Below are 57,671 nucleotides of genomic sequence, written 5' to 3' on the forward strand. Positions count from 1 at the left end.
CTCGGGCACCGAGGGGTTGCCGGTCCACGACAGCAGTCGGCAGACGCGCCGCTTGATGCGCCAGCCGTCGGCGGTGCGGACGAGCTCGTCGTCGTAGTAGCCGGTCCCCGTCCAGGTCGGCCCGCCCTCGGCCGCCTCGCGCACCAGGATCCAGTTGCCGTAGCTGAAGGCGTTCGCCCTGTCCCCGTCGACGTTGACCAGCTGGCCCATCATCGTGTGGACGTGACTGTCCAGGCTGTCGTGGAACCCGGCGAAGGACGTCTTGAACTCCTCGAGACCGACCCAGGCGGCTCCGGCCGGGCCGAAGACGGCCTCCACGTCCTCGGTGAAGACACGGTCGAACAGGTCCCACTGACGCGTGTCGAGCGCGAAGGCGTACATGTTCAGGGCCTCGATGATGGCGGCCTTGTCGTCGTTGCTCATGCGTGTGCTCCTCTTCCTGCTCGGGTGGCCCGGACGGGCGGGTAGCGGTTCCGCAGGTCTACCGGAGCCCGGCGATCGATCCTGCAAAGCCGACAGCAACGACGCCTTGCCGTGCGGAAGATGCCGTAAACACCCGGGTCTTTTGTACGTCTGGATCTTCGAAGGTGGCGACCGCCACCGTCAAGAGGTGCGACCTTAAATACCCGGGTGTTTTCCCGACCGTCCGCACCGATCCGCACACGCCGCCCGTTCCAGGCCGAGTTGCCCCGCTTCAACCTGGACAGTTAGTATCCAGGTATGCGAATGAGTCGAGGCGTCGAGTGGGCGGTGCACACCTTGCTGAACCTCTCCTGGCTGGGCGAGGACACCCCCGTCTCGGTGGCTACCCTCGCCGCCGGGCACGACCTGCCGCGCGCCTACCTCAACAAGCAGCTGCAACAGCTGGTCAGGGCCGGGCTCCTGGAGTCACTGCCGGGCGCGCGTGGTGGTTTCGTCCTGGCGCGCCCGGCAGAGTCGATCACCTTGCTGGAGGTGTTCGACGCCATTGAGGGCGACTCCACGCTCTTCCGCTGTGCGGAGATCCGCCAGTGCGGCACCGTCGGGGCCCGAACCCCCGGCGACTTCGCCACGGACTGTGCGGTGAAGACCTCGATGGGGCGTGCCGAACGAGCCTGGCGTGACGCGCTCGCCGAGCAGACCCTCGCCGACGTGCAGGCGGAGGCCGACGCTCACGCCCCGAACATGGGGCCAATGGTCCGCGGAGCCTTCGGGCTCAACTGAATGCAGACACTTCCACTCCGGGCGCGCCAGACGTCGCGCCCGCTCTTTTCAGAAGGTGAATCTGGATGAAAAATATCCTGGTTATTGGCGGCGGTTTCGCAGGTGTGTGGAGCGCCGTGGGCGCGGTACGTACCGCCCGGGAGCAGGGTGTCGACCCTGCGGAGCTGAAGGTGACCCTGGTCGGCAACACCGACGACCTGGTGATCCGCCCGCGCCTGTACGAGGCCGATCCGCAGGCCATGCGTGTGTCCCTGGACCGCGTGCTGGGCCCGGTGGGGATCGAGCGGATCGCCGCCACTGTCACCGGCATCGACACTGAGGCCCGCCGTGTCACAGCCGTCGGCCGTGACACGCAGCCGCTCGACCTGACCTACGACCGTCTCGTGCTTGCCGCCGGCAGCCAGGTCGTCCGCCCGGCACTGCCCGGCGCGCAGTGGCTCTTCGACATCGACACGATGACCTCCGCGGCCAAGCTCGACCATCACCTGCGGCGCTTGCCCGACGCGCCCTCGTTCGAGGGTCGGTTCACAGCCGTGGTGGTGGGCGCGGGCTTCACCGGTCTGGAGATCGCCACCGAACTCGCGGGCCGCCTGCGGGAACTCGCCCCTGCCGACGATCGTGACGAGGTGAAGGTGATTCTCGTGGAGCGAGCGGCGGAGATCGGACCCGAGCTCGGTCCGGGGCCGCGCCCGCACATCACGCAGTCCCTGCGCGACCTGGGTGTCGAGTACCGGCTGGAGGCCACCGTGGACTCTGTCGGAGAACGCTCGGTGACCCTGTCCAGCGGCGAGGTGCTGCCGACCGCCACCACGATCTGGACCGCGGGCATGACCGCAAGCCCTCTCGCCGCCCTTGTCTCCGGCGAACGCGACCGTCTCGGCCGACTGATCGTCGACTCCCACCTGCGGGTCAAGGGAGCTCCCGAGGTCTTCGCGGCCGGTGACACCGCGGCAGCCGAGGCCGAAGTGGGACATGCCGTGACGCAGAGCTGTCAGCATGCGGTGCCACTGGGGAAGTTCGCGGGACGCAATGTCGCGGCCGACCTCCTGGGCATGGATCTGGTGCCCTTCGCGCCCGATCCCTATGTCACCTGCCTCGATCTCGGCCCCGCGGGCGCCGTCGTCACCTCCGGGTGGGACCGTCAGGTCCAGGCGACAGGCCAGGAAGCGAAGCGGCTGAAGGAGCAGATCAACAGCGAGTGGATCTACCCCCCGGTCGACGACGCCCACCTCATCCTCGAGGCGGCGGACCACCGCCAGACCTGGCCCACCTCGGAGACGACCGCGTAGCCCACGCTCAAGCGGACCTCACGGTGAGCAACGACTAGAACAGGCTCATCGCGAGGTCCGGGGTGAACGCGCCGACAACACTGCCAGGAAGCACGACCGAACGGGCGCAGTGGAAGGGCCAGTTGGTCACTGATGTGAGGACAGACCATGTCGCCCCGACGCGTGGCGCGGAGGCCACCAGAGCCGGCGTGCACCTCTCAGCGCTCGAGGCAGGAGAGGCAGCCGCAGTCCTCACCCAGCATCGCGCCGCCCGCTCTCGGCGCTGCGAAGCTTTGGTACGTCACCGTCTTGAGAAACTTGCCCGCCCACAGCCCATCGGGTAGCGGGTCGCCCCCAGCGTCGGAAGCATGTGGTTAGGGTCTGGACGTGCTCCGAGGCGAAGAGATGGGCGGCTTGATGTGTTTGTGCGGTGCCGGCGAACCAAACGGCCGCGCCTTCAGCGGCTCAACAGCCGCGCACTGGCTACCTGTTGAGAAATCATCCGTAACTGATTTTCTCAGCACGATGGTTGGGCGGGTGGGCCCGTGCTGCCGCCATTCGCCCTACGTCGCCGGATCCACCTCCACCACCTCGCCGATACCCCACCGTGCCGCCGCCCCGCTCGCCACGTCCGCGCCACGGACCAGCGCGGGCCGTGCGCCTGCGGCAGCGAGCCGCATCCAGGTGTCGAAGACCCGTCCGCCGGGGCCGTATTCACCTCGGGGGTCTGCCCCGGGAGCGTTGTCCGGGAGCCGTACCGCGAGCGTGCGCGGCGCCGGGAGAGACGGCTTCGCACGAGCCTCGGCCACCGCGTCGGCGAAGGCACGGCCGGTCGGCGTGGGGTTGCCGTCGGCGCCGTACAGGCCCAGTTCGTGCTCCAGGTCGTTGAAGTCGGTGAAGCGGCGGTCGACCGCGTGCGAGGACCACCACGTGACGCCCCACAGGCCCGGACAGTCCAATGCGTTGCGCACCGTGGCGTGCACGAACGACTCCACGTCGGCGTCGGCGATCAGCGGTCGTGGCGCGCCGACCTCCTGGAGCCACACCGGGCGGGCAGGGTCGTCGAGGTGGGCTGTGGCGAGCTGGATCAGGTACTCGGCGTGCCGTTCGACCTGCACGCTGCCGGAGCCGTAGCGCTGCACGGTGCCGTTGAACACCCAGGAGTGTACGGCGGCCAAGTCGCCCTCGCCGCCGACGTGTTCGGGGGTGAAGGGGTGGTCGGGCAGGTAGAACGCGGCGTCGTACGTGGAGTGCAGGTGTGTCGCGCCGGGGGCTCCGCGTCGGCAGGCCGCCAGCAGTCGGGGCAGCCAGGCGCCGACCTCGTCCGTGGTGGTGGGGTACTCGCCGACCAGGAGGTTCATCTCGTTGCCGAGTGTGATGCCGAGGAATCCCGGGACCGCGCGCAGGCGTGCCGCGACCGCCGTGAGCAGTTCCTCCTCGGCGGCCACCACGTCGGGGTCGGCGTAGATGCTGCGGCGGTGGCGGGTGGAGAGCCAGGCGGGCATGAACTCCATGCCGGACATGTGGCCTTGGAGTACATCGACGTTGGTGTCGAGGCCCGCGGCGTGGGCCCGTGCCACGAGGTCGGCGAGGTCGTCCAGTACGTGTTCGTCGACGTACGAGCGGTTGGGCTGGATGTGCGGCCACAGGCAGAAGAGCCTGACGTGGTCGAGGCCGAGGGCCGCGATCTGCTCGAAGTCGGCCGACGCCGCGTCCTTGTCGAGGTGGTACCAGCCGTAGAACCAGTCCTTGGACGGCGTGTAGTTGGCGCCGAAGCGGGGGGTCGGCGGGGCGGGGCGCGTCATCGGGTGAGCACCGCCTCCACGCCGGGGTGGGCCGCGTCGCCGCGGAAGTCCCGGTTCTCCAGGTCCTTGCAGTTCTCTGCGTACAGCGCGTGCCGGGCGTCGTCGGGGCGGGCGCGCCAGACGACCTCGCAGTCACGGAGCCGTACGTCGTGGGCGTTCTCCAGGTGGAAGCCGTCCGTGGGCATGGCGGGGAAGTTCTCGGCGCGGCGCGGGCGGAGATCCGCGTGGCCGCCCTGCCACCGGCTCCACCGGTCGATCTCGACCCGTACGTCGTCGAAGACCAGGCCCTCGACGCGGCCCGGGGCCTGGGCGACGACGACGACACCGTTCTCGGAGCGGCAAAGGATGTTGCGGAAGCGGACGTTGCGGATGGTGCCGCAGTTCTCCGTCCACGGCACCGCCATGACCGCGATCGGTTCGCCGCGGCCCCACCAGCCTTCGTGGAAGAAGCGGGTCTCCACGGTGATGTCGCTGAAGAGGATGTTCTCGATGTCGCCGCCCTCGGCCTGGCGCACGGCGAGTCCGCGTGCGCTGCCGCGGATGACGCAGGAGGAGAAGACGACGTTGCGGATGGCGCTCTGGCCTTCAACTCCCGCGATGAGTGCGCTGGATGTGGTGGTGATGGTGCATCCGGTGACGGTGACGTCCTCGCACACCGGCGCATTCTCGCGGTCGGTCCCGGTGTGTTCCAGGCACGCCTTGAGGCAGATGGCGTCGTCGCCCGCGACGATGTCGCAGTCGCTGATGCGCACGCGGCGGCAGCAGTCGAGGTCGATGGCGTCGCTGTTGGGCGTCTTGAGGTCGTTGTGGATGCGGATGCCGTGGATCACGACGTCGTCGCAGAGCGACAGGCGCAGGGTCCACACGGCGCCGTCGACGATGGACACGTCGCGGAAGGTGACGTTGGTGCAGTCGCGGAAGTAGACGGTGAAGGGGCGCTGTTGGTCCATCGTGTAGATGTAGCCGTTGTCCGACAGCACGAAGTGGCGGCCGGCGCCGTCGATGGTTCCGGCCCCGGTGACGGCGATGTTCTCGGCGCCCTCGGCGTTCAGCAGGACGCCCGTGGGCTCCTTGCCCCACTGGGTGCTGCCGTCGTTGAGGACGACGCCGCCGAACCGCACGGTGTAGTCGGCGAAGTCGGGGCTGCCCGCGAGGGTGGCGCCGTGTTCGAGGTGCAGCTCGACGTGCGAGCGCAGGGTCACGGTGCCGGTGCGGAAGGTGTGTCCGCCGGGCAGCAGCACTCGGCCGCCGCCGTGGTCGGCGCAGGCGTCGATGGCGGCCTGGACGGCGGCGGTGTCGTCGGTGGTGCCGTCGCCGACAGCGCCGTATTCCTTGACGTCGTACATGGGGGTTCCCTTCGGGAGGTGCGGAGGGGGTGCGGCGGAGGGGTGCGGCTCAGGCCGTGGTGAGTTCCAGGACGCGGACGCCGAACGGTGGCAGGTCCACGTCGCTGATGGGCGCGCCCTGTTCGTCGCGCAGGGCGAGGCCCTCGGCGAGTTCCGGCTTCGCGGTCACTTCACGGTCGTACTGGCTGGTGAACCAGATGAAGCGGCGGCCGTCCTCGTGCCGCAGTTCGCCGACGAGGATCTGCGGGTCGGTGACGGTGACGTCCTGGCGGATGCCGGCGTCGCGGGCGAGGGCGGCGTACAGCAGGTGTGTGGCCTCCGGGTTGACGAAGGAGGAGGCCGCGGCCATGTGCTCGATCGGGTACGTGCACAGGATGATCGAGCCGGTTCCGACGCGGCGGCGCAGCAGGGCCGGCCTGCCGTGCTCGTCCGTGGCGAGGACCTCGGCGCCGTCGGCCTCGACCGGCAGGAACGAGCGGGAGTTGACGGTGCCCGCCGCCCGGAAGTCGAGACGGGTCCCGGTCGGCAGTCCGCCCAGGTCCTGGGTGAGGGTGAGCGTGACGGTTTCGTCCTCGATGGGGTGGACGAGGCCGTAGCGCAGGGTGTGGCGGACGCCGAAGAGACGGTCGACGCCCGCGTACCAGGGGCCGCGCTGGTTGTCATGGGTGCCGGCGCAGAAGGAGACGTAGCAGGTCGCTCCGCCCTCGGCCAGCTCTTCGAGGCGGTTCCAGGTGGGTGCGGTGAGCTGCTTGACGGACGGCGCGAGGTAGAGCGCGCAGTCGTCGGGCAGTCCGTCCTTCTCCCGGGCGAGGCCGACGGGCAGGTCCGCCTCGCGGGCGGCCACGTACCCCTGTCGTACGGTCTCGAAGACCAGCTGCGCGTCGTCCGGCACGGTGAAGGGGTACTGCTCCTCCAGGTACGAGGAGACGACGATGGCGGCCTCGGTGTCGGGGCGCCGGCAGTGGGCGAGGTCGATGCGGTCCAACACCTTGCCGAAGTCGCGCAGTTCACGCAGCGGAGCCTTCGGGCGGCCGGTGTTGTCGGTGACACCGAAGTGCAGCTCGAAGGGGTGGTGCCGGTAGGGGTCCTGGTCGGCGAGGTTGTCGTAGTCGGTGTTGTTCCAGCCGATCCACCCGGTGGCCCCCGCGAGCAGGGTGTTGTGCAGGACCTGCCGGTAGTAGTGCCCGGCGTTCTCCTCGGAGACGTAGTCCGTGGTGACGCCGAACTCCTCCAGGATCACCGGCTTTCCGGTGAAGTCCAGGAGTTCGCAGATGTACGCGGCGTTGAGGTGCTGGCGGACCTGGTCGGTCTCCATGCGGTAGACGTGCGGGCCCATGAAGTCGACCATCGGGGCGATCTCCCGGATGCGGAATCCGTTGTCGCGGCCGGTGACCTCCACGCCCCACGCGCCGTCGCCGAGGGAGACGGGCTGGGTGGTGCCGCCGGCCCGTAGAGAGTCGACGATGATCTGCGCCCAGGAGGAGACATGGGTGTGGTCGGTGGTGTTGTTGCCGCGGCCGACCGGGTCCCCGTAGATGGGCATCTCGTTGGAGACGAGCCAGCCCGCGACGGCCGGGTGGGCGGCGAAGCGGCGGGCCAACTCGCGCGCCATCCATGCCTGTCGGGCCACCATCCACACGTCGCCGTACAGGTCACGTCCTTGTCGCCAGGCGGGGTCCCAGTTCTCGCCCGACATGTGCCCCACCACGAAGGTCGGGATGGTTCGCATGTCCGCCTGTACGTGCCGGTCGAGGAAGTCCTCGAACCGGTCGAGCATGGTCTCGTCCAGCGCGTCGGGGGTGGGCATCAGGTCGGGCCAGTAGAAGAAGCTCCGGGTCAGGTTGAGACCGTGCTCGGCCAGCACCGCGAGTTCCTGCTCGATGACCGCGGGGTCGTAGGAGCGCCACATCAGCGGCCCTCCCGTCCTGGACCAGAAGTTGACGCCCAGCCAGGGAGCCTGCTCACCCGTGGGGTCGATCGGCATGAGGTTGCGCCGCATGACGTGATCATTCCTTTCCGGCCGCGCGGGCCGATGGGTACGCGGCCGTCTCCGGTCTCGCGCAACCACAGGTATACCGTTCCACTAGAACCCGAACAAGGGGACGTCATAGCCGAGTTGGAACGCCGATGTGGCTTCAGAAACGCATCGTTAACCGGGTATTGACGCCCCGAACCAGCCTCTTTAGGCTGCGCGAAACCGTTCCACCAGATGGAGCGACGCGGCTATCGGAAGGATTCCGGAGTGCGGCGCAGAACCCTCCTCAAAGGCTCGCTTTCGGCCACGGTCGCGCCCGTTCTCGCGGGCTGCGGCGAGCTGAGCCCGGGTGACGACAACCCCAGGACACTCGTGGTGCACAACATGCTCACCGCCGGCTCCGCGAACGCGGAGGTCTACGACCACCTCCAGAGAGCCTTCGAGCGGAACAATCCCGGCGTCAGGATCAAGAACCTGGTCTCGGGCGGCACCGACCTCATCAACGTCTACGAGACCGCACGGCTGGCGGACAAGGAAGCCGACGTCGTGATGGTCAACCTCGCCGAGAAGACACTCTCCTGGACCGGCCTCGGGGCGACCGTGCCGGTCAACCGCTACCTCGACGCATGGGGTCTGCGCGATCGGTTCCTGCCGCAGGCGCTCAAGGAGTGGACCGACGCGCGCGGCCGGGTCGCCGGCTTCCCGTGGAACGGCTTCACCTGGCCCGTCGCGTACAACACGGAACTGCTCAAGCGGTACGGGGTCAGTCAAGTACCCACGACTACCGACGAGTTGACGGCAGCGGCTCGCAAGGTGCGGGCCGGTGGCGGCAAGGGCCTCGTCAGCATCGGCGGCAATGACTGGTCGGGCCAGAAGCTGTTGATGCAGATCATGCAGGCGTACCTGCCGCCCGAGCGCGCGGCCCACCTGTTCGCCCACGCCGGGTACGCGGCGGACCCCCTCGCCCTGCGGGGCCTGGAACTGTTCACGCGGCTGCGCGACGCCGGTGTCTTCTTCCAGGGCGCCCAGGGACTCAACGCCGACTCCATGAACACCGATTACTACACCGGCCGGGCCCCGGCCATCTCCGCGATCTCCTCGACCCTCATCAACGTCCCGGAGAAGATCGCCGCGGTCACCGAACTGGGCGGCTGGCCTACACCGCCCGGCGGTGTCTACGACAAGCCCACCGCCTTCCGCGGCTACACGGCCACCGGAATCTGGCTCAGCCCGAGGGGGCTCAAGAAGCTCGATCTCGTGAAGCGCTTCGTCACCTTCCTCTACCGGCCCGCCAACAGCCGCGCCTTCGTGCGGGACGCCGGCCAGGTGATGGCGGTGCGCGGCGCCACGGAGAGCCCGCGCTTCCCGCTGGTGTCCGAGTCCGTCCGGCTGCCCGAGTCCCGGATCGCGTACGCGGTGATGCCCGACCTGTACGTGCCTCCCGCGGTCTCCCAGCTATTGATCCGTGCCAGCAGCCTGGCCTACGTCCCCGGCCGCGGCGCCCACTCCATCGCGACGGCCCTCGACGCGGCCTACCGCGGCTGATCCCGACTCCCGACCGGTTCCCGTACGGCCGGCGCGACCCACGCGGAAAGGGCTCCCTTCAATGGCGCACAGCAGCCTCACGACTTCCGCCCCGGCGGCCCCGCCGCCCCCGCCCCGTCCCGATCCCACCTGGCGGCGACGAACCGCCACCGAGACCCGCCGCTCCGCCGTCACCCTGCTCGCGGTGCCCGCGCTGGTCTGGTACCTCCTCTTCCTGGCAGGACCGCTGATCGCGATGTTCGTCATCAGCGGTCTGCGCTGGCCCGGCATGCTCGCCCACCGTTCCTGGGCGGGCTGGGCCAACTACACGACGGTGCTGCACGATCCGCTGTTCTGGACGGCGGCCCGCAACAGCGCGGTGCAGCTCGCCGTCGTGCTCCCCGTGCTGATCGTCGCGTCCTTCATGGTGGGCTACTACCTCACCCTCCGACCACGCGGCCACCGCCTCCTGCGGGTCGTGCTGTTCACCCCGGCCCTGATCTCGGCGTCCGCCAAGGCGATGCTCGCCTACGGTGTCCTCGCCCCCAACGGCCTGCTCAACGGTGTGCTCGACAGCACGGGCCTGCACGCGCTCACCCGTTCCTGGCTCGCCGACGAACACACGGCGCTCGGCTGCATCATGGCCATGGACCTGTGGAGCGGCATCGGTTTCACCGCCGTGCTCTTCGCCGCGCGGCTCGGCAGCATCCCGCGGGAGATCTACGAGGCCGCCGAACTCGACGGCGCGGGGCACTGGCGCCGCATGTGGCGCATCGCCTACCCGGTCGCCAAGGACTACGTCGGCGTCACCACGATGCTCCAGTTCCTGTGGATCTTCTTCTCCTCCGCCCAGAACGTGCTGCTGCTGACCCAGGGCGGTCCCGGAAACGCCACGACGAACCTGTCCTTCCTGGTCTACAACAAGGCGTTCGTCCAGTCCGACCTCGGTTACAGCCAGGCAGCCGGCGTGCTTCTGTTCGCCATCGGGCTGCTCGGCATGCTCGTCATCCGCCGCGTGCTGCGGCAGACCTACTGACCGCCCGGAGCAGCTATGCCGACCACCGCGAACATCCAGACGACCGGCGCCGACGCGAGCGCTCCGGCAGCCGCCCCCTCCCTCGCCAAGCGCCCGAGCGGCCGGCGCTCCCACGGTCTCGGCCGCTGGCTGGCCGGGCTGAGCCACACCATGGTCTGGCTCTACGCCCTGGTGCTCGTGCTGCCGCTGTACTACCTGCTGATCTCCTCGTTCAAGACCACCACCTCGATCTTCGACTCACCGCTCGCGCCGCCGGCGCACCCCGAGTGGCACTACTTCGGTGACGCGCTGCGCTACGCGCGGCTCGATCTCGCCCTGGTGAACTCCGTTCTGGTCACCGTGGTCGCGCTCGTGCTGACCCTGCTGCTCGCCGTGCCGGCGTCCTTCGCGCTCGCCCGCGGTCAGGGTCGCGCCGCCCGGGTGCTCGAACGTGTCTTCTCGCTCGGGTTCCTCGTCCCCACCTTCGCCGCGCTGGTGCCGACGTTCCTCATGGCCGCCTTCACCGGCCTCTTCCACACCCGTACGTTCGTGATGCTCCTGCTGCCCGCCGGAGCCATGCCGCTGTCGGTGGTGGTGCTCACCCAGTTCATGCGCACCATCCCGGCGGAACTGGAGGAGAGCGCCCGCGTCGACGGCGCCGGAACCCTGACGGTGCTGCGCAGGATCTTCATTCCGCTCTGCATGCCGGGCATCGCGACGATCCTGCTGCTGAACTTCCTCAACTTCTGGAACGAGTACCTGTACTCGCTCGTCATCATCGGCCCCGACACCAGCCAGCGGACCATCCAGGTCGCCCTGCCGACCCTGCAGAGCAACCAGGCCACCGAATACGGGGTGTTGATGGCGGGCACGGCCCTCACTCTCGTCCCGGTCTATATCGTGTACGTACTGCTCCAGCGCCGGATGGAGGAGGCACTGATCAGCGGTGCGATCAAGATGTGACGGTGCCGGACGGCGGACAGCAGGGAATGACAGACCGGAGGCCACCAGCATGACGCCCGAACGGGACAGCGCCGCACCCGCGCAGTCGCGCGCCCGCCCGGCACAACCCACGATTCTCGACGTCGCAGCGCTCGCCGGTGTGTCGAAATCCGCGGTCTCCAAGGTGTTCAACAACCGCCCCGGCATCTCGGAGCCGACCCGGGAGCGGATCGTCGAGGCGGCACGCAAACTCGGCTGGTCACCGAGCGCGTCCGCGACCGCACTGCGCGGCGAACGCACCCGCACCGTGGGCCTCGTCATCTCCCGCGCCCCCGACCTCCTGTCGACCGACCCCTACTTCTCCGAACTGATCGCGGGCATGGAGCAGGAACTCGGCCCGCTCGGCTACGGACTCCAACTGCACATCATCGGCACCGATGCCGACCACGAACAGCAGCTCTACGAACGGCTCGCCCGGGAACGCCGGGTGGACGCGTTCGTCCTCACCGAAAGCCGCATCGGCGACACCCGTCCCGGCCTGCTGCACCGGCTGCACATGCCGGGCCTGCTGGTCGGCAGGTCGTGGGACGACCGGAGCACGGCGACAGGCCCGGTCGAAAGCCTGCACGTCGAGGGCCAGATGGATGCCATCACCACGGCCGTGGAGCACCTCGTCGCCCTGGGCCACCGCTCGATCGCCTCCGTGGCGGGACCGGAGGACCGGGTCCACAACGTGCTGCGCCGCCGAGCCCTGGAGGAGGCCCTCGCCCGGCACGGCCTGCGCCCGCACACGGTGCTCGCCGGGGAGTTCGGCAACGCGGAGGCGGCCCGGGCGACCAGCCACCTCTTCCAGACCCCCCAGCCACCGACCGCCGTCCTGTACGCCAACGACGCCATGGCCCTGACCGGCATCAGCACACTCGCCCGGCTGGGCCTGCGCGTCCCCGAGGACGTTTCGGTCATCGGGTACGACGACCTGCCCATCAGCGTCTGGATGCACCCGAGGCTCACCACGATCAGCCAGGACGTACAACTCATCGGCAGGGCCGCCGCGCTGCGGTTGCTGACCATGCTGGGCGAACAGGTGACACCCCCCGACGACGTACCGCCCCCGCACCTCGTCGTCAGGGAGTCGACGGGTCCGCTGCCGGGTGGGGCATGAGTCCGCGCCCGGTGTCGCCGGGACTGGGACGAGGCTCTACGCCTTGTCGAGGGCCCGCTCGCCGGAGGGCCTTCTCTCCACTGTCGCCGCGACCCGGTCGGACAGGAAGGAGAGAACGGCCGGCATGACGGCGAGGCCGTTGTGGCCTGCGCCGCTGACGACGTCCAGCCGAGTGGCGATGCCGTGACGGTCCCAGTTCTCGCGTAGTTCGCTGATGCGGTCCATGCGGCTGCCCGGCTGTTCGGCGCCTTCCCAGACCTCGATGTGGGTGTCCTGTTCCCCGATGACGAGCTGTACGGGTACGTCCGCCATGGCGGTGGTGTCCGGGGCGGTACCGAAGCGTTCCGCGCAGTCAGCGGTGCCCCGCCACCACGGAGTTCTTGGGTCGAGGAGGGTGGTGCGGCCGGGCGCGCCGATGGAGAGGGAGGCGAGGCGGTCGGGGTGGAGGTAGAAGAAGCGGTGGGCGAACTGGCCGCCGCCGGAGAATCCGTGGAGGTGGAAGCGGTCGGTGCGGATGTGCCACCGCTCGGCCGCCTCCTTGATCATGTCGAGGAGGAGCAGGTCGGCCCGGAAGCCCGGCTCGGTGAGGAACTTGTAGTTGTCCAGGTCGTTGGGGCCGGCCAGTCCGGCGGGGAACAGTGGGGCGAGTACGACGCAGTCGTGTTCCTCGGCGAAGTCGGCGAAGGCGTCGCGGAGTTGACCGGCCTCGCGGTGGGTTCCGTGGACTGCCACGACCAAGGGGCGTGGTTCGCCGCGGTTGGTGTGCCCACGGGGAACGTACAGGCAGTAGGAGACACGTGGGTCGCCTGCAAGCGCGAACAGTGGTGTCGGGCCGGTGAGGAAGAGTTGTGCGGGGTGGTCTGGCGGCAAGTGCCATGGGGACAAGGGGCGTTCGGCGGGCATGGGTGCGGCTCCTGGCTGCGGGAAGGGTGCGGAAGAGTGGGCGCGCGAGTCAGGGGGCCGGTGGCAGTTCCATGTCCATCAGTGGGGCGTACTGCTGGCCGGCGTAGCAGTCGGTGTCGTGCAGGTCGCCTTGGACAGTGGGGCGGGGCAGGGAGACCTTGACGGCGAGTGCGCGGGGGTGGTTGACGACGAGGATCCGGTCGGGGTCCGTGTCGTAGAGGGACGCGAAGAGGCTCGCGTTGAGGAAGCCGGTGGCCACCAACGCGTCGTACGCGGCCTGGTCGTGACACATGAAGTCGAAGGTGAGGGTGAAGGGTCCGGCGTTCTTGGAGCGGACGAGCGAGCAGTGGTCGAGCAGGGTGGCCACGGGTTCTACAGCTCCTCGGTGGTGGTGCGGAACAGTTCGGTGGGGGTGACCTCGGTGGCGACGTGGTTGAGGGTGAATCGGTAGAGGGGCCCGCGGTCCGTCTCGGGCGGCGAGTAGGGGTAGGCGAGCGTCGAGACCAGTCCGTCGTACTCGGGGATGGGCAGGTGACTGCTGGCGTGCGCGACGAACGTGGCGATGGCGTGCGCGGTGGCCTGGTCGGGGGCGGTCACCGTGATCAGCACACCGAGTTCGCGGGGCTGGAGCGGTTCCGGCTCCGGTCCTGCGAGGACGGCGCCGCCGCCATAAAGGCGGTAGTCGATGTCGATGGTGGCCGGGTCCACTTCTCCGCCGAACACGTCGAGGATCTTCGCGTCGAAGTACTGCTGGGCGAATGGCAGGAGTTTGGGCAGGGCGTCGATGACGACCCGGTCGCGGACGCCGCCGATGATGACGGTCTGATAGCCGACGAGTTCGGCGCCTTCGAGCTTGTTGGTGTAGCCGTCGGCGGGGAGGTAGCGGGCGCCGCGGACGCGGACGGTCTGTTCGTCGACGGCTTCGTAGGTGGCGTCGGTGGTGTCCAGTACGCCTGAGGGCTCGGCGATGTGGAACGGGTCGGCGTTCTCGTACAGGGTGTGGGCCGCGACCGAGCGGGGCGTGAGCCGGGTGCCGTCGGCGAGGGTGGTGACGTCGAAGTGGTCGTCGCGCAGGGTGGCAAGGAGGCCGTTGGCGGACGGCGGGACGGCGCAGGCGGCGCCGCACTCGATGGTCTTGGCCAGGTGCCATGCGAGACCGGGGTCGGCGCCGCGCAGGTGGGGAAGCGCGGCGAACAGGGCGGTGTCGCTGGCACGTCCGGCGAGGATGACGTCGCAGCCGTCGTCGAGGGCTTCCTGGAGGGGTTCGACTCCCATCATCGCCACGGTGTGGCTGCGTTCGAACAACTCCCGGTCGATCTGCGGGGCGTTGGCCAAGGGACGTATCCGGTCCGCGTCGTAGAGGTGCTGGAGGCGGTCGGCGGGCTGGTCGGAGTAAATCAGGGCGAGCTTGAAGTACAGGTTCTCCTCGTCGGCGATGCGGCGGGTGAGGGCGGCGACCTCGTCGACGCCTACGTCGCGGCCGGAGGTGCCGCACGAGCCGATGATGAGCGGCACGTTCAGCTCGGCGCGGGCCTTCAGCAGGAGCCGCAGATCGCGGGCGACGGCCTGGGCGGACAGTTTAGGTGTCCCGGAGCCGAGGGCCGCGGGCCCGGAGTCGGTGGAACCGGCGTCGCAGGCGATCACGTGAGGGCGGGCTTCGACACCGCGCCGGAACGCGTCGGCGTCGAAGCCGGCGCCCAGCGCCCCGGTGGGGGCGAGGATGCGGAGTTCCATGGAGGCAGGGCCTTTCGTCGTACTGGTAGAACGGTTGCTCATGCCACGCTCCGCTCGGGAGCCCGGCGGGCCAGGAGGGTGAAGACGGCGTAGGTGACCACGGCGAAGGCGGCGGCGTTCAGCATCATGTAGCGCCAACCGGTGAGGTCGACGGTGAGGCCGAGGAGCGCCGGGCCCAGGGCCAGGCCGGCGGAGGAGGCGATGGTGTAGAGGGCGGTGTAGGTGCCGAGCACCTTCTTGGTGGGCGCCAAGTTCCACAGGGCGACCAGTGCGTTGACCGCGAACGACGCATAGCCGGTGGCGGAGAGGACCGTCGAGACGACCGTCCCGGGGACCGTCGGGACCGCGAAGCCCACCAGCAGGCCGATGACGAACAGGCCGACGCCGTAACGCATGGCCCGCAGTTGTCCGAGCCGATCGGAGACGTATGCGAGGGGCAGCACACACACCAGGAAGGCGACGGCGCCCGGCAGGGCGAGCCCGCCGGCCTCACCACGGGTCAGCCCCAACACCTCGGTGCCGTAAGGGGTGTTGAGTGAACGCAGCGCGGTCCACATGCCCGAGAAGCAGAAGATGCCGATCATCAGGAGCACCGTGGGGCTGGAGGGACTGCGCAACGCGTCCCTCAGGACGGCCCAGGGGGAGGTGAACTCCGGCGCGTCCTCATGGTTGTTGGTGGGCTGCTCGGGACTGCCTGTGGGGCGCTCGGGACTATTGGTGGGCTGCTCGGGCAGGACGGCCCGCTCGTGGCGACGGCCGAGGAACATCCAGGACAGTCCGAGCATGACCAGCATCAGGGCCGGGGGTATCGCGAACGCCAGGTGGAGGCTGCGGTCGACGACCAGCAGGCTGATCAGGGACGAGATGATGACGGTCAGGCCGACGCCGGCCTTGATGAATCCCTGTGCCTTGCTGAGGTTGCCCGTGGGGACGTAGTCGGAGATCAGAGTCTCCGTGACGCCCTTGAAAGCGTTGGCGACCAGGGCGAAGCCGACGACACAAACCATCAGTACGGGAAGACTGCCTGCCCAGGGAATGAGCACGAACGGGACCGTGGCGATGACCGCGCCGATCAGCACGATCGGCCACCGCCCCGCCCTCCGACGTACGAGCCGGTCGGAGAGGAACCCCACGGACGGCTGGGTGAAGATCCCCAGGGAGTGGTCGAGGCCCATGATCAGGCCCACGACGCCTGCCGACGTGACGTATTCGCGCAGCTGCTCGGGGACCTGGGCATCGTAGAAGTTCCAGACCGACTCCTGGGCGAAGACCGCCAGGGTGACCCACAGCACCGCGCTCGCGCTCATTCGCTTCCCGGCGGCGGGTGCTGGTGGCGCGAGGGTGGGAGATCCGCCCGGGGTGGGCGCGTCGGGTCGGTTCAACATGGCGGCTCCTTGCCATATGCTATAGCAACAGGGAGATACGGGATGCGGCTACGGACGCCGGGGTGCGCCCACGTCGGCCGATCGATGGTTCCGGTGGGCAGGCGCCCGGTGGTTCCCAGTGGGTAGGCGCTCGGCGTTCCGGTGGCCGAGCACCCTACGGAATCGGGTCAGCTGCCGGAGAGCTGGTTCAGCGCCTCTCGGTGGTGATGCGCGGCGAGCAGCTCGGCCCGCTCCTCGTCCCGGTCCACGAGGGCGTCGAGCAGACTGCGGTGTTCGCGGAAGCGCCGCCGGAAAGCCTCGGCCTGCTCCGGTGCGAGCCTGATCGTCAGATCGAGTCGCTCCTCGTCGCTGAACGCACGAGCCTGCTGCAGCAGTCCCTCGAGTACCGCGTTACCGACCGCCTCCTCGACCTGGTGGTGGAAGAGGCGCAACAGGCGGTGCACGGCGGCCAGTTGGTCGGTGGCATCGGCGCGCTCCCCCTGCTCGGCCAGGTCCTGGTCGATCTGCCCGACCAGGGCTTCGGCGCGCTCCAGCGTCTCGGCCAGCTCCGCGAGCTGGGCATCGGTGGCGTTCCGGGCGGCCAGGCGGGCCATGAGGGCCGACAGCCGCACCTCCGCCTCCACGATCTCCGAACGCGCGGACGCCGAGTGATCCGCGATCCGCAGCGCCCGGGGCCCGACCCGCTCCACCACCTTCTCGTGCACCAGCTGGCGCAGTGCTTCACGCACCGGTGTGGGACTGACGCCCAGGCGGGCCGCGAGATCGCGTTCGGTGATCTTCTCGCCCGGCCGCAACGCCCCCTCACGGACCGCGACACGGAGCCGCCGGTAGGCCTGGTCGGCCAGGGACGTCGTCTCCATGGGACTGAGGGCGTCGTTGCTCATGGGCGCAAGAATGCATCCTGCTATAGCAAAGAGTCAATGAGATCTTCGCCGGCGGAACCGCTCACCGCGCGGCTCCGGTGCTCTGCAACTGCCGCGAGATCGCGCGGGCCGTGGCCCGCACGGCCGGTACATACGCCGCCGAATCGAACTTCGGGGTCGGCGCGACCACGGACAGAGCCGCGACCACCCCGTCCCGGCTGCGCACGGGTGCGGCAGCCGTCGTACGAGGGCCCGTCGTGTCGGCACGTCGCGCCACCGCGTATTCGCCGCGCCTGACCTCGGCGAGGCTGCGGCGCAGGTCATCGGCGGTGTGGATGGCGAGCTCAAGCGGTTAGCGCATCACCGCTGTTCAGAAGGTCAGCGTAGACCTCTGCCGGAGTGCGATAGCCATGGGTTTTGCGGGGCCGATGGTTGAGCTCGTGTGCGACGGCGTCCAGGTCAGCCTGGCTGAACGTGCGGAGGTCTGCGCCCTTGGCCAGGTACTGCCGAAGGAGCCGGTTCGTGTTCTCGTTGGTGCCGCGCTGCCACGGGCTCCGGGGCTTGCAGAGATAGATCGGCATCCCCGTCTCGGCGGTGATGGTCTGGTGCTCGGCGATCTCCCTGCCGCGGTCCCAGGTGAGTGTCCTCCGCAGTTGGGGCGGGATACTGAGGAGACTCCTGGTGAGGTGCGGAGTGACCTGCTCGGCCTTGATGCCGTCCGGTAGGGCGACGATGGCCGTGTAGCGGCTGGTGCGCTCGACCAGCGTGGCCACGGCCGAGGGGCGGGTGCCCATCACGAGGTCGCCCTCCCAATGACCGGGGATCTTGCGATCCTCGACCTCAGCGGGACGGGCGGTGATGGGCACCATGCCGCGGATGATGCCCCGCCCGGTGGGCCGGCGGGCGAGCTTCGGGCGGCGCATGGGCCTGCCTGACCGCAGCCGTTGGGTGAGGCTGCGGTCGATGGCCTGGCGCCGGCGGGGGTCGTAGAGCGAGAGGTAGATCGCTTCATGCGAGACCTGCATGGAGGCGTCACCGGGGAACTGGATTCGCAGCCATCCCGCGATCTGCTCGGGCGACCAGCACAGAGCCAGCTTGGCTTCCACCAGGGCGCGGAGAGCATGCTGTTGGGCGAGCTTGGCCTGCTTGGGTCGGCGCCCGCGCGAGTAGGCAGCTTCGTCAGCTGACGCGGCTCGGTAGTGGTCCCGGCCGCCGTTGCGAGCGATCTCGCGGGAGACGGTCGAAGGAGACCGGCCCAGCCGCCTGGCCAACTGCCTGGCCGATTGCCCAGCGGCGATGCCGCGGGATATCTCTTCGCGCTCACTGCCACTCAGATGCCGCTCTGCTCGCTGCTGCGGGGCGAGGCGGACCCCGCCGCTCTGGTACAGGAACCGGCGGGCGCTCTGCATCGGTGCCCCGAGCGCCCGCCCGATCAAGCTGAACGACTGCCCCTCGCGCCAGCGCCTCCAGATCTCATCCTGCTGAGTTGGCGAAAACCCGTAGTCACGCACCTGTGCCTCCACGATCACATGATCGTCCGTGGGTGGTGCGTTGATCACTTGAGGGTGCCATCGTTTGACGACAGGCGGGCGAAGCGCTCGGCTCGCCCGGTCAGTCGGCGTCGATGTCCGCCGCGAGTTGGTCGGCGACGCTGCGCGGTTCCCGGCCGAGGAGCTCGGTGAGTAGCGGGTCGACTCCGGCGAAGCGGCCTTCGCGGGCGGCCTGGAAGGTAGTGAGCGTCATCCGCGCCATCGCTTCCGGGGTGCCGGCGGCGACCTTGGCCGCGATCCACTCCTCGTCGTCCGGCGTGACGCGCATGATGTCACGGCCGGTCTTCTTCGAGGCCAGGGCGGCGATGTCGTCGAACGTCACGGCCTGGCGGGCGGTGAGCGTGACCGGGCCGTCGAAGGCACGGTCCGCGGCGAGGATGACCGCTGCCGCTTCGGCGGCATCCGCGCGGTCGGTCCAGGAGACGGGGCCGTCGGCCGGGGCGGTGATGGTGCCGGTCTGCTGCCAGGGGCCCAGCAGCCAGGCCAGGCTGTGGGCGTAGAAGCCGTTGCGCAGTGCGGTCCAGGCGATGCCGGAGTCGGCGAGGAGCTGCTCGGTGGCGGCGTGGTCGCGGGCCGGGTGGAAGGGGCTGTCCGCTCCGGCTCCCTGGTGGCTGGTGTAGAGGATGCGGCGGGCTCCCGCTGCGACGGCGGCGTCGATGCCGACGCGGTGCAGCGCGACGGCGTCGGCATGCGGGTCGTTGGAGGAGACGAGCAAGACCTGCTCGGCGCCCTCGAAGGAGTGCCGCAGCGCGTCCGGATCCTCGTAGGAGCCCTGGCGCACACGCACCCCGCGGTCGGCGAAGTGCCGCGCCTTGGCGGTGTCGCGGACGCTGACGCCGATCTGCTCGGCGGGCAGGAGCTTGAGGAGGTGTTCGACGGTGGCGCCGTTGAGGGCGCCGGTCGCACCGGTGATGACGATCATGTTGGGGGTTCCTTTCGTTCCCGCCGCGCGCGGTCGGCGCGTGCTGCGGGAAGTGGTCAGTGGCCGCGCAGGAGCGGCAGCAGGATGTCGTCGACGAGGTGTGCGACGAACCGTTCGTCGCACGGTTCGCCCGCGATCACGATGCGGTGCACTATGACGGCCGGGGCGACCTCGGCGAAGAGGCCGGCGGCCCGGGCAGTCAGTTGCTCTCCGTGCCGGATCGCCTTTTGCAGCGGCTCATCGGTCATCGCGGCCTCGTCGCGGCGCAGGATGCGGCGCATCTCCTCCGCGAGCCGCGCATCGCTGCGCATCCCGGCGAACAGAGCCCCGAGCAGGCCGACCTCCTGCTCGGCGATCTGCCGGGCCAGCCAGGAGACGAGCCCGAGCAGGTTCTCCCGCAGATCGTCCGCGGCAGGCTCGGGTGGCGTGGCCTGTGCGCGGTGCTCGACCGCGGCGGCCACCAGCGCGGCCTTGTCGCGGTAGCGGCGGTAGATCGTCGTCTTCGCCGACCCGGAGCGACTCGCGACCGCCTCCATGGACAGCTGCTCGTAACCCACCTCGGTCAGCAGCGACAGCGTCGCATCCAGGATGGCCAGGCCACGGCTGGTGTCACGTGGCCGCCCCATGACGGACGACCCGTCCGCGCCCTCGGCCCGCGGGTCACTCGATGCGCTTACCACTCCGACTCCCACTTTCGCTACGCTACGGTTGCGTATCGAAAGTAACCCGGAATGGAGCCGGCGACAACTGGAGCCGACTTCCGGCCGATGGAACCGGGGCGCGAGGAGGGAAGCGGCGGAACGGACCTCGACGGATCACCTGCGAGTGCCTGGCGGCGTCCGGAGTCGACGCCGCGCCAAGCCCCCGGAGCACGTGGCGGGCTGATCCGTCTGGGCCGTGCGCCCGCTTCAGATGGAGATGACGATCTTGCCGCGTGTGCGGCCACGCTCGGCGTGCGCATGAGCGTCGGCGATTTTCTCCAGGGGGTAACTCTGTTCGATGCGGGGCGTGTAGCGGCCCTGCCGGCCCAGTTCGGCCGCTGCGGACAGGAGGGCCGAGTCGTTCTCCGCGTTGACCACGTGCGTGCCCAGGCGCTCCCCGCGCGCGTGGTCGGCGATGGCGCCGGACGAGGTCGGCACCCTGTTCAGAGGTGAGAGGTGGCGGCGGAGTGGCCACTCCCCCCAGGGATCCATCAGCACAATGGGCACCGACGGTGCCTCGTGAGCTCGCAGAGCGGCAATACGTCCGAACCCTGTCGAGCCCAACGCCGACAAGTTGGCCGACGCACCGAGACGCCTCTTTTCTCGATTGCTTCCTGCTGTGCGTCGCGACAGCGGCTCGCAGGCTCCTACGCCGCGAAGCCGCAAGGCGGCCGCCACAGGCTGCGGGTTTGTGCCGGCGCACAAGAAGACTTCGGCCTGGTTGTGCGGGGGCCTCCGGAACGCCTGTGCTCCTGTACGTGCCGCCATGGCGGCTGATGCCATGCCCGGCATGGCTTCTCCCTCTTCGCGTCCGGCTCGGACTCCCGCTCCGTTTTCCGTCCGAATCTCCCTCACCCACCGTCGGGGGCCGGCCGCGCGGGAGCGTCGGCCGTGACCGGCGACGGGCAGTCGTTCGCCGTCGTGGTCTTCCTCGGTTTCGTCGCCGTGTCGCTGCTGCTGTGCGGGCTCGCGGCAGCCGACCTGGACGACCCCGAGCACTTCTACGCGGGAGGCAGCGCGGCCTTCGGACCGGTCGGCGGAGGACTCGCCATCGCCGGTGACTACATCTCCGCGGCCACCTTGCTCAGCACCACGGGGGCGGTCGCCCTCGACGGCGCCGACGGCATGCTCTTCGCCGGTGCCACGGTCCTGTCCCTGTTCCTGGTCATGCGAATCCTGGGCGAACCCCTGCGCCGCGCCGGCGTGTTCACCCTGGGCGACTTCCTCGCCGACCGACTCGACGACCCCTCCGTACGCAGAGCGCTGGGAGTCGCGAGCCTCCTCGTCCTCGTCCCGCTGCTCCTGGTACAGCTCACCACCGGCGGACGCATCCTGGCCGCCATGTTCGGCCTCCCCGACGGCGCGCTCACCGCATGCACCGCCGCCGGCGGCGCCCTCATGATCGGCTACGCCGCGTTCGGCGGCATGCGCGGCGTCGGCTTCGTACAGATCCTCAAGGTCGGTGTGGTGCTCACCGCCCTGTCGCTGCTCGCAGGGATCGTCCTCGCCCGCCACGGCTGGTCGCCCCTGGCCCTGCTCGACGCCGCCCGCGACCGCTCAGAAGCCGGCTCCGGCTACCTGCAGCCGGGCCTGCACTTCGGCCCCTCCCTCGCGGGCCGCCTCGACCTGATCAGCTTCCAGGCCACCCTTCTGATCGGCGCCGCCTGTCTGCCGCACCTCACCATGCGCCTGCACCCGCTCAAGGACGCCGTCACCGCGCGCCGCGCCGTGGGCTGGGCCGTCGGCCCCGTCGCAGTCGTGTGCGCCGGAGTGGTCGTGGCCGGTCTCGGGGCCTGCGCCCTCATCGGCCGGGACGCGATACGGGCCGCCGACCCCGCAGGAGGGACCGCCCTGCTCATGGTGACAGGCGCCCTCGACCCCGCCGCCGGGGGCGCGCGGCACAGCATGCTCTTCGCCGTCATCGCCTGCGCCGTCTTCGCGACCACCCTCGCGGCCGTAGCGGGCATCACACTCGCCGCCGCCTCCAGTCTCACCCGCGACCTCGGACAGTACGCCCACAGCACTAACAGATCGTCGCCCGCCCGGGAGATCCGGCGGGCGCGCCTGAGCATCGTGCTCGTCGGAGCCGTCGCCGTCATCCTCGCGGCCGCCCTCGCCGACCGCGGCAGGCTGCCACTGATCTCGCTGTCGTTTACCGTCGCGGCCTCCGTACTCGCCCCGGTCCTGTTGTACGCGCTCTTCCTGCCGGGGTACTCCGCCAAAGGCGTGCGCTGGACCGTCTACGGGACCATCCCCCTCATCGTGCTGCTCCTGGCCGGTTCCCCGGCGGCCACGGGCACGCCCATCGCGATCTTCCCCGACCACGACCTGCACTGGTTCCCGCTCCAGACCCCCGGACTGATCACCATTCCCGCCGGCTTCCTGCTCGGACTCGTGGGCCGCACCCGCACCGGTACGGCGCGGGAACACGCATGGCGAGACCGGGTGACAGTGAGTCACGGCAGGAGCGAGCGGCCGTGAACCCGGCCGCCGGCTCCGCGACAAGCGGTGTGCCTGCGTCGGCACCGACCCGGCGGGCCCGACCGACACACGGCAACCTGGACGCCCAATGTGGCGGCCATGATCGTTCGAGCCTCCAGCTTGTCCCTGAGCCGAGTGGTGCACTACCGAAGGCGGCTCGGTTCGGGGTTCTCCGAGGTCGCCTCGTCGTCAAGGTCCTGGGCGACGCGCTCCAGCTCCACGCCGTCCGTCTCGGGCAACCCCTGCTGCCCGCTTGATGCGGTGCGATCGCGGGTGCCGGTGGATCGACGGAGTCGTCATACGGCTCCTGCCCCGGGGGTGACGTCTTCACTGCTGGCGTCGGGAGTGGTGAGTGAGCGCTGCCAGCGGGCCTCGAGCGCCGCGAGGATACGGGTATTGAGGGTGGCGGCGACGTGGGAGTAGATGTCGTCGATGTCGTTGTCGAGGGTGTGGCCGAGACGACGGGCCTGGGCGACGTCGGGGATGTCGTCCTCGATCAGCCAGGTCTTCTGTGTGTGGCGCAGGCCGTGGAAGGTCAAACCGGGTGTGATGGGGGCCCAGACGGTGCCGTCGGCCAGCGTGGTGCCGCGGGTTGCCGGGGCCCAGTAGCGGCGTTGGAAGGTGGAGCGGCGCAGCAGGCGGCCGGTGGAAGTCGTGAAGAGGTGTTCGCGGCGATGGCTGTCCGTGTTTTCCGTGATCAGCGTGTTGAGGAAGGGCGGGAGGGTGACCGTGCGGACGGAGGCTGCGGTCTTGGGTGTACCGAGGCTGTGGTGGCCGTTGACTTCGTGGAGGTTGCCGTGTTCGGCGTGGACGGTGAGCGTGGCGGCTTGGGGGTCGTGGGCGGGGCGGCGCAGCGCGGCGAGCTCACCCCAGCGCATTCCGGTGTAGGCAGCGGTGATGATCAGCAGGCCCTGATTGGGGCCCGCTAGGTGGCTGACACGGCGGGCGATGGAGACAACATCGGCTTCGGTCGCGAACGCGTAGGTCTCCTGGCTGCGTTGGCGGCCGCGCTGGCGCGGGATGCGGACTGGGTTGCCGGGAATGAGGCGTTCCAGGACAGCCGCAGACAGGATCAGAGAGAGAAGCTTGCCGATGCTGGAGACGGTGGCGGGCTTGTAGGTGGTGCGCAGGGACTTCAGCCAGACGGTGACGTCGGTGGGCATGATCTCGTGCAGGGCAGTGGTCGACCAGCGGGGCAGGAGATGGTTCTTGAGGAGACTGAAGTAGCCGGCGGCGGTGTTCGCACCGACCTCGACCGTGGGCCACCAGCGTTTCACCCAAGCCTCGAAGAGCGTCGAGGACGGGGCGGGCATCCCGAACGGGCCAAACGAAACAGGCGTCGGCATGGCCACTGATGGCGTAGTCGGCTGTCCCGGGGCTGAGAACTGAATTACGAAGGCGGCTGCGCGATCATAGTCGGGGAAGGTGCCAAGGGTGGCGGCCTTACCTGTGTCCGTCCAGTACCGGACGCGGCAGCGGTCGCCGTGACGTTCGATCCAGGGCATGGCGGGTTCCTCCGGAGCGGGTGCGGATGTTCGTGTGCTGGGTTGCGGGGTCCATGGACGCTCCCTGCCGCCGGGAGCGGAACCGGCACACATGTACGGCACATCACCCGCTGCGGCGGGGCCCGCCGTGCTGGCCCCGTGCGCGCTGGCTCGCGGTCACGAGTGCGTGCAGATCGGCGTCGGAGAAGCGGAGGTAGCGGCCGATCCGGGTGTGCGCGATGGCCCCTTCCGCTGCCTTCTTGCGCAGCCAGGATCCGGGGATCTGGAGGAGCTCGGCGGCCTGGTCGGCGGTGTGCAGACGGACACTTGGGGGCTCCGGCTCCGCGACAGTCTCCGAGATGGTCTTCTTGGCGCAAGATCGCCGCGTCTCGGATTGCACCCTGGTGGACTGTGCCGGTACCTGATCAGTTGGCAACTCCACTTCAGTGCGCGCGGGTTGAGACTCCGGCCCCGATTCCGGAGTGGATACTCCGGGACTTGCCTGCTCCCCTGGAGGCAGCGCAAGTATGTGGGCAAGATCGAGGGCAGGGTGAGCGCTGGGATGGCGGGTGCTGGGTGTGCGGGCGCGCCGAGGGCTCATTGTCGCTCCTCGTCGCAACGCGGTTCGAGTGAGTGCTGCAGAAGTTGGGTCAGGGCGTGCGCGGCCTGCTGCGGGACGACGCTGTTGCCCAGGAGACGAAGTTGGGTGGCGCGGGACAAGCCAGGGACGCCGGTCACCCATCCCTGGGGCAGCATCATCCACTCGACGAACTCGGCTGACAGTCGCCGGGTGCCGATGACCGTGGGGCTTGGAGCGGGACACCCCGTGACGTCTTCCCAGCGTCGGATCGCCGGGGCGTACTCGGCCCACCAGCCGGTAGGTGAGTGACGGCCGTGCGCAGATTCATTCCGCCGCGGCGTTTCGGGGTGGTGCCCGGGCCGCCGATGCCGTCGTGTTTGGTCGGCGTGGGCAGCAGGCGTCCCGGAGTATCCGCGGGCAGGGCCGCAGCAGTGGAGGCCAGGGTGCGCCCGCCGTTGCGGTAGCGCCGATTCGGAGAGCCCTTCTCCCCATCGCTCGCGCGCGGGGTGGGCAACAGGTTCTCGACCTCGTCCGCAAGGGTCGGCCCATGGCCGCCCCGTTTGCGTTTCTCCGGGTGCTGAGACCCACCGTTGGTGCCGAGATTCGCCGTCGGGGTCTTCAACAGCGGCCGGCGTAGCTGCGATGAACGCCCGTGCCCGCTGGTGCGGGGCCCCGACGTCGCTGGCGCGAAGCAGCGTCCACGCCGCATCCAACCCGACGTCGGAAAGGGAGCCGAGTACAGCACCGAGCGCCCGCAGCAGGTGCGCTCCCGGTCCGTCTCTCACACACCTCGGGCAGGGTTCCACGTCGCGAAGAGGACCTGCCGTGGTGCGGGTGGAGTAGATGCCTCGCACATTCTCGATGACCACCAACTTCGGCCGGAGGTACTGGATCGCGGTGACGATGTGGTGCCAGAGCCCCGAACGCGTCCCTGGCACCAGGCCGGTGCGGGGGCCGGCAACCGATAGGTCTTGGCGGGGGGATCCGGCGGTGAGGACGTCGAAGGGCGCAACACGCGTCCAGTCGATCGCACGGACGTCGCCGAGGTTCGGGGTGTCGGGCCAGTGCCAACGCAGCACGGTGCTGGCAGCGTCGTCCGTCTCGGCGTGCCAGGCAACGTGCCCGCCAAGGACGGAGAGGACGCCGATATCCAGGCCGCTGACGCCACTGCATACCGACCCGATCGTCAGGTCAGCTGCTGCCATGGCGGCCGTCCAGGCGACAGGTCCGAGAGCCGTAGGCGGGAGCGGGTTTGCGCGGGGTGCGGCAGCGCTGCGGGCAGGTTCGGCCGAGATCACGATGTGAGGTGTCGGTCGACAGTCCACCGGCACCGCTTCCGTTCCGCAGCACGATCACATCCTCGTGCGCGATGAGATGTTGTGGGATTCCTTGGCGTCGGGCATCGCGGACGTTCTTCATCTGGAAGAACGAGGGACGAGCAACGAGTTGGCCGTCACGCAGGCCGGCGAGGAGGGCGATGTTACGTTCGGCTGGGATGAGGCCCGCGGCTTGACCGGCGGCCATGGCGGCCGAGGGCAGGTCGATGAGTTCGCCCCGTTCGCGCCAAGGCCGGGTGGTGATGACGACCGTGCCCCCGGGACGCAGAACATGACGGCATTCCGTGAGGATCTCGGTAAAGGCTTCGAGGAGGCGGTCGAGGCCGACGTGGGCGAGGTTTGCGGGGTCCTGGCTGTAGCGGTAGTCCGTCTTCGTCACGCCGCGTTCGCCGGATTCGCGGGTGGAGCGGACTTGGCCGTGCACGCTCGGTCCGTACGGGGGTGAGGTGAGGACCAGGTCGACCTTGCGGTGGAGGCGGCTCGGGATGTGATGGGTCGCGTGGCGGGCGTCGCCGAGGTACGCGCACCCGGATCCGGTGCCGCCTTCGTGGGCGGCCGAAGCGGCGTTGAGGCCGGCGAGGTGCGCCCAGCGGGGTTCGTACTCGATGCCGATTGCGTCGCGGCCGAGGTGGATGGCTTCGACCAGTGTGGTGCCGATGCCGCACATCGGGTCCAGGACGAGGTCGCCGGGGCTCGTGTAGGTCGCGATGGCGTGGGCGGCGAGGCGGGGAAGCATTTTGGCGGGGTGGGCGGCGGAACCAGGGAGGTAGCGGCCCTTGCGCTGGGCGGGGGCTGAAGTGGGTGCGGTCGTCCACACCGAAGCGGATGCGTGCACGGCGAACTCCCTTTCGTTCAGGCCTGCTTGATCGCGGTGAGGATGATGAGATCGGCGTGGGTGACGCCGGGCGAGGCATCCGGCGGAGGGGCAGGAGCGATGTGGGTTCCGTCAGGGCGGGCGTACGCGAAGACGATGTGCTGGAGGTAGCGGAAGCCGGCCGTGCGGGCGCTGGTGATGAGGCTGCCGATCGGGTCAGTGAGCCGGCCGTCGTCGCGGCGCTGACGGGTTGCGAGCAGGAGGAGTCCGTCGTTGCGGAGGAGGCGGTGGGCGCGGTGGAAGAAGCTCGGCCAGCCGTCCTCCAGAGCGTCACCTTCAGCAGCTGGGTCGCTGCCGGTGGAGAGGGCGTCGGGGTGGAGTTCGGCGAGGAGAACCGGAGGCACACCGGTGAAGTCGTCCGTGCATGCGTAGGTGGTGGTGCGAGTGCGGGCGTCCATCCCCGGGTCGGTGTCGCGAATGTCGAGTTTGATCAGCGGGGCGGGTGTCCGCCCGGGTCGCTGAGCGAGCTCGGTGCGGATCCTGTCGAGGGCCCAGGAGGGCAGGACCGCGCCGGACCGAGGAGTGGTGTGCTCTTCATCAGGTGCGGGGAGCCAGATCGTGGTCGGCAGGACCTCGTTGCGGGGAGTTGACCGACTCTGTCGTGCGGGGTGGTTCATGGGCGGTGTGGCACCGGGAGATGAGATCCGGCCGTCGTGTGCTGACGTGGATCAATGGAGAAGCACGCGGCGGGGATTGACGCAGTCCGCTGGTCGTTCGAGCGGCCGCTGAGAACTTCGGCATGTCGCATCAGATACCTGCGCGAAGTATGCGGACCCGGCTGTTATCCCAGGTCGGCGCGGGTTCGGTCCAGTCGCGAGCCAGCATCGAGCCACCGCCCTCGATGCAAGGGCAGTGGCATCAACTCTCATCAAGATTCTTTGTGTTCGGTTTTCGGTGCCGCTCGACCGATGGCATCCCTGGCCGGTGGAGGCGGGCCAGTCCCGAGCCATCGCACACACCGGTCCCCTGGCTGATGACCGGTCCGGCTGTGGTTCGCGGCCGGTCCAACGATGGCGTGACGGGGTGGGAGTGCTGGCGGTGCAAGCAGTTCACATCGATCCGTCGGGAGCCCCGTCATGCCGCACCACTCCTCTGCCCGCCGTCTCTGCGCAGCCTCCGTTCGCACGCACACGACGGGATCGTCTCCGTTGCAAGTTCTGGAGCAGTCGTTCCTTGGCCTCGCACAGGCCGCCGTACCGCTGACGCTTCCTGCCCGTCTGGTGTGCGGGCCGGAGGCGGAGGGCGACTGGCCCGTCGACCGGATCCGGGCCCGGCTCATTCACCCCTCCACGCGGGCCGAACTCATCCAGCAGACCTGGCACGAAGTGGTGCGGCGCTCACAGGTGTTGGGTGAGCCGTGGGGCACGGTCGCTGTGGCCATGATCGCGCCCGCACTGCACCGCGTCCTGGCCCGTACTGCCCGGCCCGCACAGGTGGAGCGCGCCGAATTGGAGCAGGAAGGGCTGACCGCCGTCGCCTGCGCGCTCGCAGGGGTCGCCGGGGCGGAGGGGCGCGTCGACTGGGAGTTGTGCCGGGCGGCCGACCGGGCCGTGCACCGCCTCGTGTACGCCGCCCGCCGCCACGCCCTTCATGAAGCCCACGAGCTCGACGAGCGTGATGTCCGTATCGGGCGGCTCACCGCGCCAAGCGCCGGACCAGCGGTCGGGGAAGCGGAGGAGACAGACGAACTGTCGGTGCTCGCGGGGGCCGTGCGGGCGCGCGTAGTCGGCCTGGCTGAAGCGCGCCTGATTGCCCGGACGAGGCTGGGCGGGGAGTCGATGGCACGCCTCGCCGCCGAGCACGGGGTGCATGTGCGTCGGCTCTACCGACACCGGGCCGCCGCCGAAGCACACCTGGCCGACCATCTGCGGCAGCAATTGCGCGACGAGTGAGCCGCGAGGGTGCCCTGGCCACGGCTGTCAATTTCCGTTCCGGGGTTCTCCATTACTTGCACGCGGACGACCGCGGCACCTCTCGAGGAGTCCGGTACACACCGCGCCGATGATGCCGCGCCTCTCCCCGGCACCACCGGATCGTGCCGCGTGGGGTGAGCAGCCGTCTCGTGCTGACACCCGAGCAACTCCCCGTCCGATGCCGCACCTCTCCCGAAACGGAGGCCGGCCCCGGTGGAGGGATCCGGCTCACCCCACGCAGCACGGGCGGGCAGCTTCACCTGTCGCGCCCGCCGCTCCTCATCTTGCCTACCTGCCAGCCCAGTTGGAGGTGCGCTGCCATGCGCGTGACGTTCCGCCGCCGGCCCGAACAGGGGGTATCGGCGAGGCGCCGCCTCACCCGCTGCACGTTCGTCGCGGTCGCGACGGCCTTCGTCCTGCTTGCCGACCCTCCCGGGTCCTGGGCAGTAGCCACAGTGCCGCAGGTCATCAACAACCTCAGGAACTGGGTGGTCGGCATCCTGGCCGGGCTTGCCACGCTGTTCCTCACCTTCGGCGGCCTGCGCTACTTGATGGCCGGCGGGGACCCCGGTGAAGTCGAGTCGTCCAAGCGGGCGTTGAAGGCCGCAGCGATCGGGTACGGGCTGGCGATCCTCGCGCCGGTCGTCGTCACCATCCTCAAGGGCATTGTCGGCGCCGGAGGTGGGCAGTGACCCCCGGCAGACACCGCGGTGCCGTCCGCTTCATGACCGTATTCCTGCTGCTGATCGCAGGAATCGCAATGGCAGCCGCGCCGGCCACTGCCACCCCTCCCGTAGTGGTCGCGGCCCCCACCGAACCCTCGCCCCAGCCATCTCCCGCTCCAGCGCCCCCACCTGCGCCGGCACCCGAGCCCTCCCCGTCACCCGGCCCCTCTCCGACTCCTGGCGACAATGACAAGGGAAAGCCGAAGAAGCCTGGCCCCACCGAACCTTCGCAGGGAGAGATCCCGCCCGCGTGTGAGGTGAGTGGTGGCGACTGTTCTGGCGAGGGTGCGGGGCTCTTCGACATTCCGGGCATGATCGCGGACGCGATCTCCTCGTTCTTCGCCAACGTGATCAAAGAGATCACCAAGCCGGTACGTGAGCTGCTCGCCGACACTCTGCTGACAACCCCGGACGTGACCAAGCAGCCTGCCGTGGCCCGGCTGTGGTCCCAAGCACTGGGCCTCACCGTCGCCATTTACCTGCTGTTCGTGACGGCTGGCGGCGTAACGGTCATGGGCTATGAGACCGTGCAGAACCGCTACGCGCTCAAACAGATCGCTCCCCGGCTACTGATCGGCCTGGCCGCTGCCACGCTGTCGAAGTCCGTGATGAGCATGGCCATCTCGCTGGCCAACGCCGTGTCCGCCACGGTCATGCGCAGTGACCTCTCGGATGCCGAACACGGCCTGGCCGAGCAGGCGGTGCGCTATGTGCTCGCCCCTGCGGCCGGCGGCCCCATGTTCTTGGTGCTGCTGAGCGGCCTGGCCCTCTTCATGGTCGTCGCCGTGCTCATGGGCTACGTCGTGCGGGTCGCCGTGATCGCGCTGCTTGCCGTTATCGGTCCGTTGGTTCTGGCGTGTCACGCGCACCCTGTCACTGACGGGCTCGCCCGGATGTGGTGGCGGGCGCTGGCCGGGTGTCTGTCCATTCAGGTCGCCCAGTCGATGGTCTTCGTGCTGTCACTGAAGGTGTTCTTCGCACCGGGCAACACCGTGCTCGGCTTTCCCCGGCCGAGCACTCTGGGCACCATGCTGGCTGGACTCGCCCTGTTCTGGGTGCTGTTCAAGATTCCGGGCTGGACCACTCAGCTGATCTTCCGTGCCACGCCGATCGGTCCGCCAGGGACTCCGGGCGTCCTGCGGATGATCAAGTCCGTTGCTCTGGTGCAGCTCATGAACGCGGCCGCTCCAGGTGCGGGGGCCGCCGCCGGGGGTGGCCGTGGTGGCGGTCTCGGTCAGCTGGTCCGGCGGGCCGGTCGCTCCGGGCCTCCTGGCGGTGGTCCGCCGGGGCGGGGCGGCGGACCACGCCCCGGTGGGCCTGGCCCGGGTCACCGGGGACCTGGCGGTCGACGGCCACGTCCCAATGGGCCCCGGCCCAGCGGTGGTTCCGGGCCAGGAGGCGCTCCCGGACCGAGTGGCGGTCCCGGACCGAACGGGGGCACCGGGCCAGGTGGCAGTCCCGGATCGCGTTCCCGCCCCGGCCGTCCGACTCCCCCACCATCAACCAGCCCGGGCCCTGCCGCCGGGGCGCCACCCTCCGCGCCGCCAGCGGGCCTTACTCCGCCCACGCCCACCCCGCCACGGCCGACCCCACGAAACCGGCCGCGCCCTCCGCAGCCGCGCCCGGCCGCCTCGAAGAAGCCGGCCGCCTCGAAGAAGCCGGCCGTCTCCCCGAAGTCGCCTCCACCCGCGCCTCGGCATCGACCCGCTACAGCACCAACCGGCCAGCCGTCCCCCGGCACAACCTCCGCCCGCCCGGCCCCACCATTTCCGCCCCCACCCGCACCTCCCAGCCCGGCCCCCAGCGGCCGGCACAACATCCCACCGCTGCCCCGCGTCCCCGCGCCCCGCCCCATGTCCATGCGGCTCCCGCTGGAGCCGCCCCGTACCGACCCGCCCAGGAGGCGCCCGCGATGAACGCGCACGAGGACGATCTCGTCACGACGGTCAAGATCCCGTCCGACATCAATCGCTCGGACAAGGTCCTGGGCCCGTTCACCGCCCGGCAGGCCGCGTCGCTCGCCGTGGTGGCTCTGACGCTGTACGGCGGGTACTGGGCGACGCACCCCTTCATGGCTCCGCTCGCCTATCTGGCACTGGTCACGCCGATCGCCGGGGTCGCCGCCGTAGTGGCGCTCGGACGCCGGGAGGGCGTCGACCTCGACCGGTTCGCGCTGGCGGCCATCGCCCACCACCGCACGCCCAAGCGTCAAGTGCACGCCCCCGAAGGCGTCCCTCCACTCCCTCAGTTCCTCAACTCCGCTCTAGTCAAGGCGGCCGGGCCGGAACCAGCACCCATGCGGATGCCCTACGACGGCATCACAATCGCCGGAGTGCTGGACCTCGGCGACCAGGGGCACGCGGCGGTGGCGACCTGCACAACGGTCAACTTCGACCTGCGCTCCGGCGCCGAACAGCAGGCCCTGACAGCCGGGTTCGCCCGCTGGCTCAACTCGCTGACCGGCCCCTCCCAGCTCCTGGTGCGCTGCCACCGCATCGACCTCGCCCCACTCGCCGACCGCCTCCAGCACGAAGCGCCCGCCCTGCCCCACCCGGCCCTGGAGGAGGCGGCTCGCGCACACGCCTCCTTCCTCACCCAGCTCGCCACCGGCGGCTCCCTGCTCGCCCGCCAGATCGTGCTCGTCGCCCGCGAGCCCTCCCCCGTCCGCCGCTCTCACCAAGCGCCCGCGGCCAAAGCAGGGCGGGCAGTGCAGCGCCTCGACGAGGCCGCCCGCGCACTCGCCTCCGCCGACATCACCCTCGCCCCGCTCGACGCGGAGGCAACTGGCCACCTCTTGGAGGCCGCCTGCAGCCCCGACACCCCTACCGCGTCCGCCCCGTCTCCCGAAGGAGCCCTGTCGTGAAGCGCCACATCAGCCGCTTCCCCTCCGGCGCAGGCACAGAGCGGGTGGCGGCCGCCGATCTGCTGCGCCCCATCGGCCCGGAGGCCGTGGAGATCCACGCCCGAACCCTCGCCCTCGGCTCCCACCTCACCTCCACCCTGGTGGTCACCGGCTATCCGGCCGAGGTCACCCCCGGCTGGCTGTCCCCGTTGCTGAACTTCCCCGGCCACCTCGACATCGCCCTGCACATCGAGCCCGTCCCCACCGCGGTGGCGGCAGCCGGTCTGAAGAAGCAGCGGGCCCGACTGGAATCCGGGCGGCGCACCGGCTTCGACAAGGGCCGACTCGACGACCCCGAGGTCGAAGCCGCCGCAGCCGACGCCGCCGAGCTCGCCTACCGCATCGCCCGCGGCGAGGGGAAACTCTTCCAACTCGCCCTGTACCTCACCGTCCACGCCCCCGACGAGGACACCCTGGCCGAGCAGGCCGCCGCCGTACGCGCGGTGGCCGAGTCGCTGCTCGTGACCGTGGCGCCGACCACGTACCGGGCACTGGCAGGCTGGCTGGCCACCCTGCCCCTCGGCCTCGACACGTTGAAGATCCGCCGCACCTTCGACACCGCGGCGCTCGCGGCCTGTTTCCCCTTCACCAGCCCCGACCTCCCGCTCGCCCTCGACCCCGACGGCGTGCCCACCGGTGTGCTGTACGGGCTGAACACGGTCTCGGGGGCGCCTGTGCTGTGGGACCGGTTCGCGCAGGACAACTACAACTCCATCACCCTGGCCCGCTCCGGGGCCGGCAAGTCATACCTGACCAAACTCGAGCTGCTGCGGCTGCTGTTCAACGGCGTGACCGCCTCCGTCATCGACCCGGAGAACGAGTACGTCCGCCTGGCCGAGACGGTCGGCGGCCACATCGTCGCCCTCGGCGCCGACGGTGTGCGCCTCAACCCCTTCGACCTGCCTGCGACCGTCGAACCGGGCGATGACGTACTCACCCGCAGGGTCCTGTTCCTGCACACCTTCCTCGCCTGCCTGTTCGGCACGACACTCACCCCGGCGGAGAAGGCCGTACTGGACCGGGCACTCCTGACCACCTACCACCGCGCCGGGATCACCACCGACACCCGCACCTGGCGCCGCACCCCGCCCCAACTCAGCGACCTTGCCGCCGCATTGGACGCCGACGCGGACGCCACCGCGCAGGATCTGGGCCGACGTCTCGTCCCCTACGTATCCGGCTCGCACGCCGCGCTGTTCAACGGACCCTCCACCACCCCGCTGGACGGGCACCTGGTGGTCTTCGCGCTGCGTCAGCTGCCCGACGAGGTGAAGGCCCCCGCCATGCTGCTGGCCCTCGACGCGATCTGGCGGCAGACCACTTCCCGTAACCGCCCCGGCAAGCACCTGGTGGTCGTGGACGAGGGCTGGCAGCTGATGCGGGAGGAGGCCGGGGCCCGGTTCCTGTTCCGGATGGCCAAGGCCGCCCGCAAGCGCTGGACCGGCCTCGCCGTGGTCACCCAGGACGCCGACGATGTCCTCGCCTCCCCGCTCGGCCGGGCGATCGTCGCGAACGCTGCCACGCAGATTCTGCTGCGCCAGGCTCCGCAGGCCATCGACGCCATCAGCGACACCTTCCATCTCTCGCACGGGGAGCGGGAGTTCCTGCTGTCCGCGGCCCGCGGCGAAGCGCTGCTGCTTGCCGACGACCGACGCCGCAAGGTCGCGCTGATGAGCGTCGCCGCGCCCGGCGAACACGCCGTCATCACCACCGACCCCGGAGAACTCGCTGCCCAGAGGGACCTGTTGGGCACGCGGGACCTCGAAGCGGCACCGGACGACTTCGATGCCGGCAGCTCTCCGGACGACGGTCAGCTCACGGACGAGGAGTGGGAGCTGTGACGGCGACCGCGAGTCTCGCGTCCAGCGCAGTGCTCGTGGACTTCCTCACCGATCCCGCTGCCTTCTGGCAACACCTCTCAAGGCAGCTCCTTCCCCGCGCCCAGGCCGCCGCTCCCGTGTCCGTTCCTGTCGCCGTACTCGTGGTGGTCTGCAGCCTGGTCCTGGCGCAACGCATACGCCGCCTGCACCAACGGCGCAACGCCGACGGAGCCCGCCTCGTAGAGATCCTCACCCCACCCGTCGTGGCCCCCAAAGGCGGTCAAGTGCTGTGGGCCCAACTGTCCGGGCTGCTACGGCCATGGTGGCGCCGCCTGCTGAGCGGGCAGCCGCACCTCGCCTTCGAATACACCTGGAACCCCGCAGGACTGCGCATCGCCCTGTGGGTCCCAGGCAGCGTGCCGCTCGCCCTCGTGCGCCGCGCGGTCGAGTCGGCCTGGCCCGGAGCCCACACCCGTGTCACCGACCCCACGCCGCTCGTCCCACCCGGCCACACGGTGACGGCCGGACGGCTGCGTCCAGCCCGCCCCGAAGCCCTCCCACTGCGCACCGAGCACACCACCGACCCGCTGCGCCCCCTGCTCCAGGCCGCTACCGGCATGGCCGACGGCGAGAGCGCCTGCGTGCAGATCCTGGCCCGCCCGGCCACCGGCCGGGCACTTCGCCGTGCCCGCCGCACCGCCCGCCGCCTCAAAATTGGCACCACACCCGGCCGCCTCCCCGCCCTGGCCGCCCTGCTCGCCCACCGCCCCCAGCCCACCGCGACCGGCAAGCAAGACCCCGAACACTCCGCCGCCGTACGCCAGTCGGCCGCCAAACTCGCCGGACCGCAATGGCAGTGCATCATCTCCTACGCCGCCACCTGCACACCCAAAACCGAGCGCGCCACGGACACGATCCGCGGCCGCGCACACAGCCTGGCCTCCGCCTTCGGCCTCTACGCCGACCGCAACTGGCTCGCCCGCACCCGCCTGCGCCATCCCGAACGGGCCCTCCCCAGTCGCTACTTGCCCGCCCGCAGCGCACTGCTGTCCGTGCCCGAACTCGCCGCCCTCGCCCACCTGCCCTTCGACGCCGACGCACCCGGCCTGGCCCGCGCCGGCGCCCGTAGCGTCCTGCCGCCCCCGCCCATCCCGGAGCCCACCCCCGGCAGCGGGGTCAAACCGCTGGGCCGCTCCGACCTCGGTGCCCGCCGCCCGATCGGTCTCGCCACCCGCGACGCGCGCCAGCACCTGCATGTCATGGGCGCCACGGGCTCCGGCAAGTCCACTCTCATCGCCAACCTGATCCTCGACGACGTACGAAACCACCGGGGCGTCATCGTCATCGACCCCAAGGGTGACCTCGTCACCGACCTCCTGGACCGTCTCCCCGACACCTGCGCCGACCGCCTGGTCCTCATCGACCCGGACGACGCACACACCCCGCCCTGCCTGAACGTCCTCGACGGCGCGGACATCGACGTCGTCACCGACAACCTCACCGGCATCTTCCGCCGCATCTTCTCCGCATTCTGGGGACCTCGGACGGACGACGTCATGCGCGCCGCCTGCCTCACGCTCCTCAAGCACCGGGACCGTGCACGCCAGCAGGTCACCCTCGCCGACATCCCTCGCCTGCTGGCCGAGTCATCCTTCCGCCTGCGGATCGTCCCTGCCCTCAAGGACCCGGTGCTGCGGGGCTTCTGGGACTGGTACGAGTCGATGTCCGAGCCCTCCCGTGCCGCAGTCGTCGGCCCGGTCATGAACAAGCTCCGAGCCTTCCTGCTGCGCGACTTCGCCCGCCGCGCGATCGCCGCAGGCCCCTCCACCTTCGACCTCGCCTCCGTCCTGGACGGCGGCATCCTCCTCGCCCGCCTCCCCAAGGGCGCCCTCGGCGAAGAGACCGCGCGCCTTCTCGGCTCCTTCATCGTCGCGGGCACATGGCAGAACACCGCCGCCCGTGCCCGCACTCCCGAACACGCCCGCATCGACGCCGGGTTGTACGTGGACGAGGCGCACAACTTCCTCACGCTCCCCTATCCGCTGGAGGACATGCTCGCCGAGGCCCGCGGCTACCGCCTCTCCATGACCCTGGCCCACCAGCACCTCGCCCAACTCCCCCGCGACCTGCGCGAAGGCATCTCCGCCAACGCCCGCAACAAGGTCTTCTTCAACGCCTCCCCCGAGGACGCCCACGTCCTGGAGCGCCACACCCTCCCCACCCTCTCGGCACACGACCTCGCGCACCTGGGCCCCTACCAGGCGGTCGCCCACCTCCTCACCGGCGGCGCCGAATCGGCAGCGTTCACGCTCACCACCCGCCCGCTGCCGCCGCCCGTTCCCGGGCGGGCCCACGACCTGCGCACCGCAGCCGCCTCCCGCACCGGACCACGCCCCACCACACGTCCGTAACCCCCTTACACACAGAGCGACTTGCAGGTGATGACCGCCATGGCCTCACTCCCCCGCCCCGCCACCGGACCCGGCTCCCGCTACACCGCCCGCGCGGCCACCACCCGCCCACGCCCTGCGCTCCGGCGCATCGATGTCGCCGCCCTGGCCCGCCGCCTCACCCCGCGCGACCGCTGGCTGACGGCCATGCTCCACGAACACCAGGTCCTCACCACCGACCAGGTCACCCGCCTCGCCTACACCAGCCGCCGTTCCGCCCAACGCCGGCTGCGCATCCTCCATCACCACGCCCTGATCGACTCCTTCCGCCCCCTCACCCAGACCGGCTCCGCCCCCGAGCACTACACCCTCGGCCCCGCAGGCGCCGCCCTCCTGGCCGCCCACGCCGGACTCGACGTCGCAGACACCGGCTGGCGGCCCACCTCCACCGGCCGCATCGCCTACTCCCCCTCGCTCGGCCACGACCTCGGCGTCAACGACCTCCTCTCCCACCTCGCCGCCCACACCCGCAACTCCCCGGCCCTGACACTGCCGTTGTGGATCTCCGAAAGATCCTGCGCCCGCCGCTGGGGCGACATCATCCGCCCCGACGCCTACGCACACTTCGCCGCACGCGAGGGCCAACTCCTGCCGTTCTTCCTCGAATACGACACCGGCAGCCAACCCCTCGCCCGCGTCGAAGCAAAGCTCACCGGCTACGAGACCTTCCACACCAGCACCGGCACCCGCCCCGCCCTCCTCATCCACACCCGCACCCACTCCCGCGACATGGCCATCCGCCGCCGCCTCGCCGACGCAGCACGCGAGCTGGGCCTGGCGGTGGCCACCAGCTCCGCCGACTTCACCACCACCCAGCCCTGGGGACCCTGGTGGACCCCACTCGAGCCCGCCGCCCACCGCCAGCCCCTCCTCCAACTCGCCACGCACTGGCCGCACCTGACAGCGGCCACCGGTCTGGAGGCAACCGACGCGGACACCGCCCTCACCCTGCCCGTTCCGCCTCTCCCCCCGCACGACGCAGACGGACCGGCGCCAGCATGAGCGGCTCCCTGGCCAAAACGGCCTCCGGCATCGGCTGCGCCCTGCTCGCACTTTCCTTCGTCGCCGCGCTTGCCGTAGCCGCGATGCTCTCCAGCCTGCTCCCCGGAGGTGCCGACGCATCCGCCTCCCCGAGCAAGCAGGCCCTCGCCGACATCCCACCTGTCTATCTGGCCCTCTACCAGCGCGCGGCACCGGAGTGCCCAGGCCTGTCCTGGACGGTCCTCGCCGCGATCGGCAAAGTCGAGACCGACCACGGACGGCACCCGACGATGGTGTCCTCGGCGGGCGCGGTAGGCCCGATGCAGTTCCTGCCGAGCACGTTCGTGGCCTACGCGCACCCCGTCCCACCGGGCGGGAAGAAGCCGCCCACGCCCTGGGACCCGGTCGACGCCGTCTACGCCGCCGCCCGCCTCCTGTGCGCCAACGGCGCCCGCAACAACAAGAACTTGCGCCGCGCGATCTGGCACTACAACCACGCCGACTGGTACGTCGACAAAGTCCTCAAGACCGCCGCCCAGTACGCAGCCGCCACACCCGCCCCAAACGGCGCCGCAGCCAAAGCCGTCGCCTACACCCGCGCTCAACTCGGCCAGCCCTACGTATGGGGCGGCGACGGCCCCGCCGAAGGCGGCTTCGACTGCTCCGGCCTCACCCAGGCCGCCTACCGCGCCGCCGGCGTCCCGCTCCCACGCGTGGCCCAGGCCCAGTACGAGTCCACGTCCAAGGTTCCGGCCCGGCAGCCGCTGCTCCCCGGCGACCTGATCTTCTTCGGCACCCGCACAAACCTCCACCATGTCGGCCTCTACGTCGGGGGTGGCCAGATGATCCACGCACCCAACAGCCACTCCGTCGTGCGCCAAGACAGCATTCGCTCCCAAGGTGACTTCTACGCCGCCACCCGGCCAAGCGCGGGAAGCTCACGATGAAGGCACCGGAGACAGAAGAAGCCATTCGGCTGCTGCGTACGATGACGCGTGTCCTGTGCGCGGTCGCGGTGCTCGCGCTCGTGTTCACCACCGTCAACGTCACCGGCTTCGCCCGCTCCCGCAACGTACCGCTGCCGATCGCGGTTCTCCTGGACCCGATGCTCGGCGCCGCGCTGGCCGTCGTTCTGTACGCGGACGCCCGCCTCGCCTCCTGGGGTGTCCGGCCACCCGGCTGGTCCACCGCGCTGCGCTGGTCGGCAGGCTGCACCGCGGCGTTGATGAACAGCTGGGAGTCGCTGTGGCCCGACGGACAGATCGGCTGGCCCCGCAACGCAGATCCGGCAGCGGTCCTGCTGCATCTGACACCGGCCCTGCTCTTGATCATGCTCACCGAGACGATCGCTGCCTACCGACGCACGATCGCCATCCTCGTCAGCAGTACGAGTTCCGCCGGTCCGACAGCGGCCCCCTCGGCGCCAGCAGCCTCCACAGCCGGACCGATCGCACGTGACACCGATCCGGATGCCGCAACACCCACACCGATCGATACGCAGCACCATGCCGCGGTAACCGAGCTTTCCGATGACACCCTGCCGGGCGGCGGGGCGGACACCGGTGGCCACGACACGCCCATACAGCGCCAGACGGCCACCATGGGCCAGCCCCGCCCCCACGACGCGGCAGACGCCGAACTGTGGGCGCACGCGGCCGCATTGGACGCCGTCGCTCGCGACGCGACCGGTCGGCCAGTGAGCGTGTGGCGGTTGCGCACCGAACTCCGCATGGGTCCCAAGCGGGCCCAGCAGATCCGGACACAGCTGCTGGCCCACCACCGACAGCCGACGTGACCCCTCTCGCGATCGGCGCCACTGCCGCATCTTGGGCCGATCCGATCGGCCCAAGAACGCCGCTTGACTTCCTGGCGCATCGAGAGCGTCCATGGTCGCAGCCGGCCCCGCCGCCACCGATTATCAATCGACAAGCAGATCGACGGCGCGGGACCGGGTCCGATCGGGATCTCCGTGCTGCGCACGCGGCCGATCGGACACCGCGACGCCACACGGCGCCGCACCCCGGCCGGGGACCTCATCCAACCCAGCGTCACTCAGCGGAATTTGAGGCCCCACCATGTCCGACACCCACACGCCCACCGACACCACACCGACCGCCACGGTGCACGTCCTCCATCCGATGCCCGCCGCCGACCCCCTGCCCGAACTGAGCGGCGCCCCCGCTGCCGTACACGCCGAGCTCCTCGACCGTCCCGCAGCCGCCACCACCGCCGAACTCGCCCTCGCTGTCGGCCTGAGCCGCTCCACCACCGGCAAGGCGCTGACCACACTTGAGTCCACCGGTCTCGCGACGCGCGAACGCGGCACACGCAACGGCACTCACCGAACCCCTGACCGCTGGCTCCCAAGCCCCAGCAACCCCGTCGACACCACGCCCAGCCCGACCGAGACCATCACGGCGGGCACGTCCACTTCCGACCCGAACACCGAGGACGACGCACACTCCGCACCCAACGAAACAGCTAGGCCCGCTTCGACCGTGGATGATGCGACTCCGGCCGCGACGGCGACCGCGACTCACTTGAACGGGCCCGTTGTTCCAGCTCCCACCGTGCCGAGCAGCAAGGCCCGGCTCGCACCCGGCGCGCTGCACCATCTCGTAACCGCACACCTCCAAGCGCACCCGGAAGAGGCATTCACCGCCACGAAGATCAGTCGGATCATCGAAAAGTCCTCGGGGGCCATCGCGAACTGCCTGGCCAAGCTGACGGCCCAGGGCGTCGCAGTGCAAGTCACCGAGCGCCCCCGTACCTACCAGCTCGCTCCGGCCTCCCCGGCAACCACGCAGAAGTAGCCCTCTCGATGCCCCTTCACGGCCGGGCCCGCCGCACCATGGCGGGCCCGGCCAGCCCGTGTCGACACCACGCGGGCGTTCCCGCCGTCACACGGCTTCGATAGTTCCGCCTGCATGCGCCGAAGCACGGAACCGGCAAAGCCCTCGTCGCACGCCAGTCCATCGAGGCCGCCACGTACCCATATCGCCGTCATACCACCCGAGTTGCATGCCCGTTGACCATGTTGCCGCGCCTCGAACTCCAAGATCCTCGTCAGAGTCAAGATGAGGACACGACAGGGGCGCGCACTGACACAGGAGTTGCTTCGCGCATCCGTGAACTGGGCTTGACCTACCGCCCATTCACATCTGCGACAGAGTCGTTGGAAGGCGGGGCGTGATCTTACGGCGGCCGGAAGGTTACAGAACTGCACCATCCACCTGCACAACCATTTTCACATGTGCTCAAGCTCACCTTACGACTGTCCATCTTGCCCCTTCGCTACCCAAGTGCCCCCTAGTCAATGCCTGTATGGAGCACCTAAGTTCACGGCGGAAATAATGAAACTTGCATGAGTAGAGCGTGGGGATGATGCAAAGAGTGGGGCGGGGGCCGTTCGGACGGCGCTGGTGGGGGGTGATTGTCAGCGCGGCACTTGGGGTGGGTGTGCTGCCGACGCTCATCACTGTCAGTGCCGCGCCAGCGGTGGCGGCGAGCACGCCAGGCGCCGAGGTGAACGGGGCGGCGGTCTCGGAGGACGAGGCGCTGGCAAAGGCGAAGAAATCGGGGGAGCCGGTCGAGGTGCTCTCCCAGCGTGGGGAGAGCAGCGAGGTCTACGCGACCCCGCAGGGCGATCTCGAGGCCCGCGAGTATCTGCGTCCGGTGTGGACGCGGCAGAGCGGCGGCTGGAAGCACGTCGACATGGATCTGGCGGTGACCGAACAGGACGCGGTCGCCCCCAAGGCCACCACCGTGGACCTGCAGTTTTCCAATGGCGGCGACAAGGCACCGCTGGTGCGCCTGGAGCGTGCGGGACGGGAGTTGAGCCTGTCGTGGCCGAAGGCACTGCCGAAGCCGGAACTATCAGGGGCGGTGGCGACGTATCCGTCCGTGCTGCCTGATGTCGATCTGCGAATGACGGCGCAGGAGGACGGCTTCAGTCAGCTTCTGGTGGTGAAGACTGCCGAAGCTGCTGCCAGTTCGGAACTGGCCGAGGTGCGGCTGAAGCTTGCCGCCGACGGCATGGACGTGAAGGAGACCGCGGAGGGTGGCCTGGAGGCCATCGACAAGGGCGCCAAGGGGGCGGTCTTCGAAGCTCCGAAGCCGATGATGTGGGACTCCAGCCCCGGCGAAGCGCCGGCCGCGAAGACTCTCAGCTCGTCCATTGCGACGACCGGCGCGGACGGCGAACCGGGCGCGGGCGAGTCCGGCAAGCTGACGCCTGTGGACGTCCACATCCCGGACGACCAGAGCGAGTTGGTACTGACCCCGGACCAGGACGTGCTGACGGGGCAGGGCACGCACTACCCCGTGTTCATCGACCCGCAGTGGTACTCGCCGCGGGCCTCGGCCTGGACGATGGCGTCCAAGTACTGGGCGTCCTCGCCGCAGTACAAGTTCAACGGTGACTCCGATGCCGGCATGGGCTACTGCAACTGGTCGTATTGCCAGCCCCACGACACCAAGCGGCTGTTCTACCGGATTCCGGTGTCGAAGTTCGCGGGCAAGTCGATCCTGTCGGCGGAGTTCGTCGCCCGCAACACGTGGTCGGCCTCCTGCTCGGACCGGTCGGTGGAACTGTGGCAGACCAAGGGGATCTCGTCGTCGACGACGTGGAACTCACAGAGTGCGTCCGGGTTCTGGATCAAGCAGTTGGCGTCGAAGTCGTTCGCCTACGGGTATTCGGGCTGCAGTGCGAAGGATGCCGAGTTCAGTGTGAAGTCGGCGGTGCAGTCGGCCGCCAACGCGCATGACTCCACGATGACGTTCGGGCTGCGGGCGGGGAGCGAGTCGGACGCGTATGCGTGGAAGCGGTTCTCCGACAAGGCGTATCTGCGGGTGAAGTACAACCGTCCGCCCGCGCAGTTGAAGTCCTCGCAGCTGACGATGGAGTACGGCGGCACGTGCAAGCCCTCCTCGAACCCCGCCCGCGTGCGCACTCTCGGGAAGATCACGGCCAACAATGTGACGGACCCGGACGGGGACAGTGTGGCGGTGCAGTTCCAGGCGAAGTGGGACGGCGGCTCGTGGAGCCCGTCCAAGAGCACCATGAAGTCTTCAGGATCCAATATCCGGATCAGCCTGCCGTCGACGATCCCGCAGAACAAGACGGTCAACTGGTACGCGCGCGTGTATGACGGTGCGCAGTATTCGCCGTGGTCGTACGCGGGGGATCCACAGGCCTGCTACTTCATCTACGACACGTCTGTGCCCAAGGCGCCCAGTGTCGTTTCCGGTCAGTACCCGGAGTCCAACCCCGATGATCCTGACGACCCGTGGTACGACGGGGTGGGCCAGTACGGTTCGTTCACCATCGACTCGGCCAGTACGGATGTGACCACATACCGGTACGGCATCAACACCGACCCGTCATCCAAGAACAAGATCACCACCTCGGGCGGGGCCCCGCAAATCGCGCAAGTGCTGCCGGCCGAGACGGGCGTCAACTTCGTGACGGCACAGGCGTTCGACTCGGCGGGTAACGGCAGCGAGATCCGCACCTACCAGTTCCGGGTGAAGGCCGGCCAGCCGTCCCGCGCCACCTGGCAAATGGACGAGGCGGCAGGGGCCAGCGAGGCAAAGGGCTCCACCCCCGCGCGCACGCTCGCCCTGCACGGCGGGGCAACGCCGGGCGTGGAGGGTGCCAATGGCACCGCAGTGCAGTTCAACGGCACCGACGCCTACGCCTCCACAGACCTCTCTCCGGTCAACACCAGCGGCGGGTTCGCCGTCTCGGCGTGGGTAAAGCTCGACAAGCTCCCCACCGCGACCGCGGACGTCGCACTGATCCCCGGCAACAACGCGTCCGGCATGGAGCTGTACTACTCCACCACGTATGGCTGGTCGTTCAACCAGTACAAGTCCGACGACGCCTCCAGCGGCATGGTGCGTGCTCACCAGGGCGACACCAGCAAGGTGAAGGCCGACACCTGGACGCATCTGGTGGGCTCCTATTCCTCCACAGAGGATCTGCTGCAGCTGTACGTGGACGGCCAGCTGGCCGATTCGGTCTCTTACGACGCACCCTGGACGGCACGGCGCGGCCTGCTGGTCGGCGCCAAGAACTTCACCGGTACACCCAGCGCCCTCTTCCCTGGTGCCATCGACGAGTTGCAGATCTTCGACAAGCCGCTGGCGCAGGACGAGGTCGACAAGCTGAAGGCCAAGCAGAGCGTCGGTGACCCCGGCCGCCCGGCCATCGCCCTCTTCGACATGGACGAGGCGGCGGACGCCACCGAACTGGCTGGACACGGCGGCGTCTTGCCCGCCAAGTACAACGGCACGGTCTCCCCCGGCATGGAGGGCATCGCGGGCAAGGCCACCAAGTTCGACGGCACCAGCGGCTACGCAAAGATCGGGCAGACCAGCGGCCCGCACATCAACACCGAGCGCAGCTTCACCGTCTCGTCGTGGGCGAAACTGGACAAGAAGCCAGCCGGCGCCGCGGTGATCACCGCGCAGGCCGGCAAAGCGGCTCCCGGCTTTGAGCTGTACTACTCGGCCACCTACGACCGGTGGGCGTTCAACCAGTACTCCAGTGACAGCGCGGATGCCAAACCGGTACGCGCGATGCAGGCCGACGGCACCAGCGCGCGAGCCGGCGAGTGGGTGCACCTGGTGGGTGTGCACGACACCACCGCCAACACCCTCACTCTGTACGTGAACGGAGTGAAGGCCGGCACGCAGACGCTTACGGACGCGTTCTACGCAGACCAGTCGATGTACATCGGCGCCAGCAGCTACGGCGGGGCCATGGGCGCATACTTCCCCGGAACCATCGACGACGTACGGGTGATGGACCGGCCTGCCTCCGCCGAGGAGGTTGCGCAGATGTACCGCCAGCGGCCACTGGTCAAGGCCCGCTGGAACTTCGAGACCGTCACCGATGCCACCCCGGCCACCAGCCCGGACTCCTCGGACAATGCCAACACCATGACGTTGGGTGGCCAGGCCCAGCAGGGCACGGGCTGGGTCGACTTCAACGGGCTGCAGCTGGACGGTGTGGACGACTACGCCAGTTCCAAGAGCCAGCCGCTGGACACCTCGGCCAGCTTCACCGTCACCGCCTGGGCTCAGGCCGCCGCGCTTCCCACCGGCAACGCCAGCGTTGTCTCGGCCGCGGGCACGCACACCAGCGCCTTCGACCTGCACTTCACCCCGGACTCCGCCAACGCGGACGGGATGGGCAGTTACAGCGCGGACATCCGCACCAGCGACACGGCCGGCGCCGGTACCGACAGCGTGTCGAACACGGAGTTCTACGACGCCCGGGACTGGAACCATCTGGCGCTGGTGTACGACGGGTTCGCCAAGGAGGCCCGCCTGTATGTCAACGGTGTACTGCAGGAGACCGCCTGCAGCGACGCCGACGGCAACGGAGATGCGGACGACAGCGGCTGCCAGGACCTGATTGCCTGGGCCGACAATGTCCTCGCGTTCAAGGCCGACGGCACCCTGCAGGTCGGCCGCGCCAAGACTGCGGATGCCTTCGGGCAGTACTTCCCCGGCGTCATCGACGATGTGTGGACCTTCCAGGGCGCGCTGAGCGATGCCCAGATCGAGCAGCTAGCGATCAGCTGGTTCGACGTACCCACCGAGGTGCCGGGCAACTGACCGACCGGGTGTGGGGCGCCGGGCCAATATCCCGGCGCCCCACACCCCTTCCCGCAAGAACCCGTACGCCCCGAGACCGTGGCTACGCACGTCCTCCGACAGGAAATTGATCCAGAAATGCACGGAATAAGACGGCCACGCCGCACCGTGAAGCTTCTACGGCGCAGAATCGCGCTGGGAGCTTCTACGGTCATGGTGGCCACCCTCGTTCAAGCGGTCGCCTTCGCTTCGGTTGCAGACGCCGCAGGTACCGGCCGCCCCGGGATCACCAACCCCGACAAGCCCATAGCGGGCAAGGCTCTCAAGCACGGCAAGGCTCGCACGGTCCAGAAAGGCTCCCGTACACCGCAGAAGGCGCCGAAGGCCACGTGGCCCTCGCCCGACGACGCGGTTGTTAGCCTCGCCGAGCCGGCCTCGAAGGCAGGCCGCCCGGTCCAGGCCAAGGGGTTGCCGCTCCAGCTCAACACCCCCTCCATCAAGCAGACCAAGAAGCCCCTCGACGGCAAGATCACCACGCGTGTTCTGCCGCAGAAGGCTGCGAAGCAGGCCGGCGTCGACGGGCTGCTGTTCACCCTCCAGCCGGAGTCCACCAAGGATTCGGGCACGGTCGGCACCACGGTGGATTACGCGGACTTCGCTGAGGCGTACGGCGGCGGCTACGGCTCCCGCCTGACCCTCGTCGAACTGCCTGCGTGCGCCCTGACCACGCCCGACAAGGCAACATGCCGGAGCGCCACGCCCGTCGCGACGGACAACGACACCGAGCAGCAGAGGCTGACCGCAAGCACGGTCCCGCTGAAGGCTGGAACGCCCACGGTCCTGGCCGCGCTCGCGGGCGACTCGGCGAAGACCGGCGACTACAAGGCGACGCCGCTGGCCCCCTCGGCGACCTGGAGCACAGACCTCAACACCGGTGACTTCGGCTGGTCCTACGACATTCCCGCGCCCGAAGTACCCGGCGAGATGTCCCCCAAGGTCGCGCTGTCGTACTCCTCGGGGACCATCGACGGCCGCACCGGCAACACCAACAACCAGTCCTCCTGGGTCGGTGACGGCTTCGACCTGTCCCCCGGCTATGTCGAGCGGCGCTACAAGCCGTGCGCGGACGACGGGCAGAAGGCCGACGACGGCGTCAACAAGCCCGGCGACCTGTGCTGGGGCTACGACAACGCCTACATCACCTTCAACGGCAAGGGCGGCGAACTCGTCCCCACTGGCACGGCCGACGAGTTCCGATTCCAGAAGGACGACGGATCGCGCATCGCCCGCCTGAAGTCCACCGCCCGCGGCAACGGCGACAACGACGGCGAATACTGGCGGGTGACCGACCCGGAGGGCAACCGCTACTACTTCGGCTACAACCGGCTGCCCGGCTGGGCATCGGGCAAGGAGAGCACCGACTCCACCTGGGCCGCCCCCGTCTACGGCGACGATGCCGACGAGCCCTGCCATGCCGCCACGTTCACCGAATCCTGGTGCCAGCAGGCATGGCGGTGGAACCTCGATTACGCCGTCGACGCCCATGGCAATGCAATCGCCTACTACTACAACAAGGAAGACAACTCCTACGGGCGCAACCTCAAGGCATCCGACGACACCCGCTACACCCGCGGCGGCTACCTCGACCGCATTGAGTACGGCCTGAAGTCGTCCTCCATGTACGGAACGAAGGCCCTGGCCAAGGTCGACTTCGCCAGCTCCGAGCGTTGCATCGCTGACAGCCACACCGACTGCTCGTCGATCTCCAAGGACGCGTTCTACTGGTACGACACCCCGTGGGACATGAACTGCGAGGAGGCCACCGACTGCGACGAAGGCCGGCTCGCACCGTCGTTTTGGACCCGCAAGCGGCTGACAGGCATCACCACCCAGGTCCTCAAGGACGACACGTACAGCAAGGTCGACTCGTGGAAACTGACCCACCGCTGGGGCCAGGCCGACGTCGACTACCAACTGCTGCTGGACTCCATCCAGCACACCGGCCACACCGCCACCCCTGAGATCACGCTGCCGAAGACCAGCTTCGCGTACACACAGCTGGCCAACCGGATGGACAAGACGGGTGACGGCTACGCGCCGTTCATCAAGGCGCGCCTGTCCACGATCACGGACGAGTACGGCGGCCAGACCGACGTCAACTACTCCGGCGAGGCCTGCGACGCGTCCTCGCTGCCGACCCCGCAGACGAACACGGCGCGCTGCTACCCACAGATGCTGGGCGGCTCGGACACAGAGGACCCCGAGCAGCACTGGTTCAACAAGTACGTGGTCGACTCGGTGACCGCGACCGACCGCACCGGTGGCGCACCGGATTCGGTCACCGCGTACGAATATCTGGGCGGCGCCGCCTGGCACTACGACGACGATGACGGCCTGACCAAGCAGAAGCACAAGACCTGGTCGCAGTGGCGTGGTTATGGTCACGTCCGCGTCAAGACCGGCGGCCAGGGCGGCGCCTCGGCCCTGACAACCCAAGAGGACTCCTACTTTTTGCGCGGAATGGACGGTGACCGCAAGGACACCTCTGGTGGCACCAAGTCCGTCTCCGTCACCCTCGGCGATGGCGAAGGCGACCCGATCACCGACCACGAGTCGGCGGCCGGCTTCGCCTACAAAACGGTCAAGTACTCCGGGCCCGGCGGAAACGTCCTGGAGAAGACCATCGAGCGGCCCTGGCACCACCAGACCGCCAAGCGTGTGCGCACCTGGGGAACGGTGACCGCAAACTTCACTGGAACCGCCAGCTCCAAGACCTACACCTCGCTGGACGACGGAGCGGGCACCAAGTGGCGCACCACCGCCCAATCGACGGCCTACGACACCGCTGCCGGCCGGGCGACTCAGGTCAACGACGAGGGAGATACGTCCACCACGGCGGACGACCAGTGCACCCGCACCACCTACGCCACGAACACCGAAAAAAATATCCTCACCCTGCCCTCACGAGAGGAGACGGTCGCCGTCAACTGTGCGACCACTCCGGACCGTTCCAAGGACGGCGTGGTCGTCTCTGACGAGCGCACCGCCTACGACGGTGGCGCCTACGACGCAGCGCCGACCAAGGGAGACGAGACGGCGTCGGCGACGCTGAAGAAGCACGACGGCACCAAGGCCACCTACCTGGAAACCGGCACCACCTACGACAGCTACGGCCGTCCGTTGAAGGTGACCGACCTGGCCGCCGATGTCACCGCGGCCGAAGGCAGCACGCCGGTCCGCGCTCCGCGCAGCGACGGGCTGACCAACACCACCACCTACAGCCCGGCCACAGGGTTCCCGGCCACCGCCACTACCACTACGCCGCCGGCCAAGGCACTGGACGCCGACTCGGCGCAGACCACGGTCAACACGCTCGATCCCTTGCGTGGCATGCCCACGGCCCAGAAGGACACGAACGGCAAGACCAAGAACTTCACCTACGATGCGCTGGGCCGCTCCGACAAGGTCTGGCTCGCCAACCGCACCACTGGTCAGACGCCGTCCTACGACTTCGACTACTTCGTCGAAGAGGGCAAGCCGGTCGCCGTGCGCACCCAGACCCTCGACAACGGGGGCGGGCAGGTCGCCTCGTACACGCTGTACGACGGTCTCCTGCGCGAGCGCCAGACCCAGGACATCGGTCCGGACGGCGGCCGCCTGTTGGCCGATACCTTCTACGACGAACGCGGCCAGGTCGCCAAGACGTTCTCCCCTTACTACACCGAAGGCGCCCCGAACCGGGACCTGTTCAAGCCGGCCGACGCCCTCAGCGTCGAGACGCAGACCCGCCATACCTACGACGGTCTGGGACGGGAGACGGAAACCAAGCAGATCGCTGGCAACGGGGACGGTGGCAGCACCCTCGCCACCACCAAGACCATCTATGGCGGTGACCGCACCACGGTCATCCCGCCCGTGGGGGGCACGGCGACCACCACACTGACCGACGCCCGCGATCACGCCACCGAGCTGCGCCAGCATCACACGCGCAGCGCAAGCGCCGCCTACGACACCACCACCTACGCGTACTGGCCCTCGGGAAGGCTCGCCAAGGTCACCGACCCGGCCAGCAACGAGTGGAAGTTCGAGTACGACCAACTTGGCAACCAGACCAAGATTTCCGATCCGGACAAGGGTGTCACGCAGAGCACCTACGACGACCGCAACCAGCTCGTCACCACCGAGGACTCGCGCGGCAAGGTCCTCTTCCACGCCTACGACCAGCTTGGCCGCCAGACCGCACTGCGCGAGACGAACGCCACCGGCGCCCTGCGCGCTTCGTGGACCTACGACGCCGTCACTGGCGCCAAGGGCCAACTGGCCTCCTCCACCCGGTACGTGGGCGACGATGAGTACACCACCAAGGTCACCCAGTACGATCCGCTGTACCGCGCAGTGCGCTCCGCGGTGACGATCCCCGCCTCCGAAGGCGCCCTGGCCGGCACCTACCAGTCGGGTACCAGCTACAAGCCCTCCGGCCTTGTCGCGGGCGTCTCCTATTCAGCTGCGGGTTCGCTTCCGGGCGGCTCGTACGCCTACACCTACGACGAGGCCCTGCGGCCCGCGTCGATCCTGGGTAACGGCTACCAGTCCGACACGAACTACTCGCTCACCGGCAAGCCACTGCAGTACACCTACGCCTCGACCGCGAGCGGCGCGAAGAAGAGCTGGCTCACCAACACCTACGAATGGGGAACCCAGCGCCTGGCCACCTCCCGCGTGGACCGCCAGGACGTCGCCGGAGTCGACCGGCTCAACACCTACAAGTACGACGAGGCCGGCAACGTCCTGTCCATCTCCGACGTCTCGCGTGCCGGCACGGACAACCAGTGCTTCGCCTACGACTATCTGCGCCGCCTGAGCGAGGCCTGGGCCGAAGGCGACACCACCTGCGCCGCCGCACCAGCGGCGAGTGCAACCGGTGGCGCGGCCCCGTACTGGACCTCGTACACCTACGACAAGGTCGGGAACCGCAAGACCGAGACCGAGCACGACCTGACCGGCGACGCAGCCAAGGACACCAAGAAGACCTACACCTACCCGGCGGCGGGCGCGGCCCAGCCGCACACACTCACCGAGGTCACGCAAGCCGGACCGTCCGGGACGTCGAAGTCCAGCTACAGCTACGACGCCACTGGTAACACCGCTACTCGCGTCATCGGCGGCGACACCCAGAAACTGGACTGGGACGCCGAGGGACACCTGGCAAAGGTGACCCAGCCCGTCGAGGGCAAGGCCGACGAAGTCACCGAGTACCTCTACGACGCCGACGGCAACCGTCTGATCGCCCGCGGCCCGGCCTCCACCACCCTCTACCTCGACCAGGGCGAACTCGTCCTGCCCAAGGGAGCAACCAAAGCCAAGGCCACCCGCTACATCGACCTGGGCAGCGGCAGCCAGGCAGTCCAGTCCGACGACGGCGGCATCTCCATCACCGTCGCCGACCACCTGGGCACCGGCCAACTGTCTATCAAAGCAAGCGATTTGAGCTTGTCCCAGCGTCGCACACTGCCCTTCGGCGGCACCCGCGGCGACAGCACCGGCACCTGGCCCGGCACCAAGGGGTTCGTCGGCGGCACCGACAACACGGCCGACACCGGCCTCACTCACCTCGGCGCCCGCGAATACGACCCCACCACCGGACGGTTCATCTCCGCCGACCCGGTGCTGGACACCGACGATCCGCAGCAGATCAACGGCTACGCCTACGCCAACAACAACCCCATCACCTTCTCCGACCCCACCGGACTGCTCTGTGCCCTGCTGGACCAGTCCAAATGCTCCGGGAATGACAAGCGCAAGTGCGGCCAGGTGCCCATGGCGCCCTGCAAGTCGAGCGGCGGAGGCGGCGGAGGCGGAGGCGGGAGCAGCAGAAACGGCAACAGCCGCGGCAGCGGAACCGGCCAGATCACTGTCAAGGTCAAGGCCAGCATTCCCTCCGCATGCTTCGGCCGCGACAACCTGCTCAACGCCATTCACTGCAGTAGCGACGGAGAATGGTTCAACCACGAGAACGCGCGTGAAGTCGTCAAGGTCCTTCTCCTGCCCGACACGGAGTCGTGGCGCAAGTGCCTGACCGAACTGGACGGCAAGAGCTGCGCGTGGGCATCCACCGACCTGCCCTGGCTGCGGCTCGCGAAGGTAGCCAAGGTCGGCAAGATCAAGAAGGTAGTGAGCGCGGGCCGTAAGGGCTGCAAGTGCTTCCTGGCCGGCACCGGCGTCCTCATGGCCGACGGCAACAGCAAGAACATCGAGGACGTCGAACTCGGCGACAAGGTCATCGCCACCGACCCGAAGACCGGCAAGACCAGTGAACGAGAAGTCACTGCGACCATCATCACCGACAGCGACAAGCAATTCACCGACCTGACGCTCTCGACCGATGACGGCACCGAGCACCTGACGGCCACACATGAGCACCCCTTCTGGTCGGTGTCCCAGCACAAATGGATACCTGCCGGCAAGCTCAAGCCCGGCATGACCCTGCGCACCAACACCGGCCGCACCGTCGAGGTCACCGCAACCCACCACCACGAGGACCGCGTACGCACCTACAACCTCACCGTCGAGGGACAGCACACGTACTATGTGCTGGCGGGGCAGACTCCGATCCTGGTTCATAATTCCAACTGCCCGCTCACTGGCGGGTTCAAGGCGGGTGTCAGTTCGGACGAGATCGCCGACATTAATCGCGGTTTCGGTGGGGAGACGTTGTTGAGCGGTTCGCCAGCAAACACCTTGGCTAACGCCAGTCGCTATACCAGCTTCTGGGATAAGTCGGCAGTGGTGATCAGGGATATTGCGGGAAGCCACATGTTCAACAACGGAAATAAGCGAACCGCTCAGGCTACCGTTGAAAAGTTGATGCAACGGAACAGCGTCACGAGCGGCCCCACTTCCGCGGACCTCCGAAGCGTCATCGACAGGGTGGGCAAAGGTCAACTTCATGACGTCAGCGATATTTCGGCAGCCTTGAGGGGCTACTGATGGGAGCGAAAGAGATGGATATCGAGCCGCTCATGGAGAAGTTGGGCCGCTCCGGCGTCACTGTGATCCTCAAGGTGGATGATGAGAGGATGGCGGAAGGTAAGGAGCCTTGGACGTTGGTAATGTCGGGGCCGGGCCTAGGGGAGCAAGGATTTATCCGTTCCGAATCATCCAGTCTCAGTGGATGCCTGGAACAAGGATTCACGCGACTGCGCGCCAGGTCCGGCAACTGGGAATGGCTGACTGAAATCTAGTAGCCATCGAAGTGAGGCCCTCCCGAGTGTTTTCGGGAGGGCCTCGTGCCTTTTTACGGCAACGTCAGCGGACGATAGCTGCAGTGGGTGGAGCATCGGTCGGGCTGAGGATATCGATGACCTGGCGCTGGAGGCGGAGGCGTACGTGGGCGTGCACCACCGCTCTGGATATAGGGATCAAGTCCCCAGACGGCTCAAGGCGTCGGCCCGCCACCCACGTGACTGTCATCGCGACCAACGCGTCTACTGCTCGAACAGACCAGCGGCGTATGTCCCTCAAGGAACGTCGCTATCACCGGATTAGGACTGCTCCCACGCCGTGATCACACCAGCCACAGCAAGTTCATTCCACTGAGTCGGAACCCTCCAGCCGGTCAGAAAGCCCCCCCCCAGATGCGAAGGCGAGGATGTCTCGCACTGCTTCGCGCAGACTAGGCACTGTTTCTCGGATCAGGTGCGGAGCCAGATGATGAGGGTTGCGAGTGTGACGGTGCCGAGGTAGATGTAGGCGCGTTTCTCGTAGCGGGTGGCGACGGCACGGAACCCCTTGAGGCGGTTGATGGCTCGCTCGACGGTGTTGCGCTTCTTGTAGTGCTCGCTGTCGAATCCGGTGGGCCGGCCGCCGCCCGACCCGCGATTCTTCCGGTGCCTTCGCTGGTCGACGCGTTCGGGGATGGTGTGTCGGATTCCGCGTCGGCGCAGGTAGCGGCGGTTGTTCCGGGACGTGTAGGCCTTGTCTGCCAGCACGCTGTCGGGTCGGCTGCGGGGCCGTCCAACCCCTTGGCGGGGCACCGAAATCAGCTCCAGTACCCGCTCGAGCTGAGGGCCGTCACCGTAGTGTCCGGGTGTCAGGACGAGGGTGAGGGGCCGGCATCGTCCGTCGGCGGCGAGGTGGATTTTGGTGGTGAAGCCGCCGCGGGAGCGTCCCAGGCATTCGCCGATCTGACCACCTCCTCCAGCCGGACGACCAATTTCCGCAGCACCGGATCGACCCGGTTCGTCCCCGCTGCCGCCCCCTTTTGAGGCGTGGCGGGTGGAGACTGTTTCCTCGCGCCCGCGGCGTGCTGGTGAGCGCGTACTGCGGTGGAGTCCACCGAGACGTCCCAGTCGATGCGGCCCTCGGCATCAGCGGCGGCCTGGACGCGAGACAGCAGCATCACCCACGTCCCGTCCGCCGACCAGCGCCGATGCCGCTTGTAGACGGTCTCCCACGGACCGAACCGCTCGGGCAGGTCCCGCCACTGCACCCCCGTCCGCACCCGGTACAGCACTCCGTTGATCACCCGCCGGTGATCACTCCACCGGCCTCCGCGCGCACCACCACGAGGCAGCAACGACTCAAGCCGGTCCCACTCCGCATTCGTCAGATCCCCACGCCCCATCCACCCAGACTGGCCCCAACTCCCCACTCACGTAAGGAGATCCGAGAAACAGCCCCTAACGAAGTGACGATGCACGCCATCAACTGCCGCTGGGGTGTTTACGCCCCACACCGTCATCCCGGCACGCAGCCCGGACTGCACCCCGGAAGGGGCATCCTCGATGACCAGACAGTCCTCCGGCCTGGCACCGAGTTGTGCGGCCGCCTGCAGATACGGCACCGGCGACGGCTTGCCTTCCGTGACGGCGGCCGCATCCACGACAACCTTCGGGACCGGCAAGCCCGTCCGCGCGAAACGTCCGCGTACCCGGTGCTCGTAGTTCGCGGTCACGAGCGCCCATGCCCCGGGCTCCAAAGCGTTCAGCAGTTCAGAGGCACCGCGGAAGGCCGCATATGAACCGGTGCGAACGTCCTCGTCCTCCAGCTCATGCAGTGCAGCCAGGCATTCCCGGGCGTCCTGATCCGGAGCAACTTGCGCGAACGTCTCCATCGGCCTCATCCGCAGGGCTACTCGATGGACCTCATCAGAATCGAGTCCGTACCGCTCCGCCCACGTGCGCCAGACCAGGCGCTGATTGTCCACCGCGTCGATCAACGTGCCATCGACATCAAACAGGACATACCTCATCGCACCGGGACGGTCGGGTTCACTGATCACGCCCCGATCATGCCATCAGGCCCTGAGCAGGCAGTTTGCGGGACAAGCCTTAAAGCGTGTTGCACAAGGCTGTGTTCGGGCAGGCCAGGGCACGTGGGCGCGGTCTTCTGGTCATGATGTGAGGGCGAGGTTGTACATGTGGGCGACGGCCTGGACGGCGTGGTGGAGGCCGTCGCCGTGCTGTCGGCAGTCGCGGAGGATCTTGTAGTTCTTCATCCGGCCGATCACATGCTCCACCGGGGCACGCACCGTGCGGTGCGCGGCGTTGTCGTCCTCCTCGCCGGGGAGTAGCGGCCGGCGGGGGCGTTTGCGGTGCGGTACGACCATCCCGCAGTTGAGGTAGGCGCCGTCGCCGAGGACGGTCACACCGTGGCAGTGTTCGGCCAGCCCGGAGGCGCGCCAGGCGTGGGCATCCGCGGTGGTGCCCGGCACCGGCCGGGCTGTTGCGATCACGAGGCGGGTGTCGGCTTCGACGATGACCTGCACGTTCGCCGAGAACCGGTAGTTGCGCGAGGACGAGCCGACGTGCCGGTCGCGGACCGGGATGAGGGTGCCGTCCACGATCCACAGCCGGTCGGTGGCATCGGCCGGGCGGGAGACGGGCTCCAGCGCCAGCAGCGGGCCGAGCCGCTGGATCACCCGGCACACCGTCGACGAGGAGATGCCGAACAGCGGGCCCAGCTGCCGCATGGTCAGGTTCGTCCGGTAGTACACCGCGACGATCAGCACCCGCTCGGCCAGTGGCAGACTCCATGGCCGGCCCCGCAGAGTGCCGTTACCGCCCCGTTCACGCACCGCCCTCAGCAGCCGCGCAAACTGCGTCACCTGCAACCCCGACCCCGCGGCACACACCACCGCACCGCGCCACCTCGGCGGACGCACGGCGGCCCGGGTACGCCGCAACCACGCCGAGGTCCACCGGCTGCTGAAGCACGGGATCGCCCTGCGCGCCATCGCCCGCCACCTGGACCTGGACCGCAACGTGGTCCGCCGCCTCGCCCGCGCGGACGTCTGGCAGCAGGCGGCGCCCACCTGGCCACAGCGCGCCGGGATCCTCACCCCCTACCAGGGGCATCTGCACCGCCGGTGGGGCGAGGGCGAGCACAACGTCGTCGCACTGTTTCGCGAAGTGGCCGCGCGCGGCTTCAAGGGCAGTGAGTCCACCGTGCTCCTCTACGCCACCGACCACCGCGAAGCCCTGGACTCCGGACTGCCCCCGCCCGCACCGGCCCGCAGCGCCTTCGAGGTCTCCCGCCTGCTGATGAGCCGACCGGACCGCCTGAGCGAAGACCAGCGCGTTTTCGTCAAGGACCTCCTCCAGCGCTGCCCGGAACTGCACACGACCCACCGGCTCATCCGCGCCTTCACGAGCGTCTTCGACAAACAGCACCCCGCGCAGCTCAACGCCAGGATCCACCGGGCCCGCACCTGCGGCATCGCTCAACTGGCCAGCTTCGCAGGCGGACTTCTCGACGACCTCGACGCAGTCACGGCAGCCGTTACCCTGCCCTACAGCTCGGGCGTTGCAGAAGGCAGGATCACGGACCTGAAACTGATCAAGAGGCAGATGTCCGGCCGCGCGGGCATCCGCCTCCTGCGCAAGCGCGTCCTACTCGTGGCCCACGCCCGCCGCACCCCAGCCCCGGACGTCACCGACGACCCATGGGCGATCAACACTCACGAAAATCTTGTATGAGCCGAGAGCCACACCCGACTCGGTAACCTCCCGCCGCGGCAATTCGATGGCGCGCGCGAACACGTGTGATCACCCTGATCCAGTGACAGAACCCAAGCACCAGATCCGAGCCCTGCACACGGACCGCACGATCACCATCTACCAGGCATACTCACCGGCGATCGGTCTGGCGGCGGCCCGAGACAGCCGTTTCCCAACGGAGTGGCAGCGGGACAGGATGACGTGGATCAAGCCGTCCTTCCTGTGGATGATGTACCGCTGCGGGTGGGGCAGCAAGGAAGGCCAGGAGCATGTCCTCGCAGTCGAGATCACCCGAGAGGGTTTCGAGTGGGCACTGCGACACGCCTGCCTGTCCCACTACGAGCATGGCCTCCACACCGACCGCGCCACGTGGAAGCGCCAGCTGAAGCGAGCCCCCGCCCGGGCGCAATGGGACCCCGAACGCGACCTGTACCTTCAGCCGCTTCCACACCGATCCCTACAACTCGGCCTCACCGGCGAAGCCGCACACCTATATGCCGACGAGTGGATCGTCTCCATAACCGATGTCACACCGCTGGCCCGCGTGATCCACGCCCATGTACGAGACGGAGAACTGGGCGTTGCCCGTCAACTCCTGCCGCGTGAAAGTCCCTACCCTGTGAGCGGCGAGAAACTGGCCCACCTACACCGATAGGCCAATACCGCCAACTGCAATCACGCCCTTTGGTCACCTGGCGTTTGTGGTACGGGACTTGGGCCGCAGCCGCTGGAACACGGGCGACTGATGGCCGCGGCGCTGCACCGTCGATGCGTAGCCGGCCGCTGATGGGGCCCTCCGAGCTCGAGGGTGCCCGCACGAACACGACCCCCGCTTGCATATCCGCGTTCCGCACGAGGAAGGAAGCCGCGCCTATGCGCTTCGCTCTGCTCATCGAGCGTCCCCTGACCGTCCACTGTCTCATGCGGGGACCCGGACGAGTCCGAGGTGCACCACGCGTAGGCTCGCGGGTCGTGCCAGGCATCCGACGGGAGCGGTGGTCGGCCAGCCCGATGGGGCGTGGCATGCGAAGAGGGCCGACAGCGTGTGGCTGTTCGGCCCTCGTGCGCCCGAAATGAAGAGCTCCCCGCGTCGCCTCAGAAAGGCCGGGTGGTGTTGCCGGGGGTGGGCTGCCACAGGTGTACGTATGCCTCTGCCTGCTGCCACCAGGCGGACAGCCTCGGCCCAGGGCGGACCACGCCATCGGTGTGATTGACGATGACGAC

44 protein-coding genes and 1 pseudogene (2 of these 45 cut by a window edge) are annotated in these 57,671 nt (G+C 68.9%); 22 read left to right on the forward strand and 23 right to left on the reverse strand.

The window, feature by feature from the left end; all coding sequences use genetic code 11:
• Window positions 1-423: the 5' portion of a nuclear transport factor 2 family protein gene (locus OHA73_RS05560; RefSeq protein ID WP_267071876.1), read on the reverse strand. It extends 102 nt beyond the left edge of the window; 423 of the gene's 525 nt are visible here — the first part of the coding sequence; the start codon lies at window positions 421-423; its stop codon lies off the left edge, out of view.
• A gap of 297 nt (window positions 424-720) precedes the next feature.
• On the opposite strand from OHA73_RS05560, the gene OHA73_RS05565 reads away from it, so the two are divergent.
• Both OHA73_RS05565 and OHA73_RS05570 read left to right on the forward strand, forming a co-directional pair.
• The gene (locus tag OHA73_RS05565) at window positions 721-1,203 is read left to right on the forward strand and encodes an RrF2 family transcriptional regulator (RefSeq protein WP_267071875.1); all 483 of its coding nucleotides are present in this window, start codon (window positions 721-723) and stop codon (window positions 1,201-1,203) included.
• Window positions 1,204-1,268: 65 nt separating this feature from the next.
• Window positions 1,269-2,492 (forward strand): NAD(P)/FAD-dependent oxidoreductase, encoded by a 1,224-nt coding sequence (locus OHA73_RS05570; RefSeq protein WP_267071874.1) that lies wholly within the window; start codon window positions 1,269-1,271, stop codon window positions 2,490-2,492.
• A 542-nt stretch (window positions 2,493-3,034) separates the two neighbouring features.
• Here the strand turns inward: OHA73_RS05570 and OHA73_RS05575 are convergent.
• From OHA73_RS05575 to OHA73_RS05585, 3 genes are read right to left on the reverse strand one after another with little or no spacing between them, the layout of a single operon-like run.
• Entirely contained in the window at window positions 3,035-4,276 is a 1,242-nt protein-coding gene (locus OHA73_RS05575) for a glycoside hydrolase 5 family protein (RefSeq protein ID WP_267071873.1), read from the reverse strand.
• On the reverse strand, window positions 4,273-5,622 hold the full coding sequence (locus OHA73_RS05580; RefSeq protein WP_267071872.1) for a glycoside hydrolase family 28 protein: 1,350 nt from the start codon (window positions 5,620-5,622) through the stop codon (window positions 4,273-4,275). Before OHA73_RS05580 ends, OHA73_RS05575 begins: the two co-directional genes overlap by 4 nt.
• Before the next feature lie 49 nt (window positions 5,623-5,671).
• Window positions 5,672-7,621 carry a cellulase family glycosylhydrolase gene (locus tag OHA73_RS05585; protein WP_267071871.1) on the reverse strand — a complete coding sequence of 650 codons (1,950 nt, stop codon included), beginning with the start codon at window positions 7,619-7,621 and terminating at the stop codon, window positions 5,672-5,674.
• 243 nt (window positions 7,622-7,864) lie between these two features.
• Between OHA73_RS05585 and OHA73_RS05590 the strand changes: the two genes are divergently transcribed.
• The 4 genes from OHA73_RS05590 to OHA73_RS05605 all read left to right on the forward strand — a co-directional run bounded on the left by OHA73_RS05590 (window position 7,865) and on the right by OHA73_RS05605 (window position 12,240).
• A complete protein-coding gene (locus OHA73_RS05590; RefSeq protein ID WP_267071870.1) occupies window positions 7,865-9,142 on the forward strand; it encodes an ABC transporter substrate-binding protein in 1,278 nt (425 codons plus the stop codon).
• 61 nt (window positions 9,143-9,203) lie between these two features.
• On the forward strand, window positions 9,204-10,157 hold the full coding sequence (locus tag OHA73_RS05595; RefSeq protein WP_267071869.1) for a carbohydrate ABC transporter permease: 954 nt from the start codon (window positions 9,204-9,206) through the stop codon (window positions 10,155-10,157).
• Between the two features lie 150 nt (window positions 10,158-10,307).
• Window positions 10,308-11,099 carry a carbohydrate ABC transporter permease gene (locus tag OHA73_RS05600; RefSeq protein ID WP_323187340.1) on the forward strand — a complete coding sequence of 264 codons (792 nt, stop codon included), beginning with the start codon at window positions 10,308-10,310 and terminating at the stop codon, window positions 11,097-11,099.
• A gap of 49 nt (window positions 11,100-11,148) precedes the next feature.
• Window positions 11,149-12,240, forward strand: coding sequence for a LacI family DNA-binding transcriptional regulator (locus OHA73_RS05605; protein ID WP_267071867.1), 1,092 nt, complete (start codon window positions 11,149-11,151; stop codon window positions 12,238-12,240).
• Between the two features lie 36 nt (window positions 12,241-12,276).
• Here the strand turns inward: OHA73_RS05605 and OHA73_RS05610 are convergent, their stop codons facing one another.
• From OHA73_RS05610 to OHA73_RS05655, 10 genes and pseudogenes are all read right to left on the reverse strand, one after another.
• Window positions 12,277-12,972: an alpha/beta hydrolase gene (locus OHA73_RS05610; protein ID WP_267071866.1), complete on the reverse strand. Its 696-nt coding sequence runs from the start codon at window positions 12,970-12,972 to the stop codon at window positions 12,277-12,279.
• Window positions 12,973-13,192: 220 nt separating this feature from the next.
• On the reverse strand, window positions 13,193-13,510 hold the full coding sequence (locus OHA73_RS05615; RefSeq protein WP_267071865.1) for a DUF4387 domain-containing protein: 318 nt from the start codon (window positions 13,508-13,510) through the stop codon (window positions 13,193-13,195).
• 5 nt (window positions 13,511-13,515) lie between these two features.
• Window positions 13,516-14,919, reverse strand: coding sequence for an acyclic terpene utilization AtuA family protein (locus tag OHA73_RS05620; protein WP_327654372.1), 1,404 nt, complete (start codon window positions 14,917-14,919; stop codon window positions 13,516-13,518).
• Window positions 14,916-16,262, reverse strand: coding sequence for an MFS transporter (locus OHA73_RS05625; protein ID WP_327654373.1), 1,347 nt, complete (start codon window positions 16,260-16,262; stop codon window positions 14,916-14,918). The genes OHA73_RS05620 and OHA73_RS05625 overlap by 4 nt, the downstream gene beginning before the upstream one ends.
• Before the next feature lie 167 nt (window positions 16,263-16,429).
• Window positions 16,430-17,146, reverse strand: coding sequence for a GntR family transcriptional regulator (locus OHA73_RS05630; RefSeq protein ID WP_327654374.1), 717 nt, complete (start codon window positions 17,144-17,146; stop codon window positions 16,430-16,432).
• Between the two features lie 61 nt (window positions 17,147-17,207).
• Window positions 17,208-17,462, reverse strand: a complete 255-nt coding sequence (locus OHA73_RS05635; protein WP_327658411.1) for an IclR family transcriptional regulator domain-containing protein — start codon at window positions 17,460-17,462, stop codon at window positions 17,208-17,210.
• A gap of 7 nt (window positions 17,463-17,469) precedes the next feature.
• Window positions 17,470-18,636, reverse strand: coding sequence for an IS30 family transposase (locus OHA73_RS05640; protein WP_443063198.1), 1,167 nt, complete (start codon window positions 18,634-18,636; stop codon window positions 17,470-17,472).
• Window positions 18,637-18,736: 100 nt separating this feature from the next.
• Window positions 18,737-19,597 (reverse strand): NmrA family NAD(P)-binding protein, encoded by an 861-nt coding sequence (locus OHA73_RS05645; RefSeq protein WP_327654376.1) that lies wholly within the window; start codon window positions 19,595-19,597, stop codon window positions 18,737-18,739.
• A 56-nt stretch (window positions 19,598-19,653) separates the two neighbouring features.
• Complete coding sequence (locus OHA73_RS05650) at window positions 19,654-20,223, reverse strand: TetR/AcrR family transcriptional regulator (protein ID WP_327654377.1); 570 nt, start codon at window positions 20,221-20,223, stop codon at window positions 19,654-19,656.
• Window positions 20,224-20,505: 282 nt separating this feature from the next.
• Window positions 20,506-20,715: pseudogene (locus tag OHA73_RS05655) on the reverse strand (zinc-binding dehydrogenase); the annotation flags it as partial.
• A gap of 474 nt (window positions 20,716-21,189) precedes the next feature.
• Here OHA73_RS05655 and OHA73_RS05660 point away from each other — a divergent pair.
• A complete protein-coding gene (locus OHA73_RS05660; RefSeq protein WP_327654378.1) occupies window positions 21,190-22,779 on the forward strand; it encodes a sodium/solute symporter in 1,590 nt (529 codons plus the stop codon).
• Window positions 22,780-23,075: 296 nt separating this feature from the next.
• Here OHA73_RS05660 and OHA73_RS05665 read toward each other — a convergent pair whose 3' ends face one another.
• The 5 genes from OHA73_RS05665 to OHA73_RS05685 all read right to left on the reverse strand — a co-directional run bounded on the left by OHA73_RS05665 (window position 23,076) and on the right by OHA73_RS05685 (window position 27,671).
• Window positions 23,076-24,284: a tyrosine-type recombinase/integrase gene (locus OHA73_RS05665; RefSeq protein WP_327654379.1), complete on the reverse strand. Its 1,209-nt coding sequence runs from the start codon at window positions 24,282-24,284 to the stop codon at window positions 23,076-23,078.
• A gap of 103 nt (window positions 24,285-24,387) precedes the next feature.
• The gene (locus tag OHA73_RS05670; RefSeq protein ID WP_267071858.1) at window positions 24,388-24,663 is read right to left on the reverse strand and encodes an excisionase family DNA-binding protein; all 276 of its coding nucleotides are present in this window, start codon (window positions 24,661-24,663) and stop codon (window positions 24,388-24,390) included.
• Window positions 24,664-24,860: 197 nt separating this feature from the next.
• Window positions 24,861-26,048 carry a DNA cytosine methyltransferase gene (locus OHA73_RS05675; RefSeq protein WP_267071857.1) on the reverse strand — a complete coding sequence of 396 codons (1,188 nt, stop codon included), beginning with the start codon at window positions 26,046-26,048 and terminating at the stop codon, window positions 24,861-24,863.
• Window positions 26,035-27,015 carry a TRM11 family SAM-dependent methyltransferase gene (locus OHA73_RS05680; RefSeq protein WP_267071856.1) on the reverse strand — a complete coding sequence of 327 codons (981 nt, stop codon included), beginning with the start codon at window positions 27,013-27,015 and terminating at the stop codon, window positions 26,035-26,037. The genes OHA73_RS05675 and OHA73_RS05680 overlap by 14 nt, the downstream gene beginning before the upstream one ends.
• Window positions 27,016-27,032: 17 nt before the next feature.
• Entirely contained in the window at window positions 27,033-27,671 is a 639-nt protein-coding gene (locus OHA73_RS05685; RefSeq protein ID WP_267071855.1) for a hypothetical protein, read from the reverse strand.
• 531 nt (window positions 27,672-28,202) lie between these two features.
• On the opposite strand from OHA73_RS05685, the gene OHA73_RS05690 reads away from it, so the two are divergent.
• From OHA73_RS05690 to OHA73_RS05750, 13 genes are all read left to right on the forward strand, one after another.
• Entirely contained in the window at window positions 28,203-28,946 is a 744-nt protein-coding gene (locus OHA73_RS05690) for a hypothetical protein (RefSeq protein ID WP_327654380.1), read from the forward strand.
• A 341-nt stretch (window positions 28,947-29,287) separates the two neighbouring features.
• Complete coding sequence (locus OHA73_RS05695) at window positions 29,288-29,659, forward strand: pilin (RefSeq protein ID WP_267071853.1); 372 nt, start codon at window positions 29,288-29,290, stop codon at window positions 29,657-29,659.
• Between the two features lie 344 nt (window positions 29,660-30,003).
• Window positions 30,004-31,608, forward strand: coding sequence for a hypothetical protein (locus tag OHA73_RS05700; RefSeq protein WP_267071852.1), 1,605 nt, complete (start codon window positions 30,004-30,006; stop codon window positions 31,606-31,608).
• On the forward strand, window positions 31,605-32,555 hold the full coding sequence (locus OHA73_RS05705) for a PrgI family protein (RefSeq protein ID WP_267071851.1): 951 nt from the start codon (window positions 31,605-31,607) through the stop codon (window positions 32,553-32,555). Before OHA73_RS05700 ends, OHA73_RS05705 begins: the two co-directional genes overlap by 4 nt.
• Window positions 32,556-32,614: 59 nt before the next feature.
• Window positions 32,615-34,435, forward strand: coding sequence for a VirB4 family type IV secretion system protein (locus tag OHA73_RS05710; protein WP_267072991.1), 1,821 nt, complete (start codon window positions 32,615-32,617; stop codon window positions 34,433-34,435).
• The gene (locus tag OHA73_RS05715) at window positions 34,423-36,825 is read left to right on the forward strand and encodes a type IV secretory system conjugative DNA transfer family protein (RefSeq protein WP_443063034.1); all 2,403 of its coding nucleotides are present in this window, start codon (window positions 34,423-34,425) and stop codon (window positions 36,823-36,825) included. The genes OHA73_RS05710 and OHA73_RS05715 overlap by 13 nt, the downstream gene beginning before the upstream one ends.
• Window positions 36,826-36,864: 39 nt before the next feature.
• Entirely contained in the window at window positions 36,865-37,866 is a 1,002-nt protein-coding gene (locus OHA73_RS05720; protein ID WP_267071849.1) for a replication-relaxation family protein, read from the forward strand.
• Window positions 37,863-38,792 carry a C40 family peptidase gene (locus tag OHA73_RS05725; protein WP_327654381.1) on the forward strand — a complete coding sequence of 310 codons (930 nt, stop codon included), beginning with the start codon at window positions 37,863-37,865 and terminating at the stop codon, window positions 38,790-38,792. Before OHA73_RS05720 ends, OHA73_RS05725 begins: the two co-directional genes overlap by 4 nt.
• Window positions 38,789-39,640, forward strand: a complete 852-nt coding sequence (locus OHA73_RS05730; RefSeq protein ID WP_267071847.1) for an extensin — start codon at window positions 38,789-38,791, stop codon at window positions 39,638-39,640. Before OHA73_RS05725 ends, OHA73_RS05730 begins: the two co-directional genes overlap by 4 nt.
• A 280-nt stretch (window positions 39,641-39,920) precedes the next feature.
• Window positions 39,921-40,658, forward strand: a complete 738-nt coding sequence (locus OHA73_RS05735; protein WP_267071846.1) for a hypothetical protein — start codon at window positions 39,921-39,923, stop codon at window positions 40,656-40,658.
• Between the two features lie 571 nt (window positions 40,659-41,229).
• On the forward strand, window positions 41,230-45,471 hold the full coding sequence (locus tag OHA73_RS05740) for a LamG domain-containing protein (protein ID WP_443063199.1): 4,242 nt from the start codon (window positions 41,230-41,232) through the stop codon (window positions 45,469-45,471).
• Between the two features lie 192 nt (window positions 45,472-45,663).
• The gene (locus tag OHA73_RS05745; protein ID WP_267071844.1) at window positions 45,664-52,437 is read left to right on the forward strand and encodes a polymorphic toxin-type HINT domain-containing protein; all 6,774 of its coding nucleotides are present in this window, start codon (window positions 45,664-45,666) and stop codon (window positions 52,435-52,437) included.
• Window positions 52,437-52,691 carry a hypothetical protein gene (locus tag OHA73_RS05750; protein WP_267071843.1) on the forward strand — a complete coding sequence of 85 codons (255 nt, stop codon included), beginning with the start codon at window positions 52,437-52,439 and terminating at the stop codon, window positions 52,689-52,691. Before OHA73_RS05745 ends, OHA73_RS05750 begins: the two co-directional genes overlap by 1 nt.
• 450 nt (window positions 52,692-53,141) lie before the next feature.
• Here the strand turns inward: OHA73_RS05750 and OHA73_RS05755 are convergent.
• The 3 genes from OHA73_RS05755 to OHA73_RS05765 all read right to left on the reverse strand — a co-directional run bounded on the left by OHA73_RS05755 (window position 53,142) and on the right by OHA73_RS05765 (window position 55,585).
• Window positions 53,142-54,073, reverse strand: a protein-coding gene (locus OHA73_RS05755; RefSeq protein WP_327658412.1) for an IS5 family transposase whose coding sequence is annotated in 2 segments (ribosomal slippage) — window positions 53,142-53,672 and window positions 53,675-54,073 — 930 coding nt in all. Because the reading frame shifts where the segments join, the coding sequence is not laid out codon by codon here.
• Window positions 54,074-54,100: 27 nt separating this feature from the next.
• Window positions 54,101-54,730, reverse strand: coding sequence for an HAD-IA family hydrolase (locus OHA73_RS05760; RefSeq protein WP_327654383.1), 630 nt, complete (start codon window positions 54,728-54,730; stop codon window positions 54,101-54,103).
• 111 nt (window positions 54,731-54,841) lie between these two features.
• A complete protein-coding gene (locus OHA73_RS05765) occupies window positions 54,842-55,585 on the reverse strand; it encodes a transposase family protein (protein WP_443063035.1) in 744 nt (247 codons plus the stop codon).
• Between OHA73_RS05765 and OHA73_RS05770 the strand changes: the two genes are divergently transcribed.
• Together OHA73_RS05770 and OHA73_RS05775 are read left to right on the forward strand one after the other, a co-directional pair.
• A complete protein-coding gene (locus tag OHA73_RS05770; RefSeq protein ID WP_267071840.1) occupies window positions 55,500-56,426 on the forward strand; it encodes a transposase in 927 nt (308 codons plus the stop codon). The two genes, OHA73_RS05765 and OHA73_RS05770, sit on opposite strands and share 86 nt — an antisense overlap.
• A 46-nt stretch (window positions 56,427-56,472) precedes the next feature.
• The gene (locus OHA73_RS05775) at window positions 56,473-57,102 is read left to right on the forward strand and encodes a DUF4291 domain-containing protein (protein WP_443063036.1); all 630 of its coding nucleotides are present in this window, start codon (window positions 56,473-56,475) and stop codon (window positions 57,100-57,102) included.
• Between the two features lie 440 nt (window positions 57,103-57,542).
• Here OHA73_RS05775 and OHA73_RS05780 read toward each other — a convergent pair whose 3' ends face one another.
• A protein-coding gene (locus tag OHA73_RS05780; RefSeq protein WP_267071838.1) for a hypothetical protein crosses the window boundary here: on the reverse strand, window positions 57,543-57,671 show its 3' portion. 249 nt of this gene lie beyond the right edge of the window; 129 of the gene's 378 nt are visible here — the last part of the coding sequence; its start codon lies beyond the right edge, outside the window; its stop codon occupies window positions 57,543-57,545.

The sequence above is a fragment of the Streptomyces sp. NBC_00483 genome (genome assembly GCF_036013745.1).
Lineage (GTDB): Bacteria > Actinomycetota > Actinomycetes > Streptomycetales > Streptomycetaceae > Streptomyces.

Coding starts and splice junctions, on each gene's coding strand:
- OHA73_RS05565 (WP_267071875.1), top strand. CDS start 721: ATGCGAATGAGTCGAGGCGTCGAGTGGGCGGTGCACACCTTGCTGAAC.
- OHA73_RS05570 (WP_267071874.1), top strand. CDS start 1,269: ATGAAAAATATCCTGGTTATTGGCGGCGGTTTCGCAGGTGTGTGGAGC.
- OHA73_RS05575 (WP_267071873.1), bottom strand. CDS start 4,276: ATGACGCGCCCCGCCCCGCCGACCCCCCGCTTCGGCGCCAACTACACG.
- OHA73_RS05580 (WP_267071872.1), bottom strand. CDS start 5,622: ATGTACGACGTCAAGGAATACGGCGCTGTCGGCGACGGCACCACCGAC.
- OHA73_RS05585 (WP_267071871.1), bottom strand. CDS start 7,621: ATGCGGCGCAACCTCATGCCGATCGACCCCACGGGTGAGCAGGCTCCC.
- OHA73_RS05595 (WP_267071869.1), top strand. CDS start 9,204: ATGGCGCACAGCAGCCTCACGACTTCCGCCCCGGCGGCCCCGCCGCCC.
- OHA73_RS05600 (WP_323187340.1), top strand. CDS start 10,308: ATGGTCTGGCTCTACGCCCTGGTGCTCGTGCTGCCGCTGTACTACCTG.
- OHA73_RS05605 (WP_267071867.1), top strand. CDS start 11,149: ATGACGCCCGAACGGGACAGCGCCGCACCCGCGCAGTCGCGCGCCCGC.
- OHA73_RS05620 (WP_327654372.1), bottom strand. CDS start 14,919: ATGAGCAACCGTTCTACCAGTACGACGAAAGGCCCTGCCTCCATGGAA.
- OHA73_RS05625 (WP_327654373.1), bottom strand. CDS start 16,262: ATGTTGAACCGACCCGACGCGCCCACCCCGGGCGGATCTCCCACCCTC.
- OHA73_RS05630 (WP_327654374.1), bottom strand. CDS start 17,146: ATGAGCAACGACGCCCTCAGTCCCATGGAGACGACGTCCCTGGCCGAC.
- OHA73_RS05645 (WP_327654376.1), bottom strand. CDS start 19,597: ATGATCGTCATCACCGGTGCGACCGGCGCCCTCAACGGCGCCACCGTC.
- OHA73_RS05650 (WP_327654377.1), bottom strand. CDS start 20,223: ATGGGGCGGCCACGTGACACCAGCCGTGGCCTGGCCATCCTGGATGCG.
- OHA73_RS05665 (WP_327654379.1), bottom strand. CDS start 24,284: ATGCCCTGGATCGAACGTCACGGCGACCGCTGCCGCGTCCGGTACTGG.
- OHA73_RS05675 (WP_267071857.1), bottom strand. CDS start 26,048: ATGGCAGCAGCTGACCTGACGATCGGGTCGGTATGCAGTGGCGTCAGC.
- OHA73_RS05685 (WP_267071855.1), bottom strand. CDS start 27,671: ATGAACCACCCCGCACGACAGAGTCGGTCAACTCCCCGCAACGAGGTC.
- OHA73_RS05695 (WP_267071853.1), top strand. CDS start 29,288: ATGCGCGTGACGTTCCGCCGCCGGCCCGAACAGGGGGTATCGGCGAGG.
- OHA73_RS05700 (WP_267071852.1), top strand. CDS start 30,004: ATGATCGCGGACGCGATCTCCTCGTTCTTCGCCAACGTGATCAAAGAG.
- OHA73_RS05705 (WP_267071851.1), top strand. CDS start 31,605: ATGAACGCGCACGAGGACGATCTCGTCACGACGGTCAAGATCCCGTCC.
- OHA73_RS05720 (WP_267071849.1), top strand. CDS start 36,865: ATGGCCTCACTCCCCCGCCCCGCCACCGGACCCGGCTCCCGCTACACC.
- OHA73_RS05725 (WP_327654381.1), top strand. CDS start 37,863: ATGAGCGGCTCCCTGGCCAAAACGGCCTCCGGCATCGGCTGCGCCCTG.
- OHA73_RS05730 (WP_267071847.1), top strand. CDS start 38,789: ATGAAGGCACCGGAGACAGAAGAAGCCATTCGGCTGCTGCGTACGATG.
- OHA73_RS05735 (WP_267071846.1), top strand. CDS start 39,921: ATGTCCGACACCCACACGCCCACCGACACCACACCGACCGCCACGGTG.
- OHA73_RS05740 (WP_443063199.1), top strand. CDS start 41,230: ATGCAAAGAGTGGGGCGGGGGCCGTTCGGACGGCGCTGGTGGGGGGTG.
- OHA73_RS05745 (WP_267071844.1), top strand. CDS start 45,664: ATGGTGGCCACCCTCGTTCAAGCGGTCGCCTTCGCTTCGGTTGCAGAC.
- OHA73_RS05750 (WP_267071843.1), top strand. CDS start 52,437: ATGGGAGCGAAAGAGATGGATATCGAGCCGCTCATGGAGAAGTTGGGC.
- OHA73_RS05775 (WP_443063036.1), top strand. CDS start 56,473: ATGGCGCGCGCGAACACGTGTGATCACCCTGATCCAGTGACAGAACCC.